This is a genomic window from Caldalkalibacillus mannanilyticus JCM 10596 (assembly GCF_000615945.1).
GTDB lineage: Bacteria > Bacillota > Bacilli > Caldalkalibacillales > JCM-10596 > Bacillus_AT > Bacillus_AT mannanilyticus.
In genome coordinates this window covers 1-57,671 of sequence record NZ_BAMO01000023.1, presented here as the reverse complement: position 1 = coordinate 57,671, position 57,671 = coordinate 1, and the positions used below count along the sequence as shown (strand labels likewise).

At 38.3% G+C, this 57,671-nt stretch carries 58 protein-coding genes, 5 pseudogenes and 1 riboswitch (1 of these 64 running past the window's edge); of the genes and pseudogenes, 22 read left to right on the top strand and 41 right to left on the bottom strand.

Translation table 11 applies throughout. The features are described 5' to 3' along the window. The 7 genes and pseudogenes from ald to ychF form a co-directional block, all read right to left on the bottom strand. Positions 1–401, bottom strand: a pseudogene (gene ald / locus JCM10596_RS25475) (alanine dehydrogenase); it reaches 730 nt to the left of the window's first position. A gap of 116 nt (positions 402–517) precedes the next feature. After that, positions 518–1,252, bottom strand: coding sequence for a PucR family transcriptional regulator (locus JCM10596_RS30295; protein ID WP_234410505.1), 735 nt, complete (start codon positions 1,250–1,252; stop codon positions 518–520). A gap of 131 nt (positions 1,253–1,383) precedes the next feature. Further along, positions 1,384–1,755, bottom strand: a complete 372-nt coding sequence (locus tag JCM10596_RS30290; RefSeq protein ID WP_234410504.1) for a hypothetical protein — start codon at positions 1,753–1,755, stop codon at positions 1,384–1,386. An 89-nt stretch (positions 1,756–1,844) separates the two neighbouring features. Continuing rightward, positions 1,845–2,090: a 30S ribosomal protein S18 gene (rpsR, locus tag JCM10596_RS13225; RefSeq protein WP_025027543.1), complete on the bottom strand. Its 246-nt coding sequence runs from the start codon at positions 2,088–2,090 to the stop codon at positions 1,845–1,847. Positions 2,091–2,124: 34 nt separating this feature from the next. Then, positions 2,125–2,607, bottom strand: coding sequence for a single-stranded DNA-binding protein (ssb, locus tag JCM10596_RS13220; protein ID WP_025027542.1), 483 nt, complete (start codon positions 2,605–2,607; stop codon positions 2,125–2,127). A 20-nt stretch (positions 2,608–2,627) separates the two neighbouring features. Continuing rightward, positions 2,628–2,915 (bottom strand): 30S ribosomal protein S6, encoded by a 288-nt coding sequence (gene rpsF / locus JCM10596_RS13215; protein ID WP_025027541.1) that lies wholly within the window; start codon positions 2,913–2,915, stop codon positions 2,628–2,630. Between the two features lie 179 nt (positions 2,916–3,094). After that, positions 3,095–4,194: pseudogene (ychF, locus tag JCM10596_RS25465) on the bottom strand (redox-regulated ATPase YchF). Between the two features lie 313 nt (positions 4,195–4,507). Here ychF and JCM10596_RS25460 point away from each other — a divergent pair. Both JCM10596_RS25460 and JCM10596_RS13200 read left to right on the top strand, forming a co-directional pair. Continuing rightward, positions 4,508–4,806: pseudogene (locus JCM10596_RS25460) on the top strand (DUF2089 family protein). Further along, entirely contained in the window at positions 4,806–5,090 is a 285-nt protein-coding gene (locus JCM10596_RS13200; protein ID WP_051541311.1) for a hypothetical protein, read from the top strand. The pseudogene JCM10596_RS25460 and the gene JCM10596_RS13200 overlap by 1 nt, the downstream one beginning before the upstream one ends. On the opposite strand, the gene JCM10596_RS27940 is transcribed toward JCM10596_RS13200, so the two are convergent. Then, positions 5,082–5,738, bottom strand: coding sequence for a hypothetical protein (locus JCM10596_RS27940; protein WP_025027539.1), 657 nt, complete (start codon positions 5,736–5,738; stop codon positions 5,082–5,084). The genes JCM10596_RS13200 and JCM10596_RS27940 overlap by 9 nt on opposite strands. Before the next feature lie 234 nt (positions 5,739–5,972). Here JCM10596_RS27940 and JCM10596_RS13190 point away from each other — a divergent pair, with 234 nt between their 5' ends. After that, the gene (locus JCM10596_RS13190) at positions 5,973–6,980 is read left to right on the top strand and encodes a DUF3231 family protein (RefSeq protein ID WP_234410503.1); all 1,008 of its coding nucleotides are present in this window, start codon (positions 5,973–5,975) and stop codon (positions 6,978–6,980) included. 662 nt (positions 6,981–7,642) lie between these two features. On the opposite strand, the gene JCM10596_RS13180 is transcribed toward JCM10596_RS13190, so the two are convergent. After that, positions 7,643–8,368 (bottom strand): metal-dependent hydrolase, encoded by a 726-nt coding sequence (locus JCM10596_RS13180; RefSeq protein WP_025027536.1) that lies wholly within the window; start codon positions 8,366–8,368, stop codon positions 7,643–7,645. Between the two features lie 267 nt (positions 8,369–8,635). Here JCM10596_RS13180 and JCM10596_RS13175 point away from each other — a divergent pair, with 267 nt between their 5' ends. Continuing rightward, positions 8,636–8,956 (top strand): hypothetical protein, encoded by a 321-nt coding sequence (locus JCM10596_RS13175; protein ID WP_025027535.1) that lies wholly within the window; start codon positions 8,636–8,638, stop codon positions 8,954–8,956. Positions 8,957–9,044: 88 nt separating this feature from the next. Here JCM10596_RS13175 and JCM10596_RS29560 read toward each other — a convergent pair whose 3' ends face one another. Then, entirely contained in the window at positions 9,045–9,431 is a 387-nt protein-coding gene (locus JCM10596_RS29560) for a group II intron maturase-specific domain-containing protein (protein WP_025027534.1), read from the bottom strand. Positions 9,432–10,097: 666 nt separating this feature from the next. After that, a complete protein-coding gene (locus JCM10596_RS13160; RefSeq protein WP_025027533.1) occupies positions 10,098–10,502 on the bottom strand; it encodes a DUF3221 domain-containing protein in 405 nt (134 codons plus the stop codon). A 305-nt stretch (positions 10,503–10,807) separates the two neighbouring features. Between JCM10596_RS13160 and JCM10596_RS13155 the strand changes: the two genes are divergently transcribed. Then, on the top strand, positions 10,808–11,125 hold the full coding sequence (locus JCM10596_RS13155) for a hypothetical protein (protein WP_025027532.1): 318 nt from the start codon (positions 10,808–10,810) through the stop codon (positions 11,123–11,125). A 118-nt stretch (positions 11,126–11,243) separates the two neighbouring features. Here the strand turns inward: JCM10596_RS13155 and JCM10596_RS25445 are convergent. The 10 genes and pseudogenes from JCM10596_RS25445 to JCM10596_RS30280 all read right to left on the bottom strand — a co-directional run bounded on the left by JCM10596_RS25445 (position 11,244) and on the right by JCM10596_RS30280 (position 19,186). Further along, positions 11,244–12,517: pseudogene (locus JCM10596_RS25445) on the bottom strand (MFS transporter). A gap of 431 nt (positions 12,518–12,948) precedes the next feature. Further along, complete coding sequence (locus JCM10596_RS25440) at positions 12,949–13,605, bottom strand: potassium channel family protein (protein ID WP_034681318.1); 657 nt, start codon at positions 13,603–13,605, stop codon at positions 12,949–12,951. 177 nt (positions 13,606–13,782) lie between these two features. Then, a riboswitch (cyclic di-AMP (ydaO/yuaA leader) is annotated at positions 13,783–13,913 on the bottom strand. A 60-nt stretch (positions 13,914–13,973) separates the two neighbouring features. After that, entirely contained in the window at positions 13,974–14,747 is a 774-nt protein-coding gene (locus JCM10596_RS13140; RefSeq protein ID WP_025027531.1) for an alpha/beta fold hydrolase, read from the bottom strand. Between the two features lie 157 nt (positions 14,748–14,904). Continuing rightward, complete coding sequence (locus JCM10596_RS13135) at positions 14,905–16,212, bottom strand: esterase/lipase family protein (protein WP_148302597.1); 1,308 nt, start codon at positions 16,210–16,212, stop codon at positions 14,905–14,907. Then, the gene (locus tag JCM10596_RS13130) at positions 16,155–16,523 is read right to left on the bottom strand and encodes a hypothetical protein (protein ID WP_148302596.1); all 369 of its coding nucleotides are present in this window, start codon (positions 16,521–16,523) and stop codon (positions 16,155–16,157) included. The genes JCM10596_RS13135 and JCM10596_RS13130 overlap by 58 nt, the downstream gene beginning before the upstream one ends. A gap of 193 nt (positions 16,524–16,716) precedes the next feature. Then, complete coding sequence (locus JCM10596_RS13125; protein WP_025027528.1) at positions 16,717–16,923, bottom strand: DUF951 domain-containing protein; 207 nt, start codon at positions 16,921–16,923, stop codon at positions 16,717–16,719. 18 nt (positions 16,924–16,941) lie between these two features. After that, positions 16,942–17,829, bottom strand: a complete 888-nt coding sequence (locus JCM10596_RS13120) for a mechanosensitive ion channel family protein (protein ID WP_369345637.1) — start codon at positions 17,827–17,829, stop codon at positions 16,942–16,944. Then, positions 17,826–18,095, bottom strand: coding sequence for a putative Se/S carrier protein (locus JCM10596_RS13115; RefSeq protein ID WP_025027526.1), 270 nt, complete (start codon positions 18,093–18,095; stop codon positions 17,826–17,828). Before JCM10596_RS13115 ends, JCM10596_RS13120 begins: the two co-directional genes overlap by 4 nt. 42 nt (positions 18,096–18,137) lie before the next feature. Beyond that, positions 18,138–18,563, bottom strand: coding sequence for a hypothetical protein (locus tag JCM10596_RS30285; protein ID WP_051541310.1), 426 nt, complete (start codon positions 18,561–18,563; stop codon positions 18,138–18,140). 29 nt (positions 18,564–18,592) lie between these two features. Beyond that, positions 18,593–19,186 carry a hypothetical protein gene (locus JCM10596_RS30280; RefSeq protein ID WP_234410502.1) on the bottom strand — a complete coding sequence of 198 codons (594 nt, stop codon included), beginning with the start codon at positions 19,184–19,186 and terminating at the stop codon, positions 18,593–18,595. A gap of 102 nt (positions 19,187–19,288) precedes the next feature. Here JCM10596_RS30280 and yyaC point away from each other — a divergent pair, with 102 nt between their 5' ends. Both yyaC and JCM10596_RS13100 read left to right on the top strand, forming a co-directional pair. After that, positions 19,289–19,897: a spore protease YyaC gene (yyaC, locus tag JCM10596_RS13105; protein WP_051541308.1), complete on the top strand. Its 609-nt coding sequence runs from the start codon at positions 19,289–19,291 to the stop codon at positions 19,895–19,897. 140 nt (positions 19,898–20,037) lie between these two features. Further along, complete coding sequence (locus JCM10596_RS13100; RefSeq protein ID WP_025027524.1) at positions 20,038–21,231, top strand: aminotransferase-like domain-containing protein; 1,194 nt, start codon at positions 20,038–20,040, stop codon at positions 21,229–21,231. A 150-nt stretch (positions 21,232–21,381) separates the two neighbouring features. On the opposite strand, the gene JCM10596_RS13095 is transcribed toward JCM10596_RS13100, so the two are convergent. The 13 genes from JCM10596_RS13095 to rpmH all read right to left on the bottom strand — a co-directional run bounded on the left by JCM10596_RS13095 (position 21,382) and on the right by rpmH (position 32,587). After that, positions 21,382–22,104, bottom strand: a complete 723-nt coding sequence (locus JCM10596_RS13095; RefSeq protein ID WP_025027523.1) for a DUF554 domain-containing protein — start codon at positions 22,102–22,104, stop codon at positions 21,382–21,384. 32 nt (positions 22,105–22,136) lie between these two features. Continuing rightward, a complete protein-coding gene (locus JCM10596_RS13090) occupies positions 22,137–23,300 on the bottom strand; it encodes an aminotransferase class V-fold PLP-dependent enzyme (RefSeq protein WP_025027522.1) in 1,164 nt (387 codons plus the stop codon). Between the two features lie 117 nt (positions 23,301–23,417). Further along, entirely contained in the window at positions 23,418–24,269 is an 852-nt protein-coding gene (locus JCM10596_RS13085) for a ParB/RepB/Spo0J family partition protein (RefSeq protein WP_025027521.1), read from the bottom strand. Next, complete coding sequence (locus tag JCM10596_RS13080) at positions 24,262–25,023, bottom strand: ParA family protein (protein WP_025027520.1); 762 nt, start codon at positions 25,021–25,023, stop codon at positions 24,262–24,264. Before JCM10596_RS13080 ends, JCM10596_RS13085 begins: the two co-directional genes overlap by 8 nt. Before the next feature lie 78 nt (positions 25,024–25,101). Next, positions 25,102–25,929 carry a nucleoid occlusion protein gene (gene noc / locus JCM10596_RS13075; protein WP_025027519.1) on the bottom strand — a complete coding sequence of 276 codons (828 nt, stop codon included), beginning with the start codon at positions 25,927–25,929 and terminating at the stop codon, positions 25,102–25,104. A 132-nt stretch (positions 25,930–26,061) separates the two neighbouring features. Continuing rightward, on the bottom strand, positions 26,062–26,778 hold the full coding sequence (gene rsmG, locus JCM10596_RS13070) for a 16S rRNA (guanine(527)-N(7))-methyltransferase RsmG (protein WP_025027518.1): 717 nt from the start codon (positions 26,776–26,778) through the stop codon (positions 26,062–26,064). A gap of 12 nt (positions 26,779–26,790) precedes the next feature. After that, positions 26,791–28,680, bottom strand: coding sequence for a tRNA uridine-5-carboxymethylaminomethyl(34) synthesis enzyme MnmG (mnmG, locus tag JCM10596_RS13065; protein ID WP_025027517.1), 1,890 nt, complete (start codon positions 28,678–28,680; stop codon positions 26,791–26,793). A gap of 34 nt (positions 28,681–28,714) precedes the next feature. Next, a complete protein-coding gene (mnmE, locus tag JCM10596_RS13060) occupies positions 28,715–30,091 on the bottom strand; it encodes a tRNA uridine-5-carboxymethylaminomethyl(34) synthesis GTPase MnmE (RefSeq protein ID WP_025027516.1) in 1,377 nt (458 codons plus the stop codon). Positions 30,092–30,235: 144 nt separating this feature from the next. Beyond that, positions 30,236–30,934 carry an RNA-binding cell elongation regulator Jag/EloR gene (gene jag / locus JCM10596_RS13055; protein ID WP_025027515.1) on the bottom strand — a complete coding sequence of 233 codons (699 nt, stop codon included), beginning with the start codon at positions 30,932–30,934 and terminating at the stop codon, positions 30,236–30,238. Next, positions 30,931–31,710 (bottom strand): membrane protein insertase YidC, encoded by a 780-nt coding sequence (yidC, locus tag JCM10596_RS13050; RefSeq protein WP_234410506.1) that lies wholly within the window; start codon positions 31,708–31,710, stop codon positions 30,931–30,933. Before yidC ends, jag begins: the two co-directional genes overlap by 4 nt. A gap of 26 nt (positions 31,711–31,736) precedes the next feature. Next, on the bottom strand, positions 31,737–31,949 hold the full coding sequence (gene yidD, locus JCM10596_RS28745) for a membrane protein insertion efficiency factor YidD (RefSeq protein ID WP_081792036.1): 213 nt from the start codon (positions 31,947–31,949) through the stop codon (positions 31,737–31,739). A gap of 15 nt (positions 31,950–31,964) precedes the next feature. Continuing rightward, on the bottom strand, positions 31,965–32,333 hold the full coding sequence (rnpA, locus tag JCM10596_RS13045; RefSeq protein ID WP_025027513.1) for a ribonuclease P protein component: 369 nt from the start codon (positions 32,331–32,333) through the stop codon (positions 31,965–31,967). A gap of 119 nt (positions 32,334–32,452) precedes the next feature. Further along, entirely contained in the window at positions 32,453–32,587 is a 135-nt protein-coding gene (gene rpmH, locus JCM10596_RS13040; RefSeq protein ID WP_025027512.1) for a 50S ribosomal protein L34, read from the bottom strand. A 499-nt stretch (positions 32,588–33,086) separates the two neighbouring features. Between rpmH and dnaA the strand changes: the two genes are divergently transcribed. The 6 genes from dnaA to gyrB all read left to right on the top strand — a co-directional run bounded on the left by dnaA (position 33,087) and on the right by gyrB (position 39,324). Beyond that, the gene (dnaA, locus tag JCM10596_RS13035; RefSeq protein ID WP_025027511.1) at positions 33,087–34,445 is read left to right on the top strand and encodes a chromosomal replication initiator protein DnaA; all 1,359 of its coding nucleotides are present in this window, start codon (positions 33,087–33,089) and stop codon (positions 34,443–34,445) included. A gap of 192 nt (positions 34,446–34,637) precedes the next feature. Then, positions 34,638–35,774 carry a DNA polymerase III subunit beta gene (gene dnaN, locus JCM10596_RS13030; protein WP_025027510.1) on the top strand — a complete coding sequence of 379 codons (1,137 nt, stop codon included), beginning with the start codon at positions 34,638–34,640 and terminating at the stop codon, positions 35,772–35,774. A 27-nt stretch (positions 35,775–35,801) separates the two neighbouring features. Further along, positions 35,802–36,020 carry a S4 domain-containing protein YaaA gene (gene yaaA, locus JCM10596_RS13025; protein ID WP_025027509.1) on the top strand — a complete coding sequence of 73 codons (219 nt, stop codon included), beginning with the start codon at positions 35,802–35,804 and terminating at the stop codon, positions 36,018–36,020. A 10-nt stretch (positions 36,021–36,030) separates the two neighbouring features. Further along, complete coding sequence (gene recF, locus JCM10596_RS13020) at positions 36,031–37,152, top strand: DNA replication/repair protein RecF (protein WP_025027508.1); 1,122 nt, start codon at positions 36,031–36,033, stop codon at positions 37,150–37,152. Position 37,153: 1 nt separating this feature from the next. Further along, a complete protein-coding gene (remB, locus tag JCM10596_RS13015) occupies positions 37,154–37,384 on the top strand; it encodes an extracellular matrix regulator RemB (protein ID WP_025027507.1) in 231 nt (76 codons plus the stop codon). Positions 37,385–37,410: 26 nt separating this feature from the next. Then, positions 37,411–39,324, top strand: coding sequence for a DNA topoisomerase (ATP-hydrolyzing) subunit B (gene gyrB, locus JCM10596_RS13010; protein ID WP_025027506.1), 1,914 nt, complete (start codon positions 37,411–37,413; stop codon positions 39,322–39,324). A gap of 112 nt (positions 39,325–39,436) precedes the next feature. Here gyrB and JCM10596_RS13005 read toward each other — a convergent pair whose 3' ends face one another. Next, positions 39,437–39,628: a hypothetical protein gene (locus JCM10596_RS13005; protein ID WP_025027505.1), complete on the bottom strand. Its 192-nt coding sequence runs from the start codon at positions 39,626–39,628 to the stop codon at positions 39,437–39,439. Positions 39,629–39,789: 161 nt separating this feature from the next. Next, positions 39,790–40,797 carry a LacI family DNA-binding transcriptional regulator gene (locus tag JCM10596_RS13000; protein WP_025027504.1) on the bottom strand — a complete coding sequence of 336 codons (1,008 nt, stop codon included), beginning with the start codon at positions 40,795–40,797 and terminating at the stop codon, positions 39,790–39,792. Positions 40,798–41,032: 235 nt separating this feature from the next. On the opposite strand from JCM10596_RS13000, the gene JCM10596_RS12995 reads away from it, so the two are divergent. The 4 genes from JCM10596_RS12995 to JCM10596_RS12980 all read left to right on the top strand — a co-directional run bounded on the left by JCM10596_RS12995 (position 41,033) and on the right by JCM10596_RS12980 (position 45,717). Then, positions 41,033–42,406, top strand: a complete 1,374-nt coding sequence (locus JCM10596_RS12995) for an ABC transporter substrate-binding protein (RefSeq protein ID WP_025027503.1) — start codon at positions 41,033–41,035, stop codon at positions 42,404–42,406. A gap of 70 nt (positions 42,407–42,476) precedes the next feature. Continuing rightward, positions 42,477–43,406 (top strand): carbohydrate ABC transporter permease, encoded by a 930-nt coding sequence (locus JCM10596_RS12990; protein WP_234410501.1) that lies wholly within the window; start codon positions 42,477–42,479, stop codon positions 43,404–43,406. Further along, complete coding sequence (locus tag JCM10596_RS12985) at positions 43,403–44,236, top strand: carbohydrate ABC transporter permease (protein ID WP_025027501.1); 834 nt, start codon at positions 43,403–43,405, stop codon at positions 44,234–44,236. The genes JCM10596_RS12990 and JCM10596_RS12985 overlap by 4 nt, the downstream gene beginning before the upstream one ends. Before the next feature lie 11 nt (positions 44,237–44,247). Beyond that, positions 44,248–45,717 (top strand): glycoside hydrolase family 32 protein, encoded by a 1,470-nt coding sequence (locus tag JCM10596_RS12980; protein WP_025027500.1) that lies wholly within the window; start codon positions 44,248–44,250, stop codon positions 45,715–45,717. Between the two features lie 50 nt (positions 45,718–45,767). Here the strand turns inward: JCM10596_RS12980 and JCM10596_RS12975 are convergent, their stop codons facing one another. After that, the gene (locus JCM10596_RS12975; RefSeq protein WP_025027499.1) at positions 45,768–46,607 is read right to left on the bottom strand and encodes a hypothetical protein; all 840 of its coding nucleotides are present in this window, start codon (positions 46,605–46,607) and stop codon (positions 45,768–45,770) included. A 125-nt stretch (positions 46,608–46,732) separates the two neighbouring features. Between JCM10596_RS12975 and JCM10596_RS12970 the strand changes: the two genes are divergently transcribed. After that, entirely contained in the window at positions 46,733–47,161 is a 429-nt protein-coding gene (locus JCM10596_RS12970) for a hypothetical protein (protein WP_025027498.1), read from the top strand. 333 nt (positions 47,162–47,494) lie between these two features. Here the strand turns inward: JCM10596_RS12970 and JCM10596_RS12960 are convergent, their stop codons facing one another. The 4 genes and pseudogenes from JCM10596_RS12960 to JCM10596_RS12945 all read right to left on the bottom strand — a co-directional run bounded on the left by JCM10596_RS12960 (position 47,495) and on the right by JCM10596_RS12945 (position 51,394). Continuing rightward, the gene (locus JCM10596_RS12960; RefSeq protein ID WP_025027496.1) at positions 47,495–47,938 is read right to left on the bottom strand and encodes a universal stress protein; all 444 of its coding nucleotides are present in this window, start codon (positions 47,936–47,938) and stop codon (positions 47,495–47,497) included. 152 nt (positions 47,939–48,090) lie between these two features. After that, positions 48,091–48,864, bottom strand: a complete 774-nt coding sequence (locus JCM10596_RS12955) for a pirin family protein (RefSeq protein ID WP_051541314.1) — start codon at positions 48,862–48,864, stop codon at positions 48,091–48,093. Between the two features lie 260 nt (positions 48,865–49,124). Further along, positions 49,125–50,035 (bottom strand): annotated as a pseudogene (locus JCM10596_RS25430) (DMT family transporter). A gap of 360 nt (positions 50,036–50,395) precedes the next feature. Then, a complete protein-coding gene (locus JCM10596_RS12945) occupies positions 50,396–51,394 on the bottom strand; it encodes an ABC transporter substrate-binding protein (protein ID WP_025027494.1) in 999 nt (332 codons plus the stop codon). Positions 51,395–51,628: 234 nt separating this feature from the next. On the opposite strand from JCM10596_RS12945, the gene JCM10596_RS12940 reads away from it, so the two are divergent. From JCM10596_RS12940 to JCM10596_RS12925, 4 genes are all read left to right on the top strand, one after another. Further along, complete coding sequence (locus JCM10596_RS12940) at positions 51,629–52,636, top strand: FecCD family ABC transporter permease (protein WP_034681312.1); 1,008 nt, start codon at positions 51,629–51,631, stop codon at positions 52,634–52,636. Continuing rightward, a complete protein-coding gene (locus JCM10596_RS12935) occupies positions 52,633–53,676 on the top strand; it encodes a FecCD family ABC transporter permease (protein ID WP_025027492.1) in 1,044 nt (347 codons plus the stop codon). Before JCM10596_RS12940 ends, JCM10596_RS12935 begins: the two co-directional genes overlap by 4 nt. Positions 53,677–53,785: 109 nt before the next feature. Further along, positions 53,786–56,293 (top strand): DNA gyrase subunit A, encoded by a 2,508-nt coding sequence (gene gyrA / locus JCM10596_RS12930; RefSeq protein WP_025027491.1) that lies wholly within the window; start codon positions 53,786–53,788, stop codon positions 56,291–56,293. Between the two features lie 129 nt (positions 56,294–56,422). Further along, complete coding sequence (locus JCM10596_RS12925) at positions 56,423–57,520, top strand: HD-GYP domain-containing protein (protein WP_025027490.1); 1,098 nt, start codon at positions 56,423–56,425, stop codon at positions 57,518–57,520. The last annotated feature ends 151 nt before the right edge of the window (positions 57,521–57,671 follow it).

The window sequence follows — 57,671 nt, the reverse complement described above, 5'->3', positions numbered from 1 at the left end:
TTCACTCATTGGTGTTAATAGAGGAAGAGTACGATTCACCTGCACTGTTTCATAAGCAATAGCCAATACGCCACTGTCAACTAAAGCCTGAGTTAGAGCTTATCTGCCGCTAAATGTAAATAAGTAAAGAGAATCAAGCCTTCTCTAAAGTATCCATATTCGCTTGGGATCGGTTCTTTAACCTTCATAATCATATCTGCCTGAGCCCATACATCGGCTGCTAGTTCAATCATCTCTGCACCAGAAGACACATAGTCCTGATCGTTGAAACCGCTTCCAAATCCAGCTCCTTTTTCTACGATGACCTTGTGTCCAGCACGAACAAAAGATGCGACTCCTGCTGGTGTAATGGCAACACGATTTTCATTATTTTTTATCTCTTTAGGTACACCTATGATCATTTTGTAATCCCCCTCAATATAGTCTTATTATTAGTATAAAGTGGAAAGATGCTTGCTTCTATTGTCGAGAAAAAAGAAAAAGAGTAGTAGCATTTGTGTGTTTTACACAAATGTACCTACTCCTCATATTTCTCTGCCTTCATATCTAAGTATAGACTCACTTTTTGATCCATGCTTTTAAGATGAACACGGCTGATCTCTTCAATTCTCTTGAGACGATAATTGAGCGTGTTGATGTGAACGTGCAGCTTTTCCGCTGTTTCCTTCACATTACAATCAAGGGAGAGAAAAATCTCAAGGGTATGATATAAATGAGTCCCATTTTCCTGATCATATCTTCGTAAGGCTTGCAGATGAGGGTTACCCATATTTTCTCCCTTCTTTTTTTCATATAGCCATGGGAGATAAAGGTAAAACCCCATATCATGATAGTGATAGGTATGTTGTAATTCTATAGGAAACTTTCTCTTAAGCCTAAGAACCGTTAGCGCCTCTTGATAGCTTTTTTCAACCTTCGAATAGTCTCCCTTCATCAGGGAACCACAAGCGGATTCAATGGGAAAACTTTGGAATCGTTCCTCCATTTGTGTGGTAAACACCATCATAAACTCGGTTAATGACTCTTTAAATGTTGGATCATCGGAGGATGAGATAAGTAAGACAAGACGGCTGCGATCCGTAACATGGCTAATGATGCGAATTCTTTGTAGTGTTGTTAGGATGTATTGAATCTGTTTGTAGAGGTTATCATCGATTTTTTGATCAAATCGAAAAACCAACACCTGATAACACTCAGGCAGCTTAATATGTAGTTTTTCCGCTTTATCCTTAATGCTTGTATTTGACTTCATGTAGCCTGTGAGAAGCTGCCAGAAAAATTCCTGATGTCCTTGCTCTTCTTTTTGCTTATGTACCTGAAACTGGAGCAGCTTGGTTTTCGCCGCTTTTGCTGCTCTCTTTAATTGTTCAAATGCCTCTTGATCTAAGTGTTTATCGATCTCAAGAAGCCAGATATATCCGAGAATCTCTTCATTATTACGGATGGAAATAGCGATTCGATTCCCCAGCCTACATCATTAATCGGGCTAATTCGAATCGGATCATCACTCTCTAACAAACGAGGAATCACACCCTCTTGCCATAGGCTGTTAATCACTTTTTCTGGAACCCTGCGCCCAACTATGGTAGCCATTCGTGCTGGATCAATTCCCGGTTCATGAGAGCTGTATGCCAAAAGCCGATGATTGGCATCCTCAATCGTGACAGGACAGGTAAGAACCTCACTGATTTTATCAGCAAGGCTTTCCAAGTTCTCGAAAATCTGTTGGAAGGGTTCGTGCTCTCCTCGATTCATAAGGGATGTCTCCTTCACTCATAAAGTAAAAAAGGGACTAAAAAGACAGGAAACACTTAAAATCATGTATTCCCTGCCTGCATTTAGCTTTACGCTTCAGTTGTATATGGTAACAAAGCCATTTGGCGAGAACGCTTAATAGCTGTTGTTAATTTACGCTGATACTTTGCTGAAGTTCCAGTAACTCGACGAGGCAATATTTTACCGCGCTCACTAATGAACTTCTTTAAAAGATCGGTATTTTTGTAATCGATCGTTTTGATTTTGTTCACAGTAAAGTAACATACTTTACGGCGCTTTCCACCACGACCGCCTGGTCTTTTTCCACCTGCCATCGTAAATCCTCCCTTTGATTAAATTTTTACCATCCTAGAATGGTAAATCGTCATCCGAAATGTCAATTGGTTTGCCATCGTTCGCAAAGGGGTCATCATTAAATCGATTCTGATCATTGTAGCCTGTCCTTTGACTTGATCCTGATCCATAGGCTTGCTGCTGTTGTTGACCACCAGAACCTTGAGACGATTGTCCTTGTCCACCTGATTCTAAGAATCTCACATTATCTGCTACTACTTCAGAAACGTACACCTTTTTACCTTCATTATTTTCATAATTTCGGATCTGTAAGCGACCTTCTGCGGCTGTTAAACGGCCTTTTTTCAAATAGTTAGCACATGTTTCAGCTAAACCACGCCATGTTACTATATTAATAAAATCAGCTTCTCTCTCGCCCTGTTGGTTTGAATAGGGACGATCCACAGCCAATGTAAATGTAGTAACAGCCACTCCATTTGGAGTATAACGCAATTCAGGATCTCTTGTAAGACGGCCGATCAAAATAATTCGATTCATCTTAAACTCCCCTTCCGTTCCTACTCTTCTTCTCTAACAACGATATGACGGATCACATCTTCGCTAATTCTGAAAAGACGATCTAACTCAGAAACCACCGCAGGCTCAGCGTTAACATTCATTAACACATAATACCCTTCACGGAAATCATTGATTTCATAAGCCAAACGACGCTTGCCTATCTCTTTAAGGGTAACAATTTCGCCACCGCCATCAGTTGTTACGTTTTGGAAACGCTCAACTAAAGCTTTAGTAGCTGCTTCTTCAAGGGTAGGACGCACGATATACATTACTTCGTACTTGCGCATATATGTTCACCTCCTTTTGGACTAACGGTCCCTCTAAGGGACAAGGAGCAAGTAAAGGCACTTTCATAGTAAATATGACTACTTTTTTACTCGCATTGTAGTATTATAACAAATCTCGTTTTAAAAAACAATCACTTCATCTATTAAATCTATACATTGATTAAATACAGGACATGATTCTACACATTAAATCTGAAGTGCATTACATCTCCGTCACGCACCACATACTCTTTTCCTTCAAGGCGAAGAAGTCCTTTTTCCTTCGCTGCATTCATGGAACCTAATGCAACCAGATCATCATAATGTACAACCTCAGCGCGGATAAATCCTCTTTCAAAATCCGTATGAATCACACCAGCTGCTTGAGGTGCTTTTGTTCCTTTTTTAATAGTCCAAGCTCTAACCTCTTGCACGCCAGCCGTGAAATAAGTATATAATCCAAGCAGCTTGTACGCAGCTTTAATTAATTGATCAAGGCCAGACTCCTCGATTCCCAGCTCTTCAAGAAACATCGCCTTGTCCTCTCCATCAAGCTCGGCAATCTCAGACTCTACTTTGGCGCTGATAACCACAACCTCAGAGCCTTCTTTCGCCGCAAATTCTCTCACCTTCTGGACATACTCATTCCCTGCTTGATCTTGGATCTCATCCTCACTTACATTCGCCACATACAATACAGGCTTAATGGTTAGAAGATGAAAATCTCTGACGATCAGCCTTTCATCATCGGTTAGCTCCACCGCACGTGCAGGCTGTTCATTTTCGAAGGCTTCTTTTAAACGCCCCAAGAGATCATATTCCTGTTGCGCTTTTTTCTCCCCAGACTTTAAGGTCTTCTTCACTCGATCCATTCTTTTTTCAACAGATTCTAAATCGGATAGGATCAGCTCTAGGTTAATTGTTTCGATATCTCCAATCGGATCTACCTTCCAGACACGTGGGTAATATTTTCATCCACAAAACAGCGCACCACATGGGCAATTGCATCTACTTCACGAATGTTCGCTAAGAATTTATTTCCTAGTCCCTCCCCACGGCTTGCTCCCTTCACAAGTCCCGCAATATCCACGAATTCAAAAGCAGTCGGAACAACCTTATTCGGTACAACGATTTCTGTTAATTTCACTAATCTCTCATCAGGTACTTCTACGACTCCTACGTTCGGATCAATCGTGCAAAACGGGTAATTGGCTGATTCCGCTCCCGCTTGAGTTATTGCATTAAAAAGAGTTGATTTCCCTACATTGGGTAAACCAACAATGCCACATGACATGCCCATATATATCGACTCCTTATGCTTCTATGCTATGTATATCACCCCATAGTATATATTTTCTGGCTGGATTAAGCAATTTACTAAAGTAAAATTATTATATGGATATAAAACTTCAAAATAATTATTCTATCTGTTATGGATACTTTGTCTTTATCTGTATAGCAAAAAGTATAACTATTATTTTTTTCAAAGTTGCACACCTTCTTTTTTTAGATATTTATTTAAAATTAATCAATAAAATTTTTAATAAAAATAAAAAAACTTTAATTTTATTTAATTGTATGATATTGTAAATATGCCTGAGGAGGTGAAACATTTGGATAAAGGAGGCATTCCTTCGTGGATATTATCCCTGGATTCTGAAGATATTGAGTTTATAAGGAAGTTCGTATTGAATTCTGGATCTTTAAAAAAGCTGGCTACATGCTATGACGTTTCTTATCCTACTGTGCGTACAAGGCTAGATAGATTAATTCAAAAGATAGAAATAAATGAAGAACAGGAAAAAGAAAATTTAATTAGTTTTATTAACAACTAGCTATTGAGGAACGTATCAGCTTAGAAGATGCACGGCTTCTCATTGAAAAATACAAATTGGAAAGGAAGGAAATATAGTGTCTGAATATACGATGTTTTTAAGTGTTGTAGCAATGTGTGCCATGCAGCACTTTATGTCTAGAAGAAATAATAGATTATGGGGAGGCATAGTTCCAATCATTTTCGTAGCAGTAATGACATGGCTATATATAACAGGTGGAATTGAGCATGTAATCAAATATATTGTACTGCTTATAGTTGGATTACTACTTTTGCTAGGTGAATGGTCAAGAGGGCAAAAATCCCTTCGCAAACAAAGAGAAGAAGAGTTAATTAAGATGAAAGCACAAGATTTAAAATAGAACTTCATTTTCGTTTCCAATATATATATTTGCCGCATTTCCACTTTTCTGAGTCCATATATCAAAAACCTCATGAGATGTTAGATCATAGTATTTTACGACTCCTACAGGTGAATGTCCAAATCCACTCCCATTAGCTATGAAATAAAAACCACCACGATCCAGAGAGTATACAGGCTTCCTGATCCTCGGATATTCTTTGGATTCTTCTAAGATAATATCCAGATTTTGAGTTCTAATATCTACTTCCGCGATTTTGGAGGGTGTATTATCAAGTTCTTCCTTTATTGATCTAGTTACAACTAGTAGCTGACCCGTTCTCTCATTAAAATCAAACTCAACTACGGATGTGTCTTTATCTTGTTCATTCCATACACTTAGGGTCTCATGCTCCAAATCATATGTTGCCATATGAAAGTTTTGATCACTTTCTTGAACTAGTACCCTCATATAAATATTGTTTTTTGTTTCATCATATTGTAAGAAGTCTACATAACTAAGCTCTTTTGTTAGTTGAGTGATAGCATTCGCCCGAAGATCTTTTTTAAATAATTGTACACCATCATTTTCAGTTCTAGCTGTAAAGTAAACTACTTGTTTATTTTTTGAGTAAGCAGTAGATGGATAATTGTCTAGAGCTTTCTTCATGAGGATCGTTTCCTTATTTAAAGTTAGATCATATTGGAGTAAAGTATGGGTATTCTCTTTGTCAACAAAGTCTATGTACATGTACCGAGATGAAAAGCTTGTTACTTCTTGAGGGCTACCTTCATCTAATGAAGCAAAGAAATACAGCGAGCATAAGGATAGTTTTTAACTTTCTGTAAAAACTACACTTACCAAGTACTACAAAAAAAGAAATTTTTTACGGAGGGAGCGTAGATGATGAGTGCAGAGCATCGTCCTAAGCTAACATCAGCAGAGATGGCTAATCTTTGGACCTCTTATCAGAATGATACTGCGGCGATTTGTGTCTTTCATCATTTTTTAGCTACAGTAGAAGATAAAGAAACTCGTGAGATTTTGGAATATGCCCTACATCTTTCTCAACAACATGTCAAAACCTTAAAAGAAATAATGGAAGGAGATCACTTCCCAATTCCACTCGGGTTTTCAGAACAAGATGTGAATGTATCGGCTCCTCGTTTGTTTTCAGACGAGTTTTATCTATCATATATGAAAAATTTGGCTCAGATTGGTGTGAGCTCTAACTCAATGGCTCAGTCAAACTCATCTAGGTCTGATATTCGTAAGTTTTATACTAAATGTAGCTATTCATCGGCTGAACTTCTAAATAAGATTGTTTCTTTATTGCAGCGTAAAGGAATATATATTAGACCCCCTTACATTCCTGTACCCACCCAAGTAGAGTTTGTCCATAAGCAAAGCTTTCTCACTGGCTGGTTTGGAGATAGACGCCCGTTAAATACGGTTGAAATTATGAATCTTTTCTTTAATCTACAGAGAAATGCCATAGGAAATTCTTTATTCATGGGATTTGCACAGGTGGCAAAATCAGATGAAATCCAAAGTTATTTTCAGAGAGGGAAGGAAATAGCAATCAAACACATGGAGATATTCTCCTCCATCCTAAAAGAAGATGATCTTCCAGCCGCTCAAACTTGGGATACAGAAGTTTCTAGCTCGACCATTTCCCCATTTTCCGATAAACTGATGATGTTCCATGCACTTTCATTAAACTCCACTGGAATAGGGTATTATGGAATTAGTATGGGCACCAGCCAAAGACGTGATTTGGGCATGATGTACGCTCGTCTTATGACTGAGGTTACTCAGTATGCAGAGGATGGTGCTAATATTATGATTAATCATTCATGGCTGGAGCAACCCCCTACCGCTCCGGATCGAGCTGCTTTAGTTAAGAATTAACATCATATAGAAAAACCATACAGAAGCGAGCCTCGATGAGCCGAGCTTTTGTATGGTTTATTTTTTTGATAAAATGAGGTCTTTTTGTATTATATTGCTATTTTGTCAAAAGATATTTACAATTAAACTTGAGCCTTACGACTCAATGGAACTAAGGCAAAAATTATTCTTCGAAAATTGAGTTAGTAATATTATATAATTAGCTTCATAATAATACCATTCTGTTTAAAGAAGGGATAAAAGAATGAACAAAATAATGTTAAGTGTGATTAACATGATTACTGGTCTATTTGTTGTTATCTCTAGTATTCTTGGTTACGGTTTTAGTGGAATCGGAGAAGGATCCACTAATGACTTTAGAGTACTTATTTGGTTGTTAGTTTGGGTAGTAGGATTAGTGTTACAATTCAAATTAAAAACTAGAGTACTAGGATTAATCATTACTTTCATACCCGTTATTTATTTTCTTTACCTTTATATCTCTGCTGTAATGATGTAATATTCAAGAATAAATTAGCTACATACAGAAACCAACAGGCTTACAAAAGAGTAATGATAGACTTACCTACTATATCACCAAACTCCAAGACCTCATGACTAAGAATACAGACATCTTGCCAGTACGGCATTTCTATTATTGGCAGAACTCCTGTTATTCCTCATTATTTAACCCAGATCCATAGGACAACCGCTACAGAATAGCCCCCTAATAGATACTTTTCTAGATGCTTACTCCAGCGGCTTCCCACTCTCATAAGCGGTATTCGTAAAGGTTTCTTATATAATGGCCATAACCAACGGATTCCGCCCTCTGTTAAGCTGTCTGTCAGTAAGTGAGAAAGATAGCCTGCTACGGTTACCCACATTAAACCTTCAATTCCTAGCTGTTGCTCGATTCCCCAGCCAATCCCTGCCCATATCCCTAATGACCATAGTGTATGGGTAAATCCACGATGAGGAAGCCATGGAGCGATCGCCACATATCCTCCTACTATACTTAGCCACCACATCTCCCTAGAGAAACCTATTAATAGAAAACCAATTCCTATTACCAAAAGGATGATTCGACGAATCTTCGTTCTTTTCAAGTAGGAACCTGCAAAAACAACAGCTATACCGATATACAGGTAAGCTAAGTGCCCCATCATAAAATGATAGCCGATCAATAAAAAACCTATACATAAAATAAGCATACGAATCTTATCTGCAAAAGGAGCCATCCTCGTACTTAGTAACGATTTTGCTTCGTCCAGATCAGGAGCTAAAGAAGCAATAGCTGAGATTCCTATAGCAACTGCAATATGTTCAATAGGCGCTGTTGGGTTTTGGGTTAAATAAACACCCAGACCTGTCATCACACCAAATCCTAGATGTGTTTTTCCTGTCATACTCCACCTCTTTTACTTTACACTGTTAAAAATTTTACCTAAAGAAAAATCGAACCCCTTTCAAGAACGTACGTTCCCCTTAAGTTTACCATAGTTTGCCGGTTTTGTCACAGAAAAAAAAATTCATCTTCCACCTACAGAGGAGGACTTAGCCACGGTTAGAATGGATAAAAAAGTAGATTATTACCAAAATAATAGATTGACTTAACCCTTCCTTATTGTATAATAATAGTGTAGTTTGAAATTAAAGGGAGGATGTGTTAAGTAATGGTAACAAAGGTATCAAAATTATTTTTAGTACTTGCTTTACTAGTATCATTCGCTTCCGTACCCGTATTTGCTAACGAAGATGAAACAGAAGATGAGATTCTATCTCAGTCAGAAACTTTCATCGAATCTACTTCCTGCAAGATTGTAACTCAATGGAGAACTACAGGTGTTTTCATTTTCAAAAAGACTATACAATACAGAGATGAAGAAGGATATCAAGGGACATTGTATTATACTGGAAATTCTATAAGAGTGGATGAGCCTATTAAAGGTTTAAGATCTAGGGAGTATAGCGGAGAAGTTTGTAAAGAAAATTAAGTTAATCGGGTAGGAGGCTAATTATTATTTAATTAGCCGACCTCCCACACCACCATGCGTACCGTCCGGTACATGGCGGTTCCTAAGTTTACGCCAGTGCAGTCTTGAAATAATCCATAAAGAACATGTTGCCTGCTTGTTTTAAGCGAGCATTTGTTACAGAGATACTTAAGAAAAGGCTATTGGCTATCCGCCAATAGCCTTTTCTTGTGCATGCAAATTTAAAAGCTGTGCTATGGTCAAAGTCGAGTTTCCTTAGCATCCTATACCTGGTTCTTACTCGTTTCCATTGTTTCCAGATATACATTCGTAGTTTCCGCCTTAGCCGTTCGTCCGTACCTTTCAGTAACTTTTTCATGTCCACCAGTTTGAAGTAGTTTATCCAGCCTGTTATGAATTGTTTTAGTTTTAACTTCAATTGTTCATACCCTAGACCGTTACTTCTTGCCGTGAGTTCTTTGACCTTTGCCTTCATCTTGTTCACGCTCTTGGTATGAACTCTTAGTTTAATTCCCTCTTTTGTGGGGTAGAATCCACCGACCTTTTGGTCTTTGCAAAGAAAAGCATATCATCCGCATATCTGACAAACCTGATGCCTCTTCGTGTTAGTTCGTGGTCGAGTCATTGAGCATGATGTTACTGCATAGCGGACTAATGTTTCCTTGTACTAGCCCTTCTTTTGTCTCCTCGAATTTCCCTCGATTCATTCCCCCCGCTCTGAGATATTTGTGAATAAGGGAGATAAATCTGCCGTCCTTGATTGTTCTTGAAAGGATTTCAATCATCTTCGATTGATTTACAGTATCAAAAAAATTTCTCCAAATCCATATCAACGAGCATTAAATTGTTTTTTTCTACCATTTTTACTTCTTTGTCATGTTTTATATTCATAACACTTCCCCCTTGAAATTAGAAAATTTGCAATAACTTAAAAGACACTATGTAAAAAGCTTTTTGCTTTCTACACAGTGTCCTTGTTTTTTGCCTAGTCAATTCTTATATATAAAGATTTTTAAACAATTCACTTCCCAAAATATGAGCTTATACTTAGTATAGTATGGAAAAGATACTAATTACATCTTTGCAGACATATCAGACATTACTGTCATTTTTGACACCTTCAATGATACATCAAACTAGTTTAGTGGGAATTGTTTTGTATCAATTCCTTATCAATCTCCATTCGAGTTGGTACTATATACGGTACGCTTTCTTCCATTTCGTTATTGGACCATACATTGACCTTATCACCTACACGAAATGAACCAACGTCCTTATTACTATCTTTGATTTTAACCATAACAAAGTTGTCTATCGAATTCTCCATTAATTCCTCAAATTGTGTTTCTAAAGATTCCTTCTTTGTTATATCCCACATTACTATATAAAAAGAATCGTCTGTATAAGTAGGATCATCTACTTTATACTTTTTTATAATATACCCATTATAAAAAAATCTATCTTGTGAACTATTAATATCTCCTACACAACCTAAAAGAACTAAAATACATAGTATTAAAAGAAACAAAACCGGTGCTTTTTTCATAAATACATCACATCCTATCTATTTCAAAATGCATACTAATCCCAAACCATTTCTATGTGGGTTGTTTCTTAGCTATTCTAATTATACATTTATCCTTACTTTATGGTTGATGAACTTACTATGGTATTTCGCTCTTTTAATCCTTCATAGAAGAATTATAAAGTTACGGTGCTAAAAAACAAAAAAGTTATCTAAGCTATAAATTCATAAAAAGCAGAATATTACCAAATTAATAGATTGACTTAATCCTTCCCTATTGTATAATAATAGTGTAGTTTGAAATTAAAGGAAGGATGTGTTAAGTAATGGTAAAAAAAGTGTCGAAATTATTTTTAGTGCTTGCTTTACTAGTATCATTCGCTTCCGTACCCGTATTTGCTAACGAAAATGAGACAGAAGATGAGATTCTATCTCAGTCAGAAACTTTCACTGAATCTACTTCCTGCAAGATTGTAACTCAATGGAGAGCTACACCTACTGCTTTTTTTAAGAGAAGTGTTCAATACAGTGATGAAGAAGGATATCAAGGAACATTATATTATACTGGAAATTTCAAAATGCATACCCCTTGGAAAGGTGTTGCTACTAGGGAATATAGTGGAGAAGTTTGCAAAGAAAATTAAATAAATCTAAAAAAATTCACCGTTCACAATGAACGGTGAATTTTTTAGCGATCAAACGATAGATTTACCTTTCTAGTAGTATTGAAAGTGGAGATGAAATGATGAAAAGGAGTGAGACCTATTTCGCCACAACCTTCTCCTCTACAATCTGATGACTTGAGTCACTTCTAAGTGACCAAATAACAACAGGAATTAATAATAGAGAAAGAATACCTCCAGCAAGCGAGAGGGTTGCAAAACTAGAGTGAGCAACCACCATTCCAGATAACGCTCCACCTGATGCCCCTGCTAGCGCAATGAGGACATCTACAGTTCCTTGTGTTTTTGCCCGATTGGCAGGATCTGTGGCATCCACAATAAGTGCTGTACCACTTATTAACCCAAAATTCCAACCAAGCCCCAAGAGAGCAAGGGCTGTGATCATTCCTAGCATAGATCCAGGAGGAGAAACAGCAGCGAGAATACCCGATAGCAATAAAGTAATACCTGAGGCTATCGCCATCACAGTACGTCCTACCTTATCCACGAGAATACCCGTCACAAGAGAAGGCAGATACATAGCACCGACATGAATCCCAATGACAATTCCTATCTCCCTCAATCCATGTCCATGATGTCCCATATGTACAGGGGTCATGGTCATAATAGCAATCATGACAATTTGGGTCAGAACCATCATTGTCGCTCCAACGATGATGCCTCGTTCTTTTAGAATTAACTCTTTAAAGCTTCTTGTAGGAGGGGCTATTTCCTCCCTTTTCTGCACATCCGAAATGGCTTTTGCCACGATGAAAGGATCTGGGCGTAGAAAGACGAGAAGCACAACTCCAGCAAGGATGAAAGCCGTAGCTGCTAAAATAAATGGACCAGCAAGAGCTGGAACACCAATTGATAGTGCAAATCTCCCCATCACATCAACTAAGTTAGGCCCTGCTACCGCTCCAAAGGTGGTCGAAACCATAGCGATACTAATGGCTGTAGCACGCTGGTTGATTTTGCTAAGTCTGTCCCTGCATAACGTGCTTGTAAATTGGTCGCTGTTCCTGCTCCATAGATGAAAAGAGAAAAAAGAAGAAAAAAGATACTATTAATGAGCGCTGCTATGACAACACCAATCGCTCCAATTCCCCCAGCTAAGAATCCCAAAGCAAGACCGAATCGACGTCCAAAACGTTGAGAAAGTCGCCCTACAAGAAAGGCAGCTCCAGCAGAACCCAGCGTAAACAAAGCTGCCGGAATTCCAGCAAAGCTATCCGTACCTAACATATCTTGTGCCAGAAGAGCTCCCACTGTGATACCAGCCGCAAGTCCCGCACCGCCAAAAATTTGAGAAATCACAACAATGATTAATGTTCGTCGATATAACTGCTGTTGCTTTTCTGAGGAATCAATATACTCTTGATATTTATTTACCTGACCTGCCTCTTTTGGCGAATCTTCTGTTCCCTTCGTTTTCACTCTTTATCACCTCTCCAAAGATTCTCTATTATATTGTTTATCCTTGAACCTCATTATAGGGTGGACATGGAATTAGGACTATCCCATAAAGCTGGGGCTTCTCGTTTCTTCCCTGTTTCAAAAAACAACTCCCTTCCATCATTTTACTTATTTCAACATATTATATAATGTTTAAGCTGATATCTCCATTGAAATGCTTCGGGGCTCCAAATATCCTTCAAACCGTTGTTTTCCCTATTGTTGTGCAATAAAAAGCTACATGTAAATCAATTGAATTGATCTACATGTAGCTTAGTTGCAGCATGGTCCATTAAATAAAAAACTGAGAAGCTACCAGTATGCTTCCAATGTCTATAGCCCTATTCTCACAGACTTTCCTCAAAATCATTAATGTCTTTATTACTTCCTATGACAACCAAGATATCTCCTTCTTTAATTTCATCCTGTGCCATAGGCGAAATATTAATATCTTCTCCCTCTGACTTAATCGCCATAATATTACACCCAAATTTAGCCCTTATATTAAGTGTTAAGAGGGTCTTGCCGATCATATTCTGACTTGCTTTTATTTCAACTAAGCTATAATCGGGTGACAGCTCGATAAAGTCTAACACATTCTCAGAAATAAGGTGATGAGCAATCCTCATACCCATATCTCTTTCTGGATGAATCACTCTTGTTGCCCCAATCTTGGTTAATACCTTCTCATGGTAATCGTTTTGGGCTTTTACAGTGATATAGGGTACGTCTAGATCCTTTAATATTAACGTTGTTAAGATACTGGCTTGAATATTATCTCCAATCGCCACAATGACATGATCAAAGTTTCTTAAACCTATTTCACGCAAGGCAATTTCATCGGTGGAGTCTAGTTGAACGGCTTGTGTCACGAGATTGGCATACTGACTGACCCTATTTTCATCACTATCAATCGCTAAGACCTCATGTCCCATTTCACTTAATGTTTTACAGATGCTTCCTCCAAAGCGTCCTAGCCCAATGACGGCAAATTGTTTTTTCATTATGTTCTCTCTCCTCTGCCTTTCTCTTTTGCACAATAAAAACACAGTAGAGGATTCTGTGTTTCCAAACAAAGAATCACTCTGGAAATATTCTTTTTTTATAATACCCTTAAATAACTTTTTCTTATTTTTTGCATAACAAAAACACAGAAGAGATTCTGTGCTTTAAAAACAAGAATCACCTCTCCTTTTACGCTGACGGAGTTAGCTGACGGATTAGGAAGAAAAGAGTCTCCCCCTCAAATAATGAGGCTCACCCCAATAAATTGGTTCCCCCGTTCCCTTTAGGGATTAAGCGGTTAGATGAATAAAGTATGTAGTAATGAAATTGATTATACTCCTCTAATCAAGATAAAACAATAACTTTTCTAATTACCTTTCCTTAAATCATCTAGCAGTGTTCCCTGTTTGAACCAACCCTCAATAAACTTATTAAACAATTTGGGGTTTGCTAGAGAAAATCCATGACCTACTTTAGGGATAACGACTCCCTTGCAATTTGAGTTACTGTTTGTTATATCGACAAGAGATTTTTTCATTATTCTTTTTTCTTTTTCCCCTACTGTGACTAATATTTTGCTCTTTGCCTTCTTGAAGGTTTCGGGAATGGTGAATGACATATTTTCCTTCATTATTCTCTCGAAATCATCTTTAGTTAGTCTACAACTTTCTTGATAATATGTTTCAAAGTACTTTTGGTCTATGTACATTGATCTTGCCTGGAGTTTTGAAAATGTTCTATTTTGGATCAGCGGATAGGTTATCATTAATGATTTAATAAGAATGTTGGCAAAGGGGATGGGTCTAACTAAGGCACTATTAATAATAGCGCTATCTATTAAAGTTGGTTTCTTACTTAGGATGGCAATTAGAATTTGTGCTCCTAGCGAAAAACCAACTACATGAATCTGCTTTCCGTTCGCTTTTTCCTCTATCAATTCTATAATGCTTTGTGCACTCTGATCTATAGAAAAAAAGTGGCTTCTACTTTTCCCGTGATCAGGTAAGTCTGGAACTAAACAGTGGTAGCTAGAGAAATATTCAACTTGTTTATCCCACATCCAACTACTAACCCCTCCCCCATGAATAAACACCAACAATGGAGCATTTTTGTTGCCATGTTCTATATAATGTAAACTCATTTTCTCACCCCATCTCTATATTCTTCTTAATTATACAATGTTGGTAATGAAAAAGATTTATACTCCTCCAAAAATTAAAAATCAATAGGTCTAGAAAAAAAGTCAAATAAAGAACCCAGATCTAGAAAAAGACCTGGGATTCACGAATATATTCAATTTAAAATGCTTGCCCCTGCTCATTTACATAGATGGATTTAATAATCGTCCTCTCAAATATAGCTCCTTCTGGTGTCATTCCCTTAAGATCAAGTGTCATATTATAAATTCCTGCCTCAGTCGATGCCGGAAGGGTAAACAGCGTTGTTGGTTTGCTTTCCGTTCTTACCTCTTCTTGCATCACAATCCCTTGCTGCTCGTAAGCTCCTTCTCTATCGGGAACAAAGCGTACATAATAAGAGATTTCAATCTCTTCACCTAACCAGCTAGGCTCATGATTTCCTCCCTGCATGCTCACCTGCTCAAGCTCAATCGAAAGCTGCCAGTTCTTTTTATCCCCTATATCCTTTAATTGAATCTGATCTGAAAAGTCTGAATGGTAGGTCACAAGTAACCCGTAGGCTGAATCTTCATGAGATAATCCGCGTACCCTCCATTCTCCTTGTTGGGGTTGCTCCATTTCTACTACATGATGATAAGCTCCGGCAAAAATACTATCTTCCTGCTGTTGAATAGAAAAAGTAACAGGAACTTTTTTCTGATCAGGTCCATATACTTCAAGCTCCTTTAGTGGATGAGCACTCAAGAAGTTGATCGAGATTTTCTCTACATCGTTTTCGACATGGAACCTCTCCTCTGCTTCCCCTCTCATTTCCCCACCTCGGACAAGCACATTCGTCGACACCCAATCGGATGCGACTGGTTCAATGTAGCTTTCTTGGTGTCGCAGTAATTCTTCTAATTCGTTCATCTCATTTTCCTCACTTGATGTCTGATAAGGCATTAATCTTGAAAGAAAGACATTAAATGTATTTCTCCCATTAAAGACATTTAAATGATGCCAGCTTCCAAGACCTAGCTCTGGTGCATACCCTAAGCGTGTACTTGACACGGGAACCACCCCATCACTGTCAACCCCCATATAGAGGCCTCCATACCAGGTTGGGTAATAGATGGGTCCCCAGCTATTACCTGCAATTGTATAATATCGCGTTTTAGAGCGTGCCCAATGAGAATCTGTTTGTGCTCTGAAGTTTTGCATATACCCTGTCTGTAAGCTATATACTGCCTCATTCCTAGTTCCTAGTAATGTAGATAAGAACCATAACCAATCATTGTAGGCTAAATCAGCTAATGGGCTGCCATAGTGCGGAGAGCCTATGGTAATGACTTTGCTTACTAAATCCTGCTTTCCATAGTGAACCAGCGCCGTTTGGGTATCAATTCCACCCTTGCTATAGCCCACCACCACTAATCTTCTCTGACCATTAAAGTGATCATGGATTCTCTGTAACTGTCCAGCCAGCATGGCACCATTATTCCAATTATTTTAGGGTATCCCCCAGAATCGTGCAGCTCGACGAAGGCTGTCTGATACCCAGCGTTTTTAGCCAAATGATACATGTTATCGAAGATGTACCAAATGCTCGCTGAATTATTTAGACCTTGCACAAAAACAACAACAGGCTTTGACAAATCATCGTTCCATCCAGCTGGAGTTTCACCTAAATAGACAGCTCCCGGATCTCCATACAAACCAAATACGATGGGGAAAATACTTCCCGCCTGCGTACTCGGTACGATAGGCATGATACTCACGACTAAAAAAACAACAAGCACAAACAACCTTATCCCTTTCTTACACAAATAAACCAACCACCCTTTATTTTTATTAAAAGAAAGCGCTTTCTTCTGTACCTATATATTCAGGGCGGATACACAACATGACATATACTTCAAATTAATATGAATATTTTTACAATTGAAAGAGGCAAAAAAAAAAGGGAGTTTTTCTCCCTTTCCCAACAACACTCTATGATTCCGAACTATCTGCGGATTCCAATACTTTTTTCAGTTTTTTTTCAAATTTAGATCTAGGAATAAGCACACTATGCTCACACCCCATACACTTGATCCGAATGTCCATACCTAGACGAATCACCTTCCAGCGGTTCGTACCACAGGGGTGTGCTTTCTTCATCTCAACAATATCATGTAATTGGAATGGCTTACGCTCCAATTGAGTTCCTCCTCAATCTTACTCTTCTCTTCTATACGTTACCAAACGTGGATATGGAATTTCAATCCCTTTTTCGTCAAACCGATCTTTAATCTTCTTTCTAAGATTTCGAGCAATGGCCCAATGCGTCATAGGCTTACATTCTGCCGCTACTCGCAGAATAACCTCTGAGGCAGCTAAGTCCTGAACGCCAATGATCGTCGGAGGAGCTACCATGTTCTCTTCCTGCTCATAGATTTCCGCTAGAATTTCTTCTAAGACCTGTTCTGCATGACTAATTTTCTGCTCATAAGCAATCCCTATATCCAGAACCATCATGGAGTTTTCCTTAGAGAAATTGGTCACTTCTGTAATAGATCCATTAGGAAGCATGTGAACCTGCCCTGTCCATTCTTTGATCTTGGTGATTCGCAATCCAATCTCTTGCACGGTTCCTTGATATTTTCCGGTCCCGATAAAATCCCCTACAGCAAATTGGTCTTCATATATGATAAAAAAGCCTGTAATCACATCCCGCACTAAGTTCTGTGCTCCAAAGCCAATCGCGAGCCCCAGAACGCCTGCACCCGCTAAAAGAGGAGCAAGCTGAAAATTAAGCTCTCCTAAAATAAGCAGAATAGCGATAAAATACACCACATTTTTAATAATATTATTCACTAGGGAGGTGAGTGTCTTGCTTCTTTTTTCTGTTAGTGATACAGGTCCCGTCATTCGTTCTTGAAATACTTTTTCTACTGCTTTTCTGGTCACTGAAACAATGACTCTAGCAACAATATAAATCGCAATAATCTTGACACTGACCACTCCGATTGTTACCCACAGGTTTGTATCGGTAATAAACTGATAAGCGGTAGTAAGCAAATGCTGCATCCAGTGATAGCCATCTTGTACCAAGGGTTCCTTCACTCCTTCTCTGCTGATAGTAATAGATAGTTCCCTTTTTCGTATTTGAAGAAACCTCTTATTTCTACTTGCTCTTCGACAATGGTTTTGCTGACGAGAGGATAATCGTCCTTTTGAAAAGCAATCGATATGGCACAGCCCGCCGTAATTTCCTTCGGAGTGGGTTGCGTATCTATCTCTAGATCAAGATAATCTAACAGCATTTCGGCTCTAAGGGCTTGCTGTGTTGAGTCAAAAGCAATTAAATACTGACTTGGATCTCTGCTCATCAGGGTTCCTCCAACAATTATTCTCCAACAATACCCTCTATTCTACCTTATTTTTTTCATCTTAGCCATCGGATAGAGTAAGATCATCGCTAGAATAAATAAATTTAAGACCCCGTACAAAGGATAGAGAACTCGAACAAGATTAGAGAAACCAAATTTGGTTAAGGGAATGATAAGAAGAATAATCAAGCCTGCCAACAACCACTGAGGGAGATTACTATTTTCTTTAAAACGAGAAACCAGTCCAAAGATCCCACTTACAGCTGTCGTATAAATGGCTAACCATAAAACAAAGGTCACACCAAGCAGCAATCCTTCAGGTAAATATCTTAAAATCGCGAATAAAGGAACTTCAAATAAAGCAATTTCATGCGTAATTAATAGAAGAGATTGATTGTATAGAAAAGCGATAGAACACAATCCAATCGCACTAAAGACACTGGCAAGCTTAATTTCATTCGGCTTCATCCTTGCTCCGACAGCAGACAATACAGCTATCAAGGGTAGGATATTAAGGGCAGTAAAAGCGATGGAAGATGGCAATATTTTTGAATCGAGTCCCCCTCTCCCCCTTGTCCATAGCCTCCCCATAAAAAAAGAGCACACACAGCCACCAAGGTCACAAGCAAAATAGGGATAAGAATGCCATTCAGTGACATGATTCCTTCAACGTCTCTTAAAAAAACGAGAATAACGAAGATCCCCATTATACTCACACCCATCCAATAAGAAAGTGACCAATATTCCAAGGTCGCTCCACTCCCGGCAAACATGACCACCGTCGTCGATAATAGATAGAGGAAAATAAGGAGATCATACACGATGCTTGCCTTCTTTCCAATCAACTCCTGTAGCACAGCCACATAATGAGGCGCTTGAAGCTGATGACTAATCGATAAAATAATATAACAGCTTACAGAAAAGAGCAGCATGGACAGTACAATAAAAAAACTGCTTCCTTCCCCATAAGAAGAAAAAAACTCCCATATCTCTCTTCCCGAAGCAAAACCGGCTCCGATGGTTGTCCCAATAATCAAAAAAGCGACCTTCAGCCCATTAAAAAATGGTGACCCTTTCAGCACCCAATTCATTCCCCCTTTCATTGACGCATGAATATTATAGACTAAGGCGTATATTTTCCAATATTTATCCGTATACTGTTAAAGATTTAGATCTTGATAAGGAGGCTTTTTATGATTAATAATATAGAACAGACTCCTCCTGCTCCCCTTTTTCGTGATTCCTATCAAAACAACCGGATGGTAGAAGGACTCTCCTATCACTTATACTCCACTCTATTATCTAAGATAGATTTTTATGACATCATTTTTGTCTGCATAGGAACAGACCGATCCACAGGTGATGCATTGGGACCTATTGTTGGTTCAAAACTACAGAAGCTCTACCCTGAGAATGTGACAGTGTACGGTACGCTAGATGAACCTGTTCATGCGATGAATCTTGAAGAAACGATCCTAATGATTAAACAAAAGCACCGCTTTCCATACATTATTGCCATTGATGCCTGCTTGGGAGAATTAAAAAGTGTCGGCATGATTACTCTGGCTGAGGGACCTCTTAAGCCTGGAGCTGGCGTGCAGAAAAAACTGCCGGAGATTGGAGATATTCATATCACGGGTATTGTGAATGTTGGTGGATTTATGGAATACTTTGTCTTGCAAAATACTCGTCTATCCATCGTTATGAAAATGGCTGACAAAATAGCCACCTCCATCTACTATGCAACAGTTCATTTGAATCGAAAAACCGGAACAATTAAACCCAAAGAACTCCCTTCGTAATGATTAGTGAAAATACTCATAAAAAATCTCAAAAAAAGCAAGACAAACCTTGCTTTTTTGTTATATTCATTACATTACTAATTTTTCGTCATTTGTCAGATAAAATATTCAGAATAATCAAATAAAGGAGTAGGGAAACCGTGCCGTATTCATTTGCTAAAAGATCTCGAAATATTACATCTTCTGCTGTTCGTGACATACTTAAAATTATTGACAAGGGTAACATCATTTCTTTTGCAGGAGGGTTACCTTCTGAGGATTTTTTTCCTGTAGAGGTGATTAAGGAGTCCTTTGATAAAGCTTTTCTATCCGGAGCAAAATCTCTGCAATACGGTCTGACGGAGGGCTATATCCCCTTACGAGAACAGATTGTAGCTCGCTTAGAAAGGAAGAAAAAGATTTATACACATGTTGATAACCTGCTCATTACAACAGGATCTCAACAAGCCATTGACCTTTTTGCTCGTACCATGCTTGATGCTGGGGATGTTGTCTTAACTGAAAACCCTACCTATTTAGCAGCTAATCAAGTATTTGGTTCTTACGAGGCAAGGATTATTCCTGTCCTCTCAGACGAAAATGGAATGTTTCCTGAAGATCTTGAACAGAAAATTAAGCAATACCAACCAAAGTGTATTTATGTTGTACCTACCTTCTCTAACCCAGTCGGGAAAGTCTGGTCGGAAGCTAGACGTAAAGCTGTGTTAGAAGTAGCCCAAAGACATCATATTGTTATCCTTGAGGATGATCCTTATGGTGAAATACAATTTACTGATGAGCAAATTTACCCTATAGCTGCCTATGATACTGAAGGTTCCACAGTCCTCTATACCAGTACGTTCTCTAAGACAGTAGCTCCCGCTGTACGTACAGGATGGATCACAGGACCCTTGGAGATCATTAAAATGATGGCACAATTTAAACAAGCAGCCGTTCTCCATTCCAATTCGCTCTCTCAGCACGCTCTGTATTTCTTATTGCGTGACTTTGAATTAGATCAACATATTCAAGTGATAAGAGATGAGTATCAGCAGAGGATGCAAATCATGAATCAACTCCTGTTAGAAGCGGATATTGAGGACCTGCGCTTCGCTACTCCTCAAGGAGGCATGTTCTTCTGGTTGGAGCTTCACCCATCTATCAACACAACAGATTTACTTGCCATTGCTGTACAAAAAGGAGTCGCTTTTGTTCCAGGAGCCCCCTTCTATGTGAATGATCCTGAACAGCATACCTTACGCCTTAACTTTAGCCATTCTACTCCAGAAAAGATCAAGGAAGGAATCCACATCCTTACTGAAGTATTGAAAGAGGAAATGGCGGTCAAAAGGTAGCTCCTTTCCCTTCTCTAAAAAAAGACCTGGTTTCACTTGATGAACAGGAGCACTCTCCTCCCCTCATCTTTTGTGAAATCCAGGTCTTTTTTGCTTTATTTTTATCATTTGATCTAATGGTCTAATCATTTATCCTTTATTACTTGTTTTTTATAACATAAGCTGAATATAGTACACAGCAGCAGTTAATAGAACAGCAACCAATAAGGAAGGAAGCAGATTTCCTACTTTTAGCTTCGTCACTTCTAGCATATTTAAGGCAATTCCTACAATCAGAATCCCACCTGTTGCCGTAATATCCTCTATGATTCTTTCGATTAATTGAGGTTCAACAAACTGATTTATGTAGGTTGCACCAAGAGCCATGATTCCCTGATACAAGAAAACGGGAATGGCGGAAAAGACAACACCGATGCCAAGCGTGGAAGAAAAGATGATCGCGGTAAAGCCATCTAGAAATGATTTGGTATACAACACATTATGATCCATTCTCAAACCACTATCGAGTGCACCAATCACTGCCATCGCTCCTATACAATAAATCAATGTGGTGGTGACAAAGGCTTTGGCTATATTTCCTTTTTTCTTCTTCCCTACCTTGCTTTCAATCCACTGTCCTAATTTCTCTAACTTCTTCTCTAATTCAGCCCATTCTCCCCATACCCCACCTAGGACAAGGCTAAATAGAACAATTAAAAAGTATTCACTCTGTACACCCTTCAGCGCCATATTCAATCCCAAGACAAGGATCGCTACAGCAATGGCTTTCATAATCGTATCTTTCGTTTCTTGCTTAATATTGGTGAAAACTTGTCCTAATAAACCTCCAACAATAATAGCGATTGTATTGACAATAACCCCTGCTAGCACCATGCTATGATTTCTCCTCTTTACTCTCTATGATTTTATGTCGTTGCTACGCTTTTACTAATCTCTTTTACGGCAACAATCAACTGATCAATTTCTTCTAAGGTATTAAAGTAGCCAAAACTGATTCGAACCGCACCTGATTCAATGGTCTGAATGGCTTGATGCCCAAGCGGAGTACAATGCATCCCTGCCCTCGTCGCAATACCAAAATGCTGATCAAGGATAAAGGAGCACTCTTGTGCATCCATTCCTTTAATATTAATAGGAATGACTGGCGCTCTCTCCACTTCCTCATCAGGACCATAGATAATCACTTGTTCTATTTTTTTAAGCTCCTGAAGGGCATACTGCGTTAAGCTTCGTTCATGCTCCCATATCGTATCGATTCCTTCTTGCATGACAAAATCTAAGCCTGCCTTCCATCCTGCAATTCCGGGCGTATTGACCGTACCTGATTCGTAGCGATCTGGTCGAACAGTAGGTTGGTCAATAGATTCGGATTGACTTCCTGTCCCACCATGAACCAGAGGAAGGAGATCAATGTCTGGGGAGATATAAAGTCCTCCTGTTCCTTGAGGCCCATACAATCCTTTATGCCCTGGAAAGGCTAATAAATCAATATTCATTTCTGAGATATGAATGGGGATGCTCCCTGCTGACTGTGAGGCATCCACTAGAAATGGGACTTGATGTTGCTTAGCTAAATGTCCTATCTCTGTTACAGGCAGGATGCTCCCAGTTAAATTAGACACATGAGTACAGACTATTAATTTGGTCTTGCTATGAATGAGCTTTTCTACTTCATCTAACGGAATATGACCATTATGATCTGGTTCTATATAGCTTACTTGCACACCATACTCCCTATGAATAAACTCCAGCGGACGTCGGACAGAATTATGCTCATACGTTGTAGAAATAACATGATCTCCCTCTTGCCACCTAAAGCCCTTAATCACCTGATTTAAAGCTACAGTGGCATTGGAAAAGAACACGATATTGGTCGGGTCCTTAATTCCAAATAGTTTGGCTAGTGCCGCTCTTGTTTGAAAAACAACACGACTTGCTTTTAAGGAAAGCTGATGCCCTCCTCTACCTGGATTAGCTCCATACTCCTTTACAGCTTCCAGCATTGCCTCTCCTACCCCTTCAGGCTTTGGCCATGTAGAAGCAGCATTATCAAAATAGATCATACCTATTCATCACCTATTTTCTGAAAAAACACTCCCTACCACTTCTATCATTAATCATGATAAAAGAGTAGGCAGTGTTTTTCTATTTTTTCGCTTATCCTTAGATCCTTAAGCTGATATCCTTTATGATTCTCTATTTAACAGTTCAATAATCCGTTCTAAATCTTCATCAGAAAAGAAGTCTATTTCGATTTTCCCCTTCTTTTCTCCCTTTTTGATTTTCACAGAGGTTCCTAACGAGCTTTTTAATCTATCCTCATAACGGGTAATAAATACATCTGCTGGATTTTTAGATTTTAATTTTTTTGTTTCACGTGAAACATTTTCTAATTTTTGTATTGTGAGCTCAAGCTGACGAACACTAAGTCCTTCATCAATGCACTTCTTAGCTAGCAGTAATAATTTTTTTCGATCTTTAATTCCTAACAGTGCCCTAGCATGTCCCATTGACAATGTTCCACGTGAAACATATTCCTGAACATTCTCAGGTAGCTGTAGTAATCTCAAGATATTGGCGACATGAGGACGACTTTTTCCTACCTTCTGAGCCAATTCATCCTGAGTTAATTTAAAACGATCCATTAATTTATGATAGGCAACCGCTACTTCAATGGCATTCAAGTCTTCGCGTTGAATATTCTCAATTAAAGCAATCTCCATCACTTGATTTTCTGTTAGGTCTTTGACAACCGCTGGAATCGTTTTTAAATTGGCTTCCTTGGAGGCTCTAAAGCGCCTCTCCCCTGCAATAATTTCATACCCTTTGATACTTTTCTTAACTATAATAGGTTGAATCACGCCATGCTCTAAAATTGATTGCTTTAATTCTTCAATGGCATCAGCAGCAAATTCTTTCCGTGGTTGATAGGGGTTGGGTCTGATTTCTGTCAGGTTAATTTGAATGATTTTCTCGTCTTCCGTAATTTCTAACGAAGGAAATAGGGCATCTAATCCTCTTCCTAAACGTTTAGACATGACTAATCACTTCCTTAGCCAATTCTAGGTATACCTCAGCTCCTTTTGATCTAGGATCATAAGAAATGATCGATTGTCCATGACTGGGAGCTTCACTTAATCTCACATTTCGTGGAATAATGGTTTGGTATACTTTATCCTGAAAGTATTTCTTCACCTCTTCAATGACTTGAATCCCTAAGTTCGTTCTGGCATCCAGCATCGTCAATAAAACACCTTCGATCAGCAAATTTGTATTGAGATGCTTTTGGACAAGACGGATCGTATTTAATAACTGACTAAGTCCTTCTAAGGCATAATATTCGCATTGTATGGGAATTAATACTGAATCAGCAGCTGTTAAGGAGTTAATGGTTAAGATTCCTAATGAAGGAGGACAATCTATTAAGACAAAATCATATCCATCGCTGACTGTTTGTAAGGCTTTTTTCAAGCGTATCTCTCGTGAAATGGTGGGGACTAACTCAATTTCTGCACCCGCAAGTTGAATTGTAGCTGGAATAATAGAGAGTCCTTCAATACTTGTTTGAATCGTTGCATCTTTGGGACTTACTTCATTAATTAAAACATCATAGATACAATAGGGAGCATCTGCTTTATTTACACCTATTCCACTTGTGGTATTTCCTTGGGGATCAATATCGACTAACAATACTTTCTTTCCTAATGTTGCTAAGCTAGCTCCTAAGTTAATGGAAGAGGTTGTCTTTCCAACACCACCCTTTTGATTAGCTATAGCAATAATCTTTCCCATTATTATTTCACCTCATTATATTCAGGTTCTTCTTGATGTAGATTAGCGCAAACAATGGCGGCCTAAGCCGCCATCGTCTTACTTTTTAGGTACTTTAATCGTAAATTCATAATAATCTTCATGGTCTTTTTCATCTGTTTCAATATGCAAGCCGCTTTTGACTACCATATCAATGGATTGACGAATGGTATTCATCGCAATCCTCATATCTCTTGAAAAAGCTTTTCTTACTTGTTTCTTCTTGGTATCTTCTTTCTTATTAAAAAATTGTTCTATTCTATCCTCTGTTTGCTTTACATTTAGATTTTTTTCAATAATTTCTAATAAGAAGCTTTTCTGTAGCTCTGGTTCTTTCAATATCAACAAAGCACGAGCATGACGCTCTGTAATCAATCTCTTTCTTAAAGCATCATGACACTCTTCTGGCAAATGAAGAAGCCTTAGCTTGTTAGCAACCGTCGATTGCCCCTTCCCTAATCTCTGAGCTAAGCTTTCTTGAGTTAAGTCATGTAATTCAATCAATTTCTGATAAGCATAAGCCTCTTCTATTGATGTTAGCCCTTCCCGTTGTAAGTTTTCTATTAAGGCAACAGAAGCAGATTGGGTATCATTCAAATTCCGGATAATTGCGGGAATTTCCTCTAGACCAAGCTTGCGACAAGCCCTCCAACGGCGTTCCCCAGCAATAATTTCATATTGATCATTATCGCTTTCACGTACAACAATCGGTTGAATAATTCCATGTGTTCTTATTGTTTGGGCTAATTCATCTATTTTTTCATCATCAAAAATAGTACGTGGCTGATAGCGGTTGGCAACGATCTTCTGAACCGGAATATGCTTGACCTCTTCAACTTCGTGTTTTTCTACAGCTAGACCAAAAAAACGAGAAAATTGTTCTCTCATATGGCTTACACCACCTATGCTATTACTCCATATTAACATTCTCCATTTTAACACATTTTCCTGCAAAAAAAATAAAATGTTCCACGTGAAACATTTTATTTTTTATAATAAAAGAACTTATTCTACTAGAGTCTATACAATAGGTTGTTTATTTGGAATTCCAGGCTTTCTCGGATATTTTTTAGGGCTTTCCTTTATTTTATCAATGACGATAATTGTTCTGTCAGCTTCCTCTTCAGGTAATTGAAAGGTAGATACTTTCTGAATGCTCCCACCAAGGATTTGAATCGCCTTCTTGGCTTCAGAAAGCTCATCCTCCCCCTTCATACCTTTCATTCCAATAAAATGCCCTTCCTTCTTCACAAGAGGTAGACAAAGCTCACTTAAAATATTTAAGCGAGCGACAGCTCTTGCCATCGCTACATCATATTGCTCTCGATGCTCTTTTTGCTGAGCAAATTCCTCTGCTCTGCTGTGAAAGAACTGGGTATTTTTAAGCCCTAATTGTTCAGCAAGATGATGCAGGAATTGGATTCGTTTATTTAAGGAATCGACAATGGTAACCTTTAAATGAGGAAAACAAATTTTAAGGGGCAAACTAGGGAATCCCGCTCCTGCCCCCACATCTACAATAGAATAGTCAGGTGTAAAGTCAAAATAAAAGGCTGCTGAGATCGAGTCAAAAAAGTGTTTTAAATATACTTCTTCTTGACTCGTGATCGCAGTTAAATTCATTTTTTCGTTCCATTCTACAAGTAAAGAAAAGTAAAGCTGAAACTGATCTAATTGCTTTGCTGAAAGGATAATCCCTTTTTCACTCAATCCGGTACGAAAAGCTTCAATATTCATCTCGACGACTCCTTATACTTTCACTCTGTTCATCTGCTCAAGGTAAATAAGCAGGATGGAAATATCAGCAGGTGTAACTCCAGAAACACGAGAGGCTTGAGCGATATTTAACGGCTTCACCATCGACAATTTTTCACGTGCTTCCTTCGCTAAGCCAGAAATGGAGTGATAATCAAGATCTTCAGCTAGCTTCTTGTTTTCCATGTTTTTTAGTTTCTCTACCTGTAATAACTGCTTATCAATATATCCTGCATATTTGACCTGTATTTCTACCTGTTCCTTGACTTCCTTTGGTAAATCCTTTTCAGAACGAGAGATCATTTCAATTTCTTTATACGTAACCTCTGGTCTGCGCAACAAGGTCAGTAAATCGTAGGCATTGTTTAATTCCTTTGAACCAACAGAACGAAGAATCTCTTGCGTCTTTTCATCAGGTCGTGCTTTAACCTGAGATAAGCGTTCAATTTCTTCTTCAATGAATTTCTTCTTCTCTACAAACTTCTGATATCTCGCCTCTTTGATGAGACCAATTTCATACCCTACCTCTGTTAAGCGTAGATCTGCATTATCGTTCCGTAGTAATAAACGATATTCAGCTCTAGAGGTTAATAAACGATAAGGCTCTCTCGTTCCCTTCGTCACTAGGTCATCAATTAATACTCCTATATAGGCTTGAGAGCGATCTAGAATCAATGGGTCCTTCCCCTGAACCTTGAGGGCGGCATTAATTCCTGCCATTAAGCCTTGACCTGCTGCTTCTTCATAGCCACTTGTTCCATTAATTTGACCAGCAGTAAATAGGTTTTTAATTCGTTTCGTTTCCAGCGATGGCCACAATTGAGTGGGGACAATTGCATCATATTCAATGGCATAGCCTGGACGCATCATTCTGCAATTTTCTAAGCCACTAATCGAGCGTAGGATCTTCAATTGAACATCCTCAGGTAAGCTTGTAGACAAGCCTTGCACATAAACCTCTGAGGTGCTCCTTCCCTCTGGTTCTAAGAAGATCTGATGCCTTGGCTTATCATGAAAGCGAACGATCTTATCTTCAATAGAAGGACAATATCGCGGTCCCGTTCCTTCAATTGTTTTAGAATCCCCATACATAGGAGAACGAGAAAGGTTATGATTAATCACTTGGTGTGTTTCATCGCCTGTGTATGTTAACCAGCATGGTAGCTGGTCATTCGTCCGAAAATCAGTCGTTTCATAGGAGAAAGCTAAGGGTTTATCATCCCCTGGCTGAATCTCTGTTTGACTATAATCAATACTGTCAGCATGAACTCTAGGAGGAGTACCTGTTTTAAAACGAACTAAGTCAAAACCAAGCTCCTCTAGATGCTGAGATAAACGAATCGAAGGCTGCTGGTTATTCGGTCCGCTTTCATAAGCAAGCTCACCTAATATGATTTTTCCTCTTAGATAGGTTCCTGTCGTTAAAACCACTGTCTTAGCAACATATTCTGCTCCAGTTTTTGTCACAACCCCTTTACAGACCCCATCTTCTACAATAAGCTCTTCCACCATTGCCTGACGCAAGGTTAGGTTAGGCTCCTTCTCAATGGTTTCCTTCATCATTTGCTGGTACAGAAACTTGTCTGCTTGAGCACGAAGAGCCTGTACAGCGGGTCCCTTGCCGGTATTTAATAGGCGGATTTGAATATAGGTTTTATCAATATTCCTGCCCATTTCTCCACCTAGAGCATCAATTTCACGTACAACATGCCCTTTAGCCGGTCCACCCACTGAGGGATTACAAGGCATATAAGCCACAGCGTCTAAATTAATGGTCAATAGCAATGTCGAGCTGCCCATTCTTGCTGCTGCTAACGCTGCTTCGCACCCTGCATGCCCCGCTCCAATGACGATGCAATCAAATTCTTCCCCACGATATCTCATTCCCATTCCTCCTTATGCACATCATGTCTACTTTCTATTTTCCTAAACAAAACTGTGAGAACAATTGATCAATCAAACTTTCACTTACCGCATCTCCAATAATTTCGCCAAGCAGCTCCCAGGTTTTCTGTATATCAATTTGAGCAACATCAATCGGAACTCCCATCGAGATTCCTTCAATCGCTTCTTCAATGGAACGCTGTGCCTGTTTTAATAGGTAAATGTGTCTGGCATTACTGACGTAAGTCATATCTCCTAATTCCATTCCACCAGAAAAATACAAATCAGCAATGGCTTGTTCTAATGCTTCGATGCCTTCTTCCTCTTTTAAAGAAGTCGTAATAATCGTTTTTTCAGGGACCAAGGCTTTTACCTCTCCTAAGTCTATTTTCTGCGTTAAATCGGTCTTATTCACAATTATAATCGATTTTCTCTCTTGAACCAATGACATCAACTGACGATCTTCCTCTGTCAATTCTTCATTATAATTGAGAACCAAAAGCACCAAGTCTGCCTCATGAATCACTTTTCGAGATTTTTCGACACCAATTTTTTCGACAACATCCTCCGTTTCTCGAATTCCAGCTGTATCAAGCAGCTTCAATGGAACGCCTCGAACAGTAACATACTCCTCAATCACATCTCGAGTCGTACCTGGTATATCTGTGACGATTGCCTTGGACTCATGAACTAAGGTATTCAACAAGGATGATTTCCCCACATTAGGTCTGCCGATAATCGCGGTAGAAAGCCCTTCACGTAATATTTTTCCTTGGTCAGCAGTTTGTAATAATCGCTCAATTTCAAGGCGAACAGTCGTACATTTCTCCAGCAGAAATTGATGCGTAAATTCCTCTACATCATGCTCAGGATAATCAATGGTCACCTCAATGTGAGCCAAGGTTTCAATCAGATCTTGTCGTAATTTAGTGATTAGCTTAGATAGTCTTCCCTCTACCTGCTGCAAGGCAATATTCATTGCTTTATCAGACTTAGCACGAATCAGATCAATAACAGCCTCTGCTTGAGAAAGGTCCAACCTTCCATTTAAAAACGCCCGTTTCGTAAATTCTCCTGGCTCTGCTAATCTCGCTCCCGCATCTAATATATATTGAAGCACTCTCTTGACAGAAACAATTCCTCCGTGACAATTAACCTCTGCAATATCTTCACGAGTAAAGGTTCTGGGTGCTCTTAAAACAGAAACCATCACCTCTTCAATTTTTTGTCCACTCTGTGGATCAATTAAATATCCATAATGGATCGTATGACTATCCACAGTGGATAATTTGTCTTTCCCTTTAAATAACTTATCCACAACTCCGATGGCTTCAACACCACTCACCCGAATGATCGCGATCCCGCCTTCTCCCATAGGAGTTGAAATTGCCGCTATTGTATCTAAATTCATTTCGAATCACCTCAAGTTTTCCACAACACATCATCATTATTAAGGGTTCCCCTAAACAAATAGAATAACACATATTTCCTCTGATGCAAAAGAAAAAAGAGCCTTCCTAGTAGGAAAGCTCTCACTCAAAACAGATGATTATTATTATTCAAGATGCTTGGATTGTCTAGGGAATACAACAATACGCCGATTGTTTCCTTCACCTTGGCTTTTCGTGCTGATCCCAGCGTACTCCTGTAAGTGGGTGTGGATAATTTTTCTCTCCGCTGGATTCATTGGTTCAAGTACCATCTTTTCTCCTGAGCGAACAACTTTTTTTGCCACTCGATCTGCGAGTTGTTCAAGGGTTTCTTGACGTCTCGCCCGATAATTCTCAGGGTCAATCACAATTCTTACATAATCCTTGGAATAACGATTGGCAACTAAGTTAGTAAGATATTGTATAGAATCAAGGGTTTGCCCACGGCGACCGATCATTAGACCGATCCCCTCGCCCTGAACGTTAAAAATCGTATGCTCTTCCCTTGGCTCGACTGTAACACGTACACTCAACCCCATTTGAGAAAGAATCGTTTCTAAGAAGTGCTTTGCTTCTTCAAGCCAATCCTTATCTAACAATGATTCCTCTTGTTCAACAGCAGCAGCAGCTTGGCTCTGAGATTCTTGAACGACTTCCTTTACTTCTACTTCAACAACAGCTTGTTTTGAACCAAATCCAAAAAACCCCTTACTAGGCTCTTCGATCACACGAATGTTGACTAAATCCTCGCTAGTTTGTAACTGACTTAGAGCCGACTTCACAGCTTGTTCTATCGTTTTCGCCGTCACAGTCACTTTGCTCACTTAGCAGCACCCTCCTGATTTAATTTATACATATCTTTCATAAAATAGGTTTGTGCAATGGTAAATAAATTTCCGACAACCCAATATAAAGATAGTGCCGATGCGAAGCTAATCGCAAAAATTAAAATCATAATAGGCATGACATAAAGCAGAATTTGCATCTGCGGATTATTATTCATACTCCCCATCATTTTGGTTTGGAAATACGTCGTAATCCCCGCTAAAATTGGCAAGATGTAATATGGATCTGGACTTCCTAAATCAGGTAGCCATAAAAACGAATGGCTAGCAATCGAACCATTTCTCATAATGGCATGATAGAAAGCAATGAGAATAGGCATTTGAACTAAAATAGGCATACATCCTGCAAATGGATTGACATTATGCTTTTGGAATAATTTCATCGTTTCCATTTGCATTTTTTGTTGATCATTTTTAAATTTTTCACGAATCTTCATCATTTCAGGCTGAAGCATTTGCATCATTTTCGAGCTTTTGATTTGCTTAATCATCAGTGGCAATGTAAGCAATCTCAATAAAATCGTAACAACAACAATAGACCAGCCATAACGATCGAAGCCTCGATCCTCTGTAGGATTAAAGAGTATGGCAAAATAATCAAGAGCATAGGATAAAGGATAGACGAAGTATTTATCCCATATTCCACGATCCTGCCATGTTTCCATTTCAATGGTTTCTTCAAAGCTACAACCTGTAGCGATCATTGAAAAAGCAATTAACATGAGCACAAGTAAAATCTTACGTGACAATACGATTCCTCCTAACACTGTTCGGCTCCTCATTATGGAACACGGTCAATCCCTCCGCGGTGGAATGGATGACACTTTATGATTCTTTTTAGTGCTAAAAAACCGCCTTTTACTGCCCCATATTTAGAAATAGCTTCATAGGCATATTGAGAACATGTGGGCATAAATCGACAAGATGGTGGTTTTAGAGGAGAGAGAAATCGGCGATAGAAAGTAATCATTGCTAAGAATAATTTCTTCAAGATTTCTTCACTCCTTCGCTATGTAGCACTACCATGTATATGCCTAACCTTCTTATATAATCTAGCTTTCTTCAATAAATGAATCACACTCGATTGTAACTCTTCCAATCCAAGGTCTGCAGCTGGCTTTCTGACAATCAGTATGAAATCATAGCCTTTTGGGATACGATCCTTTTCCGCTCGGACAGCTTCCTTTAGTAATCGTTTTATTTTATTACGGATGACAGCATGTCCAATCTTCTTACTGACTGAAATACCCAGACGAAACTCAGGAGTATCAGGGTTTGGCATATAATAAAGAACTAATTGTCGGTTCGCAATGGAGCTCCCTCTTTTAAATACATGCTGAAAATGCTCATTCTTTTGTAGACGATGGCTTTTTTCCATAATGATCCTCCCGAGATTCAATTCCTTACGTTTCTAGTCTAACTGTAAAGCGAACCCCGTAAACACCACTTTTTTATTTTACCTAAAAATGAGAAAAAAGACCACTGAGATTCAGTGGCCTATGCAGATAAAACTTTTCTTCCCTTTTTACGACGACGAGCAAGTACTTTTCGACCATTCTTAGTACTCATTCTCGCACGGAAACCATGCACTTTTTTGCGCTTACGATTATTTGGTTGAAATGTTGGTTTCATCTATGACACCTCCCCTTGGAGAAAAAACTTCACTTCTTTAGACATTCTCATCTATTATAAGAAGCTTTTTGAAAAAAGTCAATCTCCTTTTTCCTTTTTATGATTGTGCATAAGTTTTCAACAGCTGTCGACAGGAATCAACATTCTATTCACAACCTATAAACAAAATATAGTACTGTGAATAAAATTTGACCACAACATGTACACCTTGTGGATAACTCAAATAAAACCATTGAATTCAATGGTTCTTTCTGTTATGATTATGATACTTTCATGATGTGGATAAGAAGATTTAACTCTGATTTATCCACACGTGTGGACAACTATGTGGACATCTTTTGCACAATGTGAATAACACTTACCCACATTTTCCACAATAACCTACAAAAGTCGCGTTGTTACCCGTAGTGACTTTATTTTTTTGTACACACAATGATTACTTAATGTATATGCATGACGTCCTACATTATGTGTTTTTTTTAAGAAAGGAAACAAAAGAATGGAAAATTTAAACGATTTATGGAGTCAAACTCTAGGTGAAATCAAAAAAAAGCTAAGCAAACCTAGTTTTGATACGTGGCTAAAATCGACCAAAGCTTCTTCTCTTAAAGGAGATCAGTTAGTCATCACTGCTCCCAATGAATTTGCAAGAGACTGGTTAGAGTCTAGATACCTCAATCTTATATCTGAAACGATTTTTGATTTAACTGGTTCTGAGCTGACCATTAAGTTCATCATCCCTCAAAACCAGCAGGTTGAGGATCTTGATCTTGAACTCGCTTTCCAAAAAAATAAGCAAATGGAACAGCAAGCTCAAGCGGAAGAAAATCATCAGAGCATGCTAAACCCAAAATACACCTTTGATTCTTTTGTTATTGGAGCTGGAAATCGCTTTGCTCATGCTGCCTCACTCGCTGTCGCCGAAGCACCAGCTAAAGCCTATAATCCACTTTTTATCTATGGTGGCGTTGGGCTAGGAAAAACGCATCTGATGCACGCTATAGGACAATATATTGTCGAACACAATCCAAAAGCCAAAGTAGTCTATCTCTCCTCAGAAAAATTTACGAATGAATTTATTAACTCGATTCGTGATAACAAAACGGTCGAGTTTCGTAATCGTTATCGGAACATCGATATCTTATTAATTGATGATATTCAATTTCTGGCGGGCAAAGAACAGACACAAGAAGAATTTTTCCATACCTTTAACTCTCTTCATGAGGAAAGTAAACAAATTATTATCTCAAGCGATCGTCCGCCGAAGGAAATCCCTACATTAGAGGATCGTTTGCGCTCTCGATTTGAATGGGGTTTAATCACAGATATTACTCCTCCTGATTTAGAAACGAGGATTGCGATCTTACGAAAGAAAGCAAAAGCAGAAAACTTGGATATCCCGAATGATGTGATGGTTTATATCGCGAACCAAATTGATACCAATATCCGTGAATTAGAAGGCGCCCTGATTCGTGTCGTAGCGTATAGTTCTCTAGTAAATCAGGATATGAATGCGGAGCTAGCGACCGAAGCGCTGAAGGACATTATTCCAAATAGTAAACCTAAAATGATTACCATCTATCGTATACAGCAAGTTGTTTCCGATCATTTTGGACTGAAAGTAGAAGAATTTAAAGCCAAGAAGAGAACCAAAGCCGTAGCCTTCCCCAGACAAATTGCCATGTATCTATCTAGGGAGCTAACAGATGCTTCTCTCCCCAAAATTGGAGAAGAATTTGGAGGGCGCGACCACACAACCGTCATCCATGCCCAAGATAAAATCAAAAAAAGCATTCAAACGGATACACATATTCAAAAAACAATTCAATCTCTGATTGAGATCATCAAAAATTCATAAATGAACATGTGTATAACAAAGAAAGCCTGTACACAAGATATCCACATGTGTATAAGCTTTCTTTTCCTTTCTTCAAGGGCTTTCCCACATATCCACAGCCCCTACTACTACGATTATATTATTTTATGATAAATATATAGGATTATGCTAAAATAGAAGTACTGGTTTGATACATTTTTTGGAGGTAAAAAAATGCATATAGTCATTAATCGTGAACACTTAGCTCAAGCAGTTGGACAGGTTTCTAAAGCTGTATCATCTAGAACAACGATTCCCATCCTAACAGGGATTAAATTAACTGTAACTCATACAGAATGTATACTAACAGGTAGTGATTCAGATATATCCATTCAAGCATCTATTCCAATTGAAAAAGATGGAAAAGAAATTGTAAAAGTGGTTAAACTAGGTAGTATCGTCCTACCATCAAAATACCTCACAGAGATTGTCAAAAAATTACCCGACTCTCTCATTGAAATTGAGGTTACAGATCAATTTGTCACCAACATTCGTTCAGGTCAATCTGAATTTAACTTAAAAGGATTAGATCCTGAGGAATACCCAAGACTTCCTCAAATTGATGAAGACAAGGTTTTATCTATTTCAAGTGATCTATTTAAAAGCACGATACGCCAAACCTCCTTTGCTGTATCTAGCCAAGAGTCAAGACCTATATTAACAGGAGTGCTCTGGCAGCTAGAGGATGGTCAATTGACGTTTGTAGCTACAGATAGTCATCGACTGGCTCAAAGACAGATTACTGTGGAGGCTGGGGAGAACCTTCAGTTCAAAAATATTGTTATCCCCGGTAAAAGCTTAAATGAACTAAGTCGTATCCTTGATGATCAGGATGAAATGATTGATATTGTCGTGACAAATAATCAGATCTTAGTTAAAGCAAACCATATTTTATTCTTTTCTAGACTATTAGATGGTACATATCCTGATACTTCAAGGATTATTCCTCAGCAAAGTAAAACAAGCATGACTCTAGAAACGAAGCAGCTCCTGCAAGCCATCGAACGTGCTTCTCTACTAGCGAAAGATGGAAAACATGTGGTGAGCTTGTTTACAACGGAAAAAGGTCAAATTCAAATCTACTCTAATTCCCCCGAGGTAGGGAAAGTAAGTGAACAGGTTGAAGTAAAAGAAATTTCTGGTGAAGAATTGAAAATCTCTTTTAACGCTAAATTTGTGTTAGATGCCTTAAGAGCAATTGACAGCCAAGAAATTACGATTGGTTTTACAGGAGCGATGAGTCCTTTTGTCATCAAACCGACAGACCATGATCGGATCTTGCATCTTGTCCTTCCTGTCCGAACTTACTAAGACAAGAGAGAAAAAGGAGAATGTTCATTGTCAAATGTAACAATCAACACCCCTTACATTACATTAGGACAACTAATTAAATTGGTTGGAGCCGTAGACACAGGGGGACATGTCAAATGGTTCCTAGCTGAACATGAAATCAAAGTAAATGGTGAAAATGAGAATCGTCGCGGTAAAAAACTATATCCCGGCGACCTGATTATGATTGAAGGCATGGGACAGTTTCAAATTAGTGGAGATAGCTAGGAGGATTCCGGTGTATGTAAAAGAACTAACCCTTAGACAATATCGAAACTATGAGCACATGAATCTGTCCTTCCATCCAGGTATTCATCTCTTCATTGGGGACAACGCTCAAGGAAAAACAAATATCTTAGAGTCGCTCTATGTTCTGGCTTTAGCCAAATCACATCGTACCTCCAAGGATAAGGAACTCATTGCTTGGAACCAAGATTTTGCCACCATTCAAGGAGTCATTGAGAAAAAATATGGCTCCCTTCCTCTTGAGCTGCAAATTACGAATCGGGGGAAGAAAGCCAAAGCGAATCGGATGGAACAACGTAAATTAAGTGATTATGTAGGGTTATTGAATGTAGTCATGTTTGCACCTGAGGACCTTGAACTTGTCAAGGGTAGTCCTCAGGTGCGACGCCGTTTTATTGATATGGAGATCGGACAGGTTAGCTCAACTTACCTCTATTATTTATCTCATTATCATAAATTATTAATCCAGCGCAACACTTTATTGAAGGATTGGGCCAAACGAAATGAAAACAGACCTATGGTCGATATTTTTACTCAACAACTAATTGAAGTAGCCGCTAAATTATTGGTCAAGAGAGCCAATTTTATTCAACAGTTAGAAACATGGGCTGCTCCAATCCATGAACGAATCTCCAATGGAAGAGAAGAATTACACATTCACTATATCTACTCGACACCGATTGAAAAAGGCTTCACTGAACAAGAAATTATTGAAGCTTTGACCCAAAAATTTGATAAAATAAGAGAGCAAGAAGAAGCACGAGGTTCTACCTTAGTAGGTCCACACCGAGACGACATACAATTGATTGTCAATGGAAAAAATGTTCAACAATTTGGTTCACAAGGCCAACAACGAACAACTGCTTTATCGCTTAAACTAGCTGAGATTGAATTAATTCATGCAGAAATCGGGGAGTACCCCCTTCTCTTGTTGGATGATGTTCTTTCCGAACTAGATAATCATCGTAGGTCTCATTTGATCAAGGCAATTCAAAATAAAGTACAGACTTTCGTAACCAATACTTCTGTTGAAGGAATTGATCAAGAGCTCTTAGATCAATCTTCGATTTACGAAATTAGTCAGGGTCAGATCAAGGCGATGAAAGAGGTTTAATATGTTTATACATGTAGGTGGCGATATCGTTGTTTTAGCTAGAGATATCATTGCAATTCTAGATTACTCCAAACCAGAAACGAGAAAGAAAATAGAACCCTTATTAGAGGAAGCAAGGAGTAAAGGTTCTTTGATCTGGTTAGATGAGGAAACAACGAAATCCATTATTATTACCAATCAGAATATCTATGGCTCCCCTATATCTTCAGTAACGCTAAATAGAAGAGCATAAAGGAAACGTAATAGAGGTGAAAGAGAATGACAATAACAGAACACTCATATGATGAAAATCAGATACAGGTACTTGAAGGTCTTGAAGCCGTTCGCAAAAGACCAGGGATGTACATTGGATCTACCACTGTGCGTGGACTACATCACTTAGTATGGGAAGTCGTAGATAACAGTGTTGATGAGGCCCTAGCAGGATATTGTGACACCATTCAAGTGACCGTAAATAAGAATAACAGCATTACAGTAAAAGATAACGGGAGAGGAATTCCAGTTGGTATCCATGAAAAAATGGGTCGTCCTGCTGTAGAAGTCATCATGACCGTCCTTCATGCTGGAGGAAAATTTGGTGGAGAAGGATATAAAGTATCTGGAGGACTTCATGGAGTAGGGGCATCGGTTGTGAATGCCTTATCTACATGGTTAGAGGTGCGTGTCCATCGTGATGGGAATATTTATTATCAGCGTTACCATCAAGGAGTCCCTCAGGCTGATCTAGAAATCATTGGTGAAACAGAGATCACAGGAACGGAAACCACCTTTCAGCCTGATCCTGAGATTTTCCAAGAAACCATTGAGTATGACTACGATACCTTACGAAATCGTATTCGTGAGATGGCTTTCCTTAACAAAGGGTTAAAGATTATCCTGACAGATGATCGACCTGAAGAAAAGAAAGAAGAAGCCTTCCACTATGAAGGAGGAATTGCTTCTTTTGTTGAGTACTTAAACCGGGCTCGTGAAGTATTGCATGAACCAATCTATATCGAAGCAGAGAAAGACGGGATTAACGTCGAGATTGCGATTCAATATAACGATAGCTATACGAGCAATATCTATTCCTTTGCCAATAATATTAATACTCACGAGGGAGGAACTCATGAATCTGGATTTAAGAGTGCCTTGACTCGTGTCATTAACGATTATGCGAGGAAGTATAATTTACTGAAGGATGCGGATACGAATCTCACAGGGGATGACGTACGTGAGGGGCTTGCTGCTATTATCTCGGTCAAAATACCAGAACCGCAATTCGAAGGTCAAACCAAAACCAAGCTAGGAAATAGTGAAGCGAGAGGAATTACAGAATCACTTTTTGCTGAGCATTTCTCCACCTTCCTTAATGAAAATCCTAGCATTGCCAAAAGAGTGGTTGAGAAGTCACTTATGGCAGCACGTGCCCGAGAAGCGGCGAAAAAAGCAAGAGAGCTAACTCGACGCAAGAGTGCACTAGAAGTAAGCTCCTTACCTGGTAAGCTAGCGGATTGTTCTAGTAAGGATGCTTCCATTAGTGAAATTTATATCGTTGAGGGTGATTCCGCGGGCGGATCGGCGAAGCAAGGACGTGATCGTCACTTCCAAGCAATTCTTCCCCTGCGTGGAAAAATCATTAACGTAGAAAAGGCAAGATTAGATAAAATCTTATCTAACAATGAAATTAGAGCGATTATTACGGCTCTTGGAACAGGTATTGGAGAGGATTTTAACATTGAAAAGGCTCGTTACCATAAGATTGTCATCATGACCGATGCCGATGTCGATGGGGCTCATATTCGAACCCTGTTACTCACCTTCTTCTATCGTTATATGAAGCCTTTGATTGAAAAAGGATTTGTTTATATTGCTCAGCCACCACTCTATAAAGTTTCGCAGGGTAAAAAGGTATTATATGCTTATAACGAAAAAGAGCTAGACAAAACCCTTGCAGAATTAGGAGATAATCCGAAACCAGGAATTCAGCGCTACAAAGGATTAGGTGAAATGAATCCGACTCAGCTTTGGGAAACCACGATGGACCCTGAGAGTCGTACCTTCCTACAAGTCAGTCTACAGGATGCCATTGAAGCAGATACCATCTTCGAAACTCTTATGGGCGATAAGGTTGAGCCAAGACGTGATTTTATTCAAGAGCACGCGCAGTATGTGCGTAATTTGGATATTTAAATTAAAGCTCGGCTTTGTTAATAAGTCGAGCTATCTTATGAACCTTTACTATATAATTGAATCAAAAAATGGAACAAAAAAATCCCTCGAAGTACAGGGATTTTTTTGTTTTTCACTCATCCGTATGCTCATCGTTTCTACTTTTGTTTCTTTTGTCAATTAAATCTACAATTTTAACACTTAGAAAGATCGAAGCAGTAATTAAAAGTGTTGAAAGGATTCCATGTTCTGTTATTAAATTAATAATAATAAGAAATACTGTTAATATCGGTAATACAAGAAGTATTTTTTTGCCTTTACTCATTAACAACCTCCCTTCTAAGAAGTCGTTATGCTATTGTCGATACTTGTGTATAATTTTAGTAGTAAATGTCTTTTATTTCAACAGGATCTAGGAGACACTCCCTTTGCCGTAAAAAAGGCTTCTTTGGATAGAACAAAATGATCATTCTTAGACGTCTAAGCCTAGGTTGGAATGTTATTTTTCTTAAATACAGAGCTGTTTCGTTCTATAAGCGTAGGTTCTAGTTTAATATGAATTTTTTCTGAAGAGACCTCGTTTTCAATACGATCTAATAAGATATCAAAGGTGGTTTTAACCATTTCTTCAATAGGTTGATGAATACTAGAGATCCCCATGATTTTAGCAAGGTACGTGTCATCAAATCCAATTAAACTTATGTCCTCAGGGATACGAATGTTTCTTTCTTGGGCTGCTCTCATGAATTCAAGTGCCATTATATCATTAGCAGCAAAAGCACATGTAAAATCCAGCCGTTCGACCTGATTTAAATATGCTTCAATATCTCTTCTCATTAAAAAGTTGTTGGTAGAGGTTTCTTCAAGACGGACAAAATTGTTTGAGTCAAAATGGAAGCCGTTTTCGTATAAAACACTCTTATAACCTAAAAATTTGTCATCAGGTACTGTCCCAATAAAACCAAATTTTTTATGTCCTGTATAAATAAAGTTTTCCCCTGCGATTCTCCCACCCTTCATGTGATCAAGACCCACGCTGTCAAGATATTCTCGATTTTGAGTTATTACTACCGATGGAGTAGCTAGTTTGCAGATTCGTTGAATGTTATATTCACCCGTTGGAATTAAGATGATTCCATCAACTTGTCGAGAAATGAAATTTTGGATGCTTTCCCATTCAGTAAGCGGATTATGTTTTGAGTTATGCAGAAGAATATTATATCCATTTTTCCGTGCTTCAAGCTCAAGTGTATCTATTAATTCGACGAAATAAGGGTTATATGTCTCAGTCACACAGACACCGATAATGTTTGATTGGCTTCTTTTTAATGTTTGAGCCGCATTATTGGGGATAAAGCCAACTTCTTCAATAACGCTTAATACCCGCTTGGCAGCCTCTTCATTCACGCCTTTATGCCCGTTAATCACACGGGAAACCGTAGATTGTGAAACATTTGCGAGTTTCGCAATGTCCTTCATCGTTAATTTACTCATAGTAGACTCCTTTCCCAAAAAAAACAAAACATAATACAGCAATAATATGAATACGTATTCTTATTGTAACTAATTGTCGCTAACGTGGTAATGTTTATATTATAGTATATTAAAAGAATAAATGAAAGCGTTTTAAAAAGTGGTTGACAGAGTATTTTGCAACATTGTAATATGAAATCAGAAATCGTGAATACGTTTTCTCCAAATATTCTACATAAGGGGGATCGATGAAAGTATGAAAAAAATATTCTTTTTTATTGTGATGTTAGTATTATCTATTTCATTAGTCGGCTGTAATACCAACCAAGAGAATAACAAAATTGTCATTTGGACACAAGCTTCAGCTGATCATCCAGAAGGCAAAATGTTTGCAGAACGAGTGAAACGATATAATGAGGCTAATCCTGATAAGCTTCAAGTAGAAATTGAAAACATCACAAGAGCGGGAGCTGGTACAGGTTACATTGACAAGTTAAATGCAGCGATTACGGCTAGAAACATACCTGATATTTTTACACTTGACGGGCCAGATGTGGCTGCATATGTTGATGCGGGAATCCTAGGTGTTTTAGATGGATATATGTCAGAAGGCTTTAAAGAAGGCTTTACTGAGGCTATGATCGACCAAGGAACAATCAATGGAGAATTTTATGCGATGGGCTACCAAGATTCTGGTGTAGCTGTTATGTACAATGAGGACATGATCAATGCTTTACCAGATGACATAAAAGCTCTAGTACCTGCTGTTGATGAAGATTGGACATGGGATCAATTTTTGGCACTCGCTAGAAAAATAGATGATTTTGCTCAAACAACAAATGATCCTTCTTTTACAGATTATGAAGTTGCCGCAAGCTTATTGTTAACAGACATCCCTGCAGGTGCGTATGAATTGGGAACCTATTATTTTACACCATTGCTTTGGGGAAATGATACCAATATTATTGCTGAAGATGGTCTGACCGTAGACGGTGTGTTAAATAGTGAAAAAAGTGTGGGGGCTTTAACTAAATTTGCCCAATTGTTTGAAGAAAGACCATTAGCCAATGCAGCAGAATCAGAAAAAACCTTTCATACTGGAAAATCAGCCTTATCTATAAGTGGTTTCTGGTATGTAAGTGATCTTGTAAACAATTATCCAAGCCTTAAATTTAGAACTGTTCGCTATCCAAAAATGAGTGGAAATTTCGACGGATTATATACGCCATCAGGAAGTTGGGCATTCGTTAGAAGTGGTCAAATTAAAGATGAGGATCGAATCAAACAAATTGTTGAAGTCATGGAGTGGCTGAACAATGACGAAGCACATAAAGAATATTTTCATGCGAATGGTGCTATTCCAGGAAGAATTAATTCTGTTGACGTTATTAATACGAATACCGATAACTCCTACCACAATGAAGCTTGGACGGTATTAAAGTACCAAGTACAAAATACAAATAAGTCACGTCCAGTATCACCAGGATACCCGTATTTATCGGAAACATTTGCAAAAGATATCATCTTAAGGATCGCTCAAAATAAAGTAACAGATTCAGAAACTATCAAAAAATACTTGAATGATGCTGTCGATAAAATTGACAAAGAATTCGAAAAGTACCGAAAATAGTTGATGGAAATGGGGAGGTGAGGCCTAGCTGGTCTCACCTCTTATGCCAAAGCGTAAAGGATGTGAGACGGTGATAAATTTAAATTTAAAACGATTTGTAAAGATTAGAAATCTTAATGACCAACATAAAAAACGAAACGACACTTTATCGGCAATTGGGTTTTTAACTCCCGCGATGGTGTTGGCAATCTTATTTATTGTACTGCCAATTATTTTAGCATTTATGTATGGGTTTACGGATTACTATTTATTAAGACCAGACAACAAACAATTCAATGGGTTAGACAATTTTAGACGTATGCTGGCAGATGAAGCGTTAATAAAGAGCTTTTACAATACGTTTAAATTTGTACTGTTTGTTGTACCTCTTCAACTTTCAATGGCTTTAGGTTTAGCCCTGATTGTAAATAAAAAAATGAAAGGAAACACTTTCTTTAGAACGGCTTATTTTGCTCCAGCCGTTTTGTCCTTGGTCGTGATTTCCATCCTTTGGACAGTTATGCTAAATCCTACTTCGGGATTAATTAATCAGATGCTGGCGAATATTGGTTTACCGAAACAGCCATTTCTAACAAGCTCTGAACAAGCAATGTATACCATTGTCGCCATATCGGCATGGTCCGGATGTGGATATCAAATGATGATTTTCTTGGCGGGATTAAAGAACATTGACCATAGTTTATATGAAGCAGCAGACATTGATGGAGCAAATATGTTTCATATGTTTTGGTACATTACGCTCCCATCATTAAAACCTATTACGATGTTCCTTGTGATAACCACAATTATTCAAGCATTTAAATTGATTGTACAGCCAATGGTTATGACAGGTGGTGGACCGGATTATTCGACGATGACGATCCTTCAATACATTTATGAATATGGATTCCGTCATAGAAATATTGGATATGCAAGTGCCATTACTTTAGTGTTTACCATTTTCTTAGTTGTTTTATCTATAGTCATTAAAAAGCTATTTAGAGAGGAGCGAGCAGCGTGAAAATAGTGAAGAAAACATTATTTTATATGTTGGCGATTGTGCTAGCGCTACAATTCCTTGTTCCTCTTGTTTGGATGGTCCTATCTTCTTTTAAAATTGATGAGGTCATATACAAGGATATCGGTACTATCTTTGCAATCGTTCCGAACTTTACAGATTTATCATTTAAATCATACGTTGAATTGTTTGGCTATTATAATATCTTGCAAAATTTATTGAACAGTTTGATTTATGCATCTCTCACTGTCGTTTTCGGTTTAACGATCAACTCGTTAGCAGGGTATGCGTTAGCAAGATTTGAGTTTCCACTTAAAGACGGTATTCTAATCTTTATCATCGCACTTATGATTGTCCCGATTGAGGCGACTATCCTTCCTCTATTTTTAGTTGTGAATGAAATGGGACTAATTAACACGATACCAGGATACTTAATGCCTTTTTTTATAAATGTTATGAATATCTTTTTATTTAGACAATATTTTCTCTCATTTCCAGGTGAATTAATTGAATCTGGAAAAATAGATGGATTAAGTGAGGTAGGATGTTTCTTTCGAATTGTTGTTCCCTCGAGTGTAAATATGTATATCACTGTAGGAATTTTAACATTCTTAGCTTCATGGAATGATTTCTTATGGCCTGTAATGGCGCTTTCGAATGCACAATTAATGCCGATTCAGGTCGCATTAAATGCTATATTCAGTGACACCTATAATATTTTCACAAGTCATATTATGGCTGCTTTAACAATAGTAACTATTCCGATTGTTGTATTGTTTATTATCTTCCAAAAATACATTGTAGAAGGTTCGGTGCGTAGCGGCATCAAATAGGGAGGAGAACTATGAATAAATTAGAAAAAGCAAACGCATATATTCAAAAAAATAAAGAGAAGGCTACCAATCGACCATCTTTTCATTTTACTCCTGAAATTGGGTGGATGAATGATCCAAACGGGTTTGCATTTTACAAGGGAGAGTACCATTTATTTTATCAGTATTACCCTTATGATGTTGTTTGGAACGATATGCATTGGGGGCATGCGACCACACATGATTTTGTAAGTTGGAACTATCTTCCTGTCGCATTGGCTAATGATAAAATTTATGATGCTAATGGATGTTTTTCGGGGAGCGCAATTGAAAAGGATGGAAAATTATATTTAATGTACACAGGTCACATTGACCCTAATATGGGATTTGATCGAGATGAGTCACAAATTATACAACATCAATGCATAGCTTTTTCTGAAGATGGGGTCCATTTTGAAAAATATCAAAATAACCCTGTTATTGGAGAGCAAGCGTTGCCTGAAGAGTATCAAATTTGTGATTTTAGAGATCCGAAAGTTTTAGAAGTAAATGGTGTCTATTACTGTGTATTAGCAGCTCGAAACAAACAGAGGCGTGGCGAAATTATTATGTTTCAATCAAATAATTTAATAGATTGGGTGTTTCACTCTTCTATTTATCAAACCAACCCTGAAGAAAACATCCTGTTAGAGTGCCCAGACTTGTTTCGTATTGACAATAAAGATGTATTAGTTTTTTCGGTGATGCCTTGTGAACCTGAGTATAAGGAAGAAGTAATCCAAAACACCATCTATGTCATAGGAGAGATGGATTATGAAGATGGAAGCTTCAAACCTGAAAATAAGGGAGTGCTTGATTATGGTTACGCTTTTTATGCCCCACAATCAACAGAAGGGAAAAATGGAGAACGATTATTAATTGGTTGGATGCATCGCTGGCATCAAACAACATCGCAAAAGGATTATGGATTTATTGGAATGATGTCATTGCCAAGAATTTTGACAATGAAGGATGGCACATTAGTACAACAGCCTTCGATTGATAGAACAAAGTATTTCAAGCCTGCTATCAATCTTGAAGACATCCAATTAAATGAAGGAGAAGTGATGGATCTTCCAGCTGAAGAACTAGGATACTTACGCTTACATGCCGCTTCTTTACACACAACATCCTTTACGGTAGAACTTAATAAGAGTGAAACGAAAGTGACCCGAATTGAAGTCGATATGGAGAACAATAGGATTTTATTCGTATCTGACTATGGTAGTCAAGAATCAATCACCATCACTGATTTGAGTCATGGATCTAAAGAAAGCCTATTACTTGAAATCTTCATCGATCTGCATTCCATTGAATTATTTATTAACTCTGGAGAAAAGGTATTGAGCTTTACAGCGTATGATCAAGATAAAGGAAATAATATTTCTATTCTTGCACAAGGTAAAACAGAATTTAAACAAGTTTTTATGGAAAGCGTCAATGTACATCCTATTTCAACTTGAGGGAGTTTTTCTATTTAGCTTCTGGCTTTGGGCTCTTCTTACCTACTTAATCAATCAAAAGAAACCTGTTTTATTTCAACAGGATCTAGGAAAAAAACTCCCTTTGCCGTAAAAAAGGCTTCTTTGGATAAAACAAAGTGATCATTCTTCCAAGTGTAATCATATTGAAAATAGCCCAAAGGATCATTGCGTTGAATTCCAGGGATCATTTTGCTAAATTTGATGATGGGTTTATTCTCTTTTTCTTCGATTTTAATGTCCATATACCAGTCAGCAGATTCGTATTTAGTGATACTTTCTGATTCATTCATTAAATGATGGAATAAAGATTTATACTCATCATCAAAAGGAATCATAAATTCTATTTCTACCATTGAACTATGGTCAATGACTGCACATTTCCCATCTCGATAATAGACAATTTCATAGTTCTGATTTTGATGATCTAGATGCTCCAATGAGTTTAGAAGAGGAATAATTTCTCCCTTTTGTCTTCCTAGTATGAGGTAAGCCCATCTTTCATCCACTTTGTTCTGAATGGTTGCTTCAGGTTCATAATAATTGATTTGGATAGCAATTCCTGACTGAGAGGCATCAAGGGATAGTGTTGTCACTTGTTCAGGAAAAGCCACTTGAGGCATAATAAAAATTTGCTCCTGTTCTTTGGTTTTGATGATGAGATGAAGTGTTTCTGCATTGTAGTAGCTTACCTCTACCTCTTCTTTAATGCCTGATCCATCCCAATCAATCGATTCTTTTCCTACTAAGGTAAGCTCATTTTGTTGCTCATCTCTCTCACCTATGGTTTGCTGTTCTTTTAATCCCTCATTCTGTGTACAACCAGAGAAAAGGAGGATGATGAGAATAACGAATACATATATTTTGGTCATACTCTATTCCTCTCTAAATATATAATATCCCATTTTAGCATATAGATTGTTTTGTAGGCTAAAGTTGGATAAAATAAATTGGAATGAATTGCAAATGAGAGAAATCATAGTTAGGAGGAAGCTGTTTGACTTATCATGCAAAAACACAAAGGACTCTTCTACTATTTTTATTAATAATAAGCATTGCTTCCTTAGTTTTTATTAATTCATACATGCCTCAACTGGTAGGAGTGATCTTTTGCTTATTTCTACTACTGGCGATATTTATTCAATATGAACTGAAGATTGAAAATGATTATATAATCTATAAGGTGTTGTTGTTTTCGCTCCCTCTATATCAAAGAAAGATATACTCTGCTCAAATAATAAAAATCGAGTTTAAAAAAATTGGATGGGCTACTCAGGGAGTAATTTTACATGTGAAAAAGAGTATTAATATTAGAGTCGTTTGTTTTACGCCTGAAACGATCTTTCAAGATTTGCTACGATTTTCTCATGAGCATAACTTAACTGTCTTTAAAACAAAAGAATACGAATTAGTAGAGAAAATATAGAAAAAAATGGAGGGTGTTTTTATTTTAGATAGTAAAAAGAAGTTAAAGCTGATAGCAGGTATAGCGTTTTTAATAGGTGTTATTATCTTCTATATCTTTGAGTTTTTTCGAAGAATTCCTAGCATGAAAGTAACAGCAGTTTCTATTATATTGTATGCTCTATTCGGAATCTGCTACGTCATAGCCTCGAATAGAGAAGAGAAAAAAAGGATTAAGAAAGTAAAAAAGTTGATCACCAACCTAAACTAAGGGTTGCTTTGATCAACTTTTTCATTTTTTAAGATATATATGTTCATCAAGTCTTAAGTAAACGAATCATGTCCCGAATACGTACTACTTCACAATTAGAATGGGGATAGTAGAAATCTGTGTCACCTTATGACTGACACTGCCTAACATAAACTCTTTTAAGGGACCGTAGCCATGGCTTCCCATGACAATTAAATCACATTCTTGTGTCTGGGCTTCTTTGTGAATTCGGTGAGCAGGACTGCCCTCTACAAGAATTAAGGCATGATCAATATCTTCCATCATGAGCTGATCTTTCGCTTCATCTAGAATATGTTGCCCTCTCTCTACTTCCATTTTATTAAAGCTGGCATAATCGGCTTCATTTAGGTGAGCAGCATAGGAAGCTGGAACTCTGATGTGATTTTGGTAGACATAAAGAACGTTTACTTTTCCTTCTGTTTGTTTCATGAGCTGAATCGTTTTCATTAACGCTTTTTTTGCTTGCTTTGAACCATCGAAAGCTAACAATACATTTTTGAATGGCATTTTCCATCCCTCACTTCATGATATGTCTTGATAGCTTAAATATAAGTTATAGCAGAGGGTGAATCTGTGATGAACATCACTAAAAAAACAAAGAGCCATCCCCAGATTTGATCATCTGGTGACAGCTTTTCATCTGTGTAACTTATGACTCGTTAAAATTTACCTAAACGATAATCCTCATACGCTTGTTTGATTTCCTCCACCGTATTCATGACAAACGGACCGCGGGCTACAACCGGTTCACGGATCGGCTCACCAGCAATAAGCAAAACACGTAATGGGGTTGTTGCCTGAATCATTACTTGGCTCTCTTCAGTAGTACTAGGTGCAAGCCAAAGCACTTGATTCTTGGTTCCCTGTGTTTTATCTGCTCCAAAGAGCCCTTCCCCTTCTAAAAGGTACATAAATCCATTGAAGCTTCCTGGGAGCTCTTGAATGAATGAAGCCCCTTTCTCCAGAGTAATTTCAAGGAAAGTGACAGGGTTGTGATTGAACGTACTTGCTTTCATTTCTCCAGAGGTCCCTGAAAAAATACGAATCTGCACCCCCTCTTCCTGTCGTATGGGAATCTCTTTTTTGCTTAGATCCTGATACCTAGGCTCACTCATTTTAGCCTTTCGAGGTAAGTTGACCCATAGCTGTAGGCTATGTACTGTTTCTCCGGGTAAAGGGTCTTCAGAGTGAATAATTCCTCGTCCAGCTGTCATCCACTGGACATCTCCGGGTTCTAATATCCCCATTCCGCCATGATTATCCTCATGCTTTAGTTTTCCTTCTAAAATGTAGGTGACGGTTTCGATGCCACGATGAGGATGAAAATCGAAGGTTCCTTGTTGAAACCAGTCCTCAGCCATAAATAGAAAAGGATCAAACTCTTCCCACTGTCCCGGTTCTAGGACTTGCGCTACTTGAAGATGAGGTCCCATTCCAGGACTTGGTGAAACATGCCAAACCCGCTGTATTTTTCTTTGTGATGATAAGTTTTGTGTACTCAAAGTGCACCTCCCTAGCTATTCTTATTATGAACGAAAGCAGAGTAAATTAGGCATAATATAAACTAACTTTAATAAAGTAACTTCCTATAATTAAGACTACAAAACATACTTTCTTTTGTCAAGAAACTAATAAAAAGTATCCTTATTTCAAATGAGATAAGGATACTTTCAATATTATCTTTATATTATCTTTATGAAGATTTGTATGTGTTCCTGTTCTTTTGAAAGGTAGCAATGGTTACTCCAGTAATGATAAACAACCCACCAATAAAGAAGGTTCGATCTAAATGTTCATGAAGCAATAACCAGCCTAGAAAAGCACCGACAATAGGCTGAAAAAAGAAAAATAAAGAACCAATGCCTGCATCCATCAATTCTAAGCCCTTGTTCCATAGAAAAAAAGCTCCGGCTGTTGAAACAACCCCTAAATAAAGGACTCCTAGAAGGATAAGAGGCTCCTGATTATAGGTCACCTGATTAGCTTGAAGCTCCCAGATCATCAGAGGAGTCGTGAAAATCAACGCAAAGAAAATAGCATACGTTGTCGTTTCAAGAGATGAAAAACGCTTGGAGCTACTTTCACATAGACGGAAAGTAAAGCCCAAGTAACCGCAGCTCCGACTAAGATCATACTCCCGACAAAATAGGAACCAAGGTCTATATCCCAGCCAATAACAATAATCACGCCAATCGTGGCTAAAAGGATTGAAATAGTCTTTTTTAGAGTAAATTCTTCCTTTAAAATAAAGCGAGCAAAGACGATCATAAAAGCGGGTGTTGCCGAGGTAATTAATGCCCCAGTGTGAGCATCAGATAGCTTGGTTCCAATAAATTGGCAGGTAATTGAAACAAAGTAACCAATAAAACCAATCCAGGCTAACAATAACCAGTCACGAGATCCCTTTTTAGCGCCACCTGATTTCGTTTTGAATTGAACAATTTTTAATATGGCAAAAAGGAGAACAAAGGCAATGATATAGCGTAACCAGACAAGTGTGATGGGAGGAATAAAGTCCAAGACATACTTACTAACGACATACATTCCACCCCAGATACTAGCGGCTAAAGATAAGCATATGGCTCCAAGTAAACGATTTTTCATAAGAATACAACCTCCGTCTTTTTTAGGAATGTAATGAATTCCCCTAAGACGAGGTATGATTATGCTTCTACATCATCACTCCTCCTCTTAGGAATGAGTGAGAGGTTGATCATTTTCAAAAAGGTCTAAGTACATTCTCAATGTCATGCCCTCCTTTTTTTCTACATTCTATCATGGAAGTGCCTAGAATATTCAGCATTTTTAGCTGGAGATGTTAGAAAGAGGTGTAAAAGAAAAAAACCTTAGCTCAGATGCTCCAAGGCTAAGGTCAAGAATGGACGAGATAGAAAAAGTCTTTGAACCCGTCAGTAGACGGAAAATATAGGGAGGTTGGACTTTTTCTTCAATAAGATTTGTTTATTATTTATTTAAAAAGAACTTTTCTAAATCATCTAGTAAGAGGTTAGCTGCAATGACACCACCAGCAGTATTCCAAATAGCATCACTTACTTTATGAGCTTTTCCTGCTTTAACAACCTCAAGGTTGTTCCAAAGAGGGTCTTTAACCCACTCATCTTCGATTTTTGAAGCATCTCCATCTCCTGTTTCATAAGTAAAGTAGAAGAGGATATCTCCTTCCATTTCAGGAATACGTTCCTTAGTCACTCCTTTGGCAGCGAACTCTTCTTTATCCTGTGCTGGAGGACGTTTAAAACCAATTTGTTTAAAGATAACTCCAGAGAAAGTATCGTTATAATAAATACGAATATCTGAAGCCATAAAACGAACAACAGAGATTTCTGTATTTACTTGATCCCCAAGTTCTGTTTTCATTCCCTCAATACGTTGATCAAATGCGGAAATCACTTCTTTTCCTTTTTCTTCGAGGTTAAGTGCCTTGGAATAAAGTTCAAAATTTAATTTCCAATCACCGCGTAATGCATCACTAAACACAGTTGGAGCGATGGCGCTTAATGAGTCGTAGTGTTCCTCTTGACGCATTTTATTCCCAATAATAAGGTCAGGTTGAAGAGCGGCAATGGCTTCAAGGTTAATTTCACTTTCTACTCCGACAACTTGAACACCTTCCATTTGATCTTGGATGTGCTCATACCAAGGATCTCCTAACCAAGACTTAACAGCTCCGATAGGTTTTACTCCCATGGCTAGAAGGGCTTCTGTGCCTTCGTTAGTTAAAATAACAACCTTTTCAGGTGTTTTTGCGATTTCAGTTGTTCCCATTGCATGCTCTACTGTGTATGAGGTCACTTCTGCATCTGAAGCAGTATCAGGAGAAGCGGCTTCTTCCTTACTGGCAGGAGCTTCTGTTGGTTCTGTCTTTGCTCCGCAACCTACTAAGGCAATAAGCATTAAAGCCATGACGAATAGGAGTGTCAAATAAGATTTTTTAGACTTCATGTATGTATCCCCCTCGTGATATTTGAGAATGAGTATCATTCACAAATTTGATCATACTCCTCCTCTTCCCCCTTGTCAATCAAAAGATGATAATGATTATCAGAGTCATTGACATGATGAAAGATCTACACTAGACTTGAATAAAAAAAGTTGAGTGGTGTAAGGAAACCTTCTTCACTTTGTCATAGAAGGATTCATCAACGAAGGATACATAAAAGAAGGGATTACTGGTATATGGGAGAACTGATAACATCTACTAAAATGAAGGGATTAGGAATCATTATAGGAATCTTTTTGGTAGGCCTTAGTATAGTAAGTAGTATTATTTTTGGTCTAACAGAAATTTCGCTTCAAATGGTGTTCGATTCCTATTTTCATTTTGATGGTTCTAATGAACACATCATTATTCAAGATACTCGAATTCCGAGAGCATTCATCGCTGCTGCTGTGGGAGCCAGCTTAGCGATCTCGGGAGCGTTGTTACAAGGAGTGACCCAAAATCCATTAGCCTCTCCTAGTCTATTTGGAATTAACGCAGGAGCAGGCTTTTTTATCGTCTTATCTGTTTTATTATTAGGTGCTTCCTCTCTGACTGTTTTTACCTGGGTCGCCTTTTTAGGAGCCGCCCTTTCAGCCACCATTGTCTATACGCTTGGCTCTATAGGAAAAGGGGGCGTATCTCCTATTAAGCTTACCTTAGCAGGAGCAGCAATGGCTGCTTTTTTTTCCTCCCTTACTCAAGGAATTTTGTCTATTCATGAGAAGGCTCTTGATGAAGTTCTATATTGGTTGGCAGGCTCTATTGCAGGAAGAAAGTTAGAAATTCTCCTTCATGTTCTTCCTTATTTATGTATAGGGTGGATCTTAGCTCTCCTGATTGGATCGAAGATGAATGTGTTAACGATGGGAGAAGATGTGGCGAAGGGCTTGGGTCAACGAACGACAAGGGTCAAATTGATGGCTATTCTGATTGTGATCCTATTAGCTGGAGGATCAGTTGCTATAGCCGGTCCTATTGCTTTTGTCGGGATTGTTGTTCCTCACTTAGCACGAAAAATAGTCGGGATTGATTATCGTTGGCTTATTCCTTACTGTGCTATCTTAGGAGCGATTCTCCTTTTGGTTGCAGACATTGGAGCGCGTTATATTATCATGCCAAACGAAGTTCCTGTTGGGATCATGACCGTATTAATCGGGACTCCTTTCTTTATTTATATTGCAAGAAAGGGGATCAGTCGATGAAGAAATATGTGATTTATAGAACAAAATTCTTGTCCTTTATGTTAGATCGAAAAGTCATTTTCATTTGGTTTAGCTTCTTGCTTTTGAACCTATTGCTTATGATTTTTAGTATTGGAGTAGGAGAAGTCAAGCTTTCCCCACTCGAAGTGCTTCAAGCATTGTTTGGTTACGGAAATGACCTACATAATCTCGTTGTCCAGTCCTTTCGCTTACCCAGAATCCTGTTAGCTTTTCTAGCAGGAGCAGGCTTAGCAATAGCAGGAGCGATTCTCCAAGGGATTATCCGTAATCCTTTAGCTTCTCCAGATATTATTGGGATTACAGGAGGAGCTTCACTTGCTGTTGTTACTTTTTTTGCTGTCTTTAGTGATCGAAGTAATTCTTTAGCTGTGAGTATCCAATGGCTCCCTTTAGCTGCTTTTATTGGGGCATTAAGTGTAGGATTCCTGGTCTATGTTTTGGCTTGGAATAAGGGAGTTTCTCCAGTTCGGTTAGTCTTAATTGGGATTGGGTTATCTGAAGCGATGAAGGCACTCACGAATCTTATGATTCTTAATGGACCTATTTATTTAGCATCACGAGCACATATCTGGATTACCGGAAGCGTGAACGGAACCAACTGGAAAGAGGTAACAACCTTAGTTCCTTGGTATCTCTTTCTCTTCCTGCTCTTATTTGTTTATATTAGAAGAATCAACGTTCAGGAGCTTGGAACAGAGATAGCGGTTGGTTTAGGAAGCATGATTCAGAAAGAACGCCTGATTTTATTATTGCTATGTACTGCGATAGCAGGTGGCTCTGTCGCTTTTGCTGGAGGGATTGGATTTGTTGGTTTAATGGCACCCCACATTGCCAGGAAATTGGTAGGCTCTTCCTTCGGAGGATTACTTCCTACTTCTGCCTTGATTGGTGGGGGAATTGTGGTGGGGGCAGATCTTATTGCCAGAACGGCATTCTCTCCTATTGAGGTTCCAGCAGGTGTTTTTACAGCAGTAATAGGCGTACCATACTTTATTTATTTACTTTATAAACAGAGATAGAAAACCTTCAATTTTTTGAAGGTCTTTTTTTCTTCATGATTGGTTTGTGCAAGTGCCTTATTTGATGTATATTTATAGGAGTAGATCCAGTGTAAACGGAGGGTAAAAAATGTCCGAAATGGAACAATCTAGAATTAAAGAAATTAATATAGGACAAGAAATGCGTAATTCTTTCATGGATTATGCCATGAGTGTAATTGTTAGTCGTGCCTTACCTGATGTTCGAGATGGTTTAAAACCCGTTCATCGTCGTATTTTATTTGCGATGAACGAATTAGGGATGACTCCAGATAAAGCATATAAAAAATCGGCTCGTATCGTCGGAGAAGTAATAGGTAAGTATCATCCTCATGGAGACTCGGCTGTTTATGATACGATGGTTCGTATGGCTCAAGATTTTTCATACCGCTATATGCTTATAGACGGTCATGGAAACTTCGGTTCCATTGATGGAGATGCTGCAGCAGCGATGCGTTATACAGAAGCGAAGATGTCGAAGATTTCTACTGAGCTTCTTCGAGATATAAACAAGGATACGATTGATTATCAGGACAACTATGATGGTCAAGAGAAAGAGCCTGTCGTTCTGCCTGCACGTTTTCCGAATTTACTGGTGAACGGAACGTCTGGAATTGCTGTTGGTATGGCGACCAATATCCCTCCTCACCAACTGGGGGAAGTGATTGATGCTGTTCAACACCTTATCACAGATCCTGATGCTAGTGTATCCGATTTGATGACTCATATTCCTGGACCTGATTTTCCTACAGGAGCTCAAATATTAGGAATGTCAGGGATTCGCAGGGCTTATGAAACTGGACGTGGAACGATTACCTTACGTGCAGTAGCTAGAATTGAAGAAAATAGCGCGGGGAAAAGTCGAATTATTGTGGAAGAGATTCCATATCAAGTGAACAAAGCGAGATTAGTTGAAAAGATTGCTGAGTTAGTTAGAGATAAGAAAATCGATGGAATTACAGATCTACGAGATGAGTCGGATCGCAATGGAATGCGGATCGTCATTGAGGTACGTAGAGATGTGAATGCCAATGTCCTGTTAAATAATCTATATAAACAGACTGCACTCCAAACTACTTTTGGCATAAACTTGTTGGCTTTAGTGGATGGACAACCTAAAGTATTAAACTTAAAGCAAGTCCTTTACCATTATTTAGAGCATCAGAAGGTAGTGATCCGTCGTAGAACGGAATTTGACCTTCGTAAAGCAGAAGCAAGAGCTCATATTCTAGAAGGACTGCGTATTGCTTTAGACCACTTAGACCAAGTAATTAGCTTAATCAGAGCTTCTCGTACGACAGAGGAAGCAAGAAATGGTCTTATGAATAACTTTCAATTAAGCTATGAGCAAGCCCAAGCCATCTTAGATATGAGATTACAGCGCTTGACCGGTTTAGAAAGAGAAAAAATAGAAAATGAATATGCAGAGCTTTTACAAAAAATTGCTGAATTAAAGGCCATTTTAGCAGATGAAAACAAAATTTTGGCCGTAATCAGTGAAGAGTTGAATGAAGTTAAAGAGAAATTCAACGATAAAAGAAGAACTGAAATCACAATTGGTGAAGACTTGATCGAGGATGAGGATCTTATCCCTCAAGAAGAAGTAGTTATCACCTTGACTCATTCAGGTTACATCAAGAGACTTCCTGTTAGCACGTATCGTAGTCAAAAACGAGGCGGACGTGGTGTAACGGGGATGGGGACAAAAGAAAATGATTTTGTCGAGCATCTTTTTGTTACCAATTCTCATAACTTTATTATGTTATTTACAAATAGAGGGAGAGTCTATCGCCTAAAGGCTTATGAGGTTCCTGCGCTAGGAAGAACAGCACTTGGTACTCCTGTCATCAATTTGATTCAGATTGAGAAAGAGGAATATATCTCTGCTATTATCCCAGTCAAAGAATACATTCCTGATTCCTATTTGTTCTTTGCTACAAAAGAAGGGATTGTCAAACGAACCTCCTTAGCCTCATTTGAAAACATCCGACGAGGCGGATTGTTTGCCATTAACCTGCGAGACGAGGATGAATTAATTGGCGTACGCTTAACGGATGGGAACCAAGAAATTATTATGGGAACTTCGCAAGGGATGTCGATTCGCTTCAAAGAAACCGATGTCCGAATGATGGGAAGAACGGCTACAGGGGTTAAGGGAATTACCTTGCGTGGTGGAGATAAAGTCATTGATATGGATATAGTTAATGATGACTTCGATGTCATGATTGTAACAAGCAAAGGGTATGGAAAACGTACACCTATGTCTGACTATCGGATCCAAACACGTGGTGGAGTTGGGATCAAGACATTAAATGTAACGGAGCGCAATGGAAATATTGTTGCTCTAAAAACAGTGAGCAGTGAGAACGATCTAATGATCGTAACTGTCAGCGGAGTGATTATTCGACTTAATGTCAATGATATTTCTACGATGGGGCGCTACACTCAAGGAGTTCGTCTAATTCGAATTCAGGATGAAGAAGAAGTGGCTACCGTCGCAAGAATTGAAGTAAGTGAGGATGAGCAATCATCTGAGGACCAAGAGAATCTTGAAGAAAATGAAGCAGTAAATATTGAACCACAAGATACCGAAGAATAATAGTATAATGAAAAAGAACTTGAGATAAACAGGCAAGTTCTTTTTCATTTAGAATTGTTATCCATGCATGTTATTAGGTAAAATAGATAATACATGAATGGAAGGAAGCAAACAAAAGGGTGAAGATATATGAAGGAAATTTATGTCTTAAAGGCAAAAGCAGGACAAATACTAGCAGAACCCGTTATCACTTCTCTAGGTGGAACCTTATATCTGGCAGGGCATGAATTAACGTATAAGGATATCGAGGTCCTAAAGGCATTCCTTATTAAAAAGATCCATGTAAGTGTGTCTGGTCAACCATTCCCACCGCTGGAAGGTGAGAGTGAGGGTGCAGAAGATCAATCAGTAGCTAATCAAGAAGTAAATAAACAACCAGAAATTTTTACGGAATATGAACAGGTAGTTAAAGAAACAGAGAAGCTGTTTAAGGATCTTCAAGGCTGGGGGCAGATTCCTCTTCTAGAGATCCGCGAGTATTTGATTCCTTTTGTGAAGAAGTCTTTAAATACTCCTTCCTTTGTACTTCAAATTCTTAGTTTGTCTACGAATCCACAGTCCTATTTTGCTCATCACGCTGTAGCTGTTTCTGTTCTAACCTCGTTTCTGGCGACAAAGGCAGGAGTGGATCAAAAAGAGCTCCCTCAGATTGCCTTAGCTGGTTATCTCCATAATATAGGTCAGCTAAAAATTGATCCGGTGATACTCAATAAAAATATTCCACTAACTCAAGAAGAGTTTAAGGAAGTCCAGCAGCACCCTAAATACGGATATGAAATACTTAAAAAAATACCCGGAATTTCAGAAGGAGTTAAATTAGGAGCGCTTCAACATCATGAGAGAGAAGATGGGAGCGGCTATCCGTTGGGGATGATAGCCGGTCAAATTCACTCGTATGCGAAGATGATTGCTATTTGTGACACTTATTATGCGATGTGCTCTGAAAGAATATATAAGAAGGCACTTTCACCATTTTTGGTATTGGATCAATTAAAGAGTGATAGCTATGGGAAGCTAGACCCTAAATATGTGTATTTCTTTGTTGAGCTCGTGACAAGTCAATTATATGTAGGAACAAAAGTGATGCTGAATAATGGTGCATTAGGGGAAGTTATTTTTATTGATCGAAACACACCTACAAGACCTATCGTAAGTGCAAATGGTGAGATCATTAATTTAGCCCAAGATAAGAATATATATATAGAACAAATCGAATTAGCTTTATAAAAAAGGTGCAGTTCCCTCTTTTATTATTTTTATGCTTGCATTTATTATTTTTCTATGATATATTATTCCTTGTCGCCAAATGAGCGACCATTTTTCTAAAGAAACATTTACTTTTTCCAAAAAATAAGTGTTGTCTTGATTCGAAAAATTT

Excerpts from the sequence above, each read along its gene's own strand:
- JCM10596_RS13180 (WP_025027536.1), bottom strand. The coding sequence starts at position 8,368 with ATGACAGGAAAAACACATCTAGGATTTGGTGTGATGACAGGTCTGGGT.
- JCM10596_RS13155 (WP_025027532.1), top strand. The coding sequence starts at position 10,808 with ATGGTAAAAAAAGTGTCGAAATTATTTTTAGTGCTTGCTTTACTAGTA.
- JCM10596_RS12980 (WP_025027500.1), top strand. The coding sequence starts at position 44,248 with ATGAATAAATTAGAAAAAGCAAACGCATATATTCAAAAAAATAAAGAG.
- gyrB (WP_025027506.1), top strand. The coding sequence starts at position 37,411 with ATGACAATAACAGAACACTCATATGATGAAAATCAGATACAGGTACTT.
- dnaA (WP_025027511.1), top strand. The coding sequence starts at position 33,087 with ATGGAAAATTTAAACGATTTATGGAGTCAAACTCTAGGTGAAATCAAA.
- rpsR (WP_025027543.1), bottom strand. The coding sequence starts at position 2,090 with ATGGCAGGTGGAAAAAGACCAGGCGGTCGTGGTGGAAAGCGCCGTAAA.
- JCM10596_RS30290 (WP_234410504.1), bottom strand. The coding sequence starts at position 1,755 with ATGAATCGAGGAGAGCACGAACCCTTCCAACAGATTTTCGAGAACTTG.
- rsmG (WP_025027518.1), bottom strand. The coding sequence starts at position 26,778 with ATGAATATTGAAGCTTTTCGTACCGGATTGAGTGAAAAAGGGATTATC.
- mnmE (WP_025027516.1), bottom strand. The coding sequence starts at position 30,091 with ATGAATTTAGATACAATAGCGGCAATTTCAACTCCTATGGGAGAAGGC.
- JCM10596_RS12945 (WP_025027494.1), bottom strand. The coding sequence starts at position 51,394 with ATGAAGTCTAAAAAATCTTATTTGACACTCCTATTCGTCATGGCTTTA.
- JCM10596_RS13175 (WP_025027535.1), top strand. The coding sequence starts at position 8,636 with ATGGTAACAAAGGTATCAAAATTATTTTTAGTACTTGCTTTACTAGTA.
- remB (WP_025027507.1), top strand. The coding sequence starts at position 37,154 with ATGTTTATACATGTAGGTGGCGATATCGTTGTTTTAGCTAGAGATATC.
- yyaC (WP_051541308.1), top strand. The coding sequence starts at position 19,289 with ATGATTAATAATATAGAACAGACTCCTCCTGCTCCCCTTTTTCGTGAT.
- JCM10596_RS12935 (WP_025027492.1), top strand. The coding sequence starts at position 52,633 with ATGAAGAAATATGTGATTTATAGAACAAAATTCTTGTCCTTTATGTTA.
- JCM10596_RS13085 (WP_025027521.1), bottom strand. The coding sequence starts at position 24,269 with ATGTCTAAACGTTTAGGAAGAGGATTAGATGCCCTATTTCCTTCGTTA.
- JCM10596_RS13160 (WP_025027533.1), bottom strand. The coding sequence starts at position 10,502 with ATGAAAAAAGCACCGGTTTTGTTTCTTTTAATACTATGTATTTTAGTT.
- JCM10596_RS13190 (WP_234410503.1), top strand. The coding sequence starts at position 5,973 with ATGATGAGTGCAGAGCATCGTCCTAAGCTAACATCAGCAGAGATGGCT.
- rpmH (WP_025027512.1), bottom strand. The coding sequence starts at position 32,587 with ATGAAACCAACATTTCAACCAAATAATCGTAAGCGCAAAAAAGTGCAT.
- rnpA (WP_025027513.1), bottom strand. The coding sequence starts at position 32,333 with ATGGAAAAAAGCCATCGTCTACAAAAGAATGAGCATTTTCAGCATGTA.
- JCM10596_RS12995 (WP_025027503.1), top strand. The coding sequence starts at position 41,033 with ATGAAAAAAATATTCTTTTTTATTGTGATGTTAGTATTATCTATTTCA.
- gyrA (WP_025027491.1), top strand. The coding sequence starts at position 53,786 with ATGTCCGAAATGGAACAATCTAGAATTAAAGAAATTAATATAGGACAA.
- JCM10596_RS12975 (WP_025027499.1), bottom strand. The coding sequence starts at position 46,607 with ATGACCAAAATATATGTATTCGTTATTCTCATCATCCTCCTTTTCTCT.
- JCM10596_RS13000 (WP_025027504.1), bottom strand. The coding sequence starts at position 40,797 with ATGAGTAAATTAACGATGAAGGACATTGCGAAACTCGCAAATGTTTCA.
- JCM10596_RS25440 (WP_034681318.1), bottom strand. The coding sequence starts at position 13,605 with ATGAAAAAACAATTTGCCGTCATTGGGCTAGGACGCTTTGGAGGAAGC.
- JCM10596_RS30295 (WP_234410505.1), bottom strand. The coding sequence starts at position 1,252 with ATGAAGTCAAATACAAGCATTAAGGATAAAGCGGAAAAACTACATATT.
- JCM10596_RS13095 (WP_025027523.1), bottom strand. The coding sequence starts at position 22,104 with ATGGTGCTAGCAGGGGTTATTGTCAATACAATCGCTATTATTGTTGGA.
- JCM10596_RS29560 (WP_025027534.1), bottom strand. The coding sequence starts at position 9,431 with ATGAAGGCAAAGGTCAAAGAACTCACGGCAAGAAGTAACGGTCTAGGG.
- JCM10596_RS12940 (WP_034681312.1), top strand. The coding sequence starts at position 51,629 with ATGGGAGAACTGATAACATCTACTAAAATGAAGGGATTAGGAATCATT.
- JCM10596_RS27940 (WP_025027539.1), bottom strand. The coding sequence starts at position 5,738 with ATGAAGAAAGCTCTAGACAATTATCCATCTACTGCTTACTCAAAAAAT.
- JCM10596_RS12925 (WP_025027490.1), top strand. The coding sequence starts at position 56,423 with ATGAAGGAAATTTATGTCTTAAAGGCAAAAGCAGGACAAATACTAGCA.
- dnaN (WP_025027510.1), top strand. The coding sequence starts at position 34,638 with ATGCATATAGTCATTAATCGTGAACACTTAGCTCAAGCAGTTGGACAG.
- mnmG (WP_025027517.1), bottom strand. The coding sequence starts at position 28,680 with ATGAGATATCGTGGGGAAGAATTTGATTGCATCGTCATTGGAGCGGGG.
- JCM10596_RS30285 (WP_051541310.1), bottom strand. The coding sequence starts at position 18,563 with ATGAAGCCGAATGAAATTAAGCTTGCCAGTGTCTTTAGTGCGATTGGA.
- JCM10596_RS13005 (WP_025027505.1), bottom strand. The coding sequence starts at position 39,628 with ATGAGTAAAGGCAAAAAAATACTTCTTGTATTACCGATATTAACAGTA.
- JCM10596_RS13115 (WP_025027526.1), bottom strand. The coding sequence starts at position 18,095 with ATGAGCAGAGATCCAAGTCAGTATTTAATTGCTTTTGACTCAACACAG.
- JCM10596_RS13080 (WP_025027520.1), bottom strand. The coding sequence starts at position 25,023 with ATGGGAAAGATTATTGCTATAGCTAATCAAAAGGGTGGTGTTGGAAAG.
- JCM10596_RS12960 (WP_025027496.1), bottom strand. The coding sequence starts at position 47,938 with ATGCCATTCAAAAATGTATTGTTAGCTTTCGATGGTTCAAAGCAAGCA.
- JCM10596_RS12955 (WP_051541314.1), bottom strand. The coding sequence starts at position 48,864 with ATGGGACCTCATCTTCAAGTAGCGCAAGTCCTAGAACCGGGACAGTGG.
- rpsF (WP_025027541.1), bottom strand. The coding sequence starts at position 2,915 with ATGCGCAAGTACGAAGTAATGTATATCGTGCGTCCTACCCTTGAAGAA.
- ssb (WP_025027542.1), bottom strand. The coding sequence starts at position 2,607 with ATGAATCGAATTATTTTGATCGGCCGTCTTACAAGAGATCCTGAATTG.
- noc (WP_025027519.1), bottom strand. The coding sequence starts at position 25,929 with ATGAGAGAACAATTTTCTCGTTTTTTTGGTCTAGCTGTAGAAAAACAC.
- JCM10596_RS13135 (WP_148302597.1), bottom strand. The coding sequence starts at position 16,212 with ATGCTGGCTGGACAGTTACAGAGAATCCATGATCACTTTAATGGTCAG.
- JCM10596_RS13140 (WP_025027531.1), bottom strand. The coding sequence starts at position 14,747 with ATGAGTTTACATTATATAGAACATGGCAACAAAAATGCTCCATTGTTG.
- JCM10596_RS30280 (WP_234410502.1), bottom strand. The coding sequence starts at position 19,186 with ATGAATTGGGTGCTGAAAGGGTCACCATTTTTTAATGGGCTGAAGGTC.